This is a genomic window from Kosakonia sp. H02, from assembly GCA_030704225.1.
Lineage (GTDB): Bacteria > Pseudomonadota > Gammaproteobacteria > Enterobacterales > Enterobacteriaceae > Kosakonia.
Window position 1 is genome coordinate 3,339,901 of the sequence record CP131915.1, and the last position, 57,432, is coordinate 3,397,332.

59 protein-coding genes, 1 pseudogene and 1 riboswitch (2 of these 61 cut by a window edge) are annotated in these 57,432 nt (G+C 53.6%); of the genes and pseudogenes, 26 read left to right on the forward strand and 34 right to left on the reverse strand.

The genetic code is table 11. From position 1 onward, the window contains the following. Positions 1-327: the 5' end (the start) of a fumarylacetoacetate hydrolase family protein gene (locus Q5705_15610; protein ID WLI76007.1), read on the reverse strand. Its footprint begins 333 nt before the window's first position; 327 of the gene's 660 nt are visible here — the first part of the coding sequence; its start codon is at positions 325-327; its stop codon lies off the left edge, out of view. A 148-nt stretch (positions 328-475) separates the two neighbouring features. Continuing rightward, entirely contained in the window at positions 476-751 is a 276-nt protein-coding gene (locus Q5705_15615; GenBank protein WLI76008.1) for a YcgL domain-containing protein, read from the reverse strand. 122 nt (positions 752-873) lie between these two features. On the opposite strand from Q5705_15615, the gene minC reads away from it, so the two are divergent. Genes minC through minE form a run of 3 tightly spaced genes read left to right on the forward strand, consistent with a single transcriptional unit; the run spans position 874 to position 2,671 of the window. Next, entirely contained in the window at positions 874-1,566 is a 693-nt protein-coding gene (minC, locus tag Q5705_15620) for a septum site-determining protein MinC (GenBank protein ID WLI79041.1), read from the forward strand. A 22-nt stretch (positions 1,567-1,588) separates the two neighbouring features. Continuing rightward, positions 1,589-2,401, forward strand: coding sequence for a septum site-determining protein MinD (gene minD / locus Q5705_15625; GenBank protein ID WLI76009.1), 813 nt, complete (start codon positions 1,589-1,591; stop codon positions 2,399-2,401). 3 nt (positions 2,402-2,404) lie between these two features. Beyond that, positions 2,405-2,671 carry a cell division topological specificity factor MinE gene (gene minE / locus Q5705_15630; GenBank protein ID WLI76010.1) on the forward strand — a complete coding sequence of 89 codons (267 nt, stop codon included), beginning with the start codon at positions 2,405-2,407 and terminating at the stop codon, positions 2,669-2,671. 88 nt (positions 2,672-2,759) lie between these two features. Here the strand turns inward: minE and rnd are convergent, their stop codons facing one another. From rnd to Q5705_15655, 5 genes are all read right to left on the reverse strand, one after another. Next, positions 2,760-3,887: a ribonuclease D gene (gene rnd / locus Q5705_15635; GenBank protein WLI76011.1), complete on the reverse strand. Its 1,128-nt coding sequence runs from the start codon at positions 3,885-3,887 to the stop codon at positions 2,760-2,762. Positions 3,888-3,957: 70 nt separating this feature from the next. Beyond that, a complete protein-coding gene (fadD, locus tag Q5705_15640; GenBank protein ID WLI76012.1) occupies positions 3,958-5,643 on the reverse strand; it encodes a long-chain-fatty-acid--CoA ligase FadD in 1,686 nt (561 codons plus the stop codon). Positions 5,644-5,848: 205 nt separating this feature from the next. After that, the gene (locus tag Q5705_15645; protein ID WLI76013.1) at positions 5,849-6,436 is read right to left on the reverse strand and encodes a Slp family lipoprotein; all 588 of its coding nucleotides are present in this window, start codon (positions 6,434-6,436) and stop codon (positions 5,849-5,851) included. Between the two features lie 36 nt (positions 6,437-6,472). Next, positions 6,473-7,171 carry a tRNA (adenosine(37)-N6)-threonylcarbamoyltransferase complex dimerization subunit type 1 TsaB gene (gene tsaB / locus Q5705_15650; protein ID WLI76014.1) on the reverse strand — a complete coding sequence of 233 codons (699 nt, stop codon included), beginning with the start codon at positions 7,169-7,171 and terminating at the stop codon, positions 6,473-6,475. 58 nt (positions 7,172-7,229) lie between these two features. Next, positions 7,230-9,140 carry an ATP-dependent DNA helicase gene (locus Q5705_15655; protein ID WLI76015.1) on the reverse strand — a complete coding sequence of 637 codons (1,911 nt, stop codon included), beginning with the start codon at positions 9,138-9,140 and terminating at the stop codon, positions 7,230-7,232. 111 nt (positions 9,141-9,251) lie between these two features. Between Q5705_15655 and Q5705_15660 the strand changes: the two genes are divergently transcribed. Then, positions 9,252-9,596, forward strand: a complete 345-nt coding sequence (locus Q5705_15660) for a RidA family protein (protein ID WLI76016.1) — start codon at positions 9,252-9,254, stop codon at positions 9,594-9,596. On the opposite strand, the gene Q5705_15665 is transcribed toward Q5705_15660, so the two are convergent. Beyond that, on the reverse strand, positions 9,597-9,779 hold the full coding sequence (locus tag Q5705_15665) for a YoaH family protein (protein WLI76017.1): 183 nt from the start codon (positions 9,777-9,779) through the stop codon (positions 9,597-9,599). It lies immediately after the preceding gene. Between the two features lie 84 nt (positions 9,780-9,863). Here Q5705_15665 and pabB point away from each other — a divergent pair, with 84 nt between their 5' ends. The 4 genes from pabB to Q5705_15685 all read left to right on the forward strand — a co-directional run bounded on the left by pabB (position 9,864) and on the right by Q5705_15685 (position 15,076). Beyond that, on the forward strand, positions 9,864-11,201 hold the full coding sequence (gene pabB, locus Q5705_15670) for an aminodeoxychorismate synthase component 1 (protein ID WLI76018.1): 1,338 nt from the start codon (positions 9,864-9,866) through the stop codon (positions 11,199-11,201). Positions 11,202-11,204: 3 nt separating this feature from the next. Next, positions 11,205-11,783, forward strand: a complete 579-nt coding sequence (locus Q5705_15675) for a CoA pyrophosphatase (protein ID WLI76019.1) — start codon at positions 11,205-11,207, stop codon at positions 11,781-11,783. A gap of 174 nt (positions 11,784-11,957) precedes the next feature. Beyond that, positions 11,958-13,322 (forward strand): L-serine ammonia-lyase, encoded by a 1,365-nt coding sequence (gene sdaA, locus Q5705_15680; protein ID WLI76020.1) that lies wholly within the window; start codon positions 11,958-11,960, stop codon positions 13,320-13,322. Between the two features lie 161 nt (positions 13,323-13,483). Next, positions 13,484-15,076: an EAL domain-containing protein gene (locus Q5705_15685; protein ID WLI76021.1), complete on the forward strand. Its 1,593-nt coding sequence runs from the start codon at positions 13,484-13,486 to the stop codon at positions 15,074-15,076. 3 nt (positions 15,077-15,079) lie between these two features. Here Q5705_15685 and yoaE read toward each other — a convergent pair whose 3' ends face one another. Beyond that, complete coding sequence (gene yoaE, locus Q5705_15690) at positions 15,080-16,639, reverse strand: CNNM family cation transport protein YoaE (protein ID WLI76022.1); 1,560 nt, start codon at positions 16,637-16,639, stop codon at positions 15,080-15,082. A gap of 453 nt (positions 16,640-17,092) precedes the next feature. On the opposite strand from yoaE, the gene manX reads away from it, so the two are divergent. The 5 genes from manX (at position 17,093) to mntP (ending at position 21,244) form a co-directional block, all read left to right on the forward strand. Continuing rightward, entirely contained in the window at positions 17,093-18,055 is a 963-nt protein-coding gene (gene manX / locus Q5705_15695) for a PTS mannose transporter subunit IIAB (protein ID WLI76023.1), read from the forward strand. 63 nt (positions 18,056-18,118) lie between these two features. Further along, positions 18,119-18,919 (forward strand): PTS mannose/fructose/sorbose transporter subunit IIC, encoded by an 801-nt coding sequence (locus Q5705_15700; GenBank protein WLI76024.1) that lies wholly within the window; start codon positions 18,119-18,121, stop codon positions 18,917-18,919. 12 nt (positions 18,920-18,931) lie between these two features. Next, positions 18,932-19,783: a PTS mannose transporter subunit IID gene (locus tag Q5705_15705; GenBank protein ID WLI76025.1), complete on the forward strand. Its 852-nt coding sequence runs from the start codon at positions 18,932-18,934 to the stop codon at positions 19,781-19,783. Positions 19,784-19,838: 55 nt separating this feature from the next. Continuing rightward, complete coding sequence (locus Q5705_15710; protein WLI76026.1) at positions 19,839-20,297, forward strand: DUF986 family protein; 459 nt, start codon at positions 19,839-19,841, stop codon at positions 20,295-20,297. A gap of 197 nt (positions 20,298-20,494) precedes the next feature. Next, positions 20,495-20,592, forward strand: a riboswitch (yybP-ykoY riboswitch). An 85-nt stretch (positions 20,593-20,677) separates the two neighbouring features. After that, the gene (gene mntP, locus Q5705_15715) at positions 20,678-21,244 is read left to right on the forward strand and encodes a manganese efflux pump MntP (protein ID WLI76027.1); all 567 of its coding nucleotides are present in this window, start codon (positions 20,678-20,680) and stop codon (positions 21,242-21,244) included. Here mntP and rlmA read toward each other — a convergent pair. From rlmA to mgrB, 6 genes and pseudogenes are all read right to left on the reverse strand, one after another. Further along, positions 21,241-22,056: a 23S rRNA (guanine(745)-N(1))-methyltransferase gene (gene rlmA / locus Q5705_15720; GenBank protein ID WLI76028.1), complete on the reverse strand. Its 816-nt coding sequence runs from the start codon at positions 22,054-22,056 to the stop codon at positions 21,241-21,243. The genes mntP and rlmA overlap by 4 nt on opposite strands. A 143-nt stretch (positions 22,057-22,199) precedes the next feature. After that, entirely contained in the window at positions 22,200-22,409 is a 210-nt protein-coding gene (gene cspE, locus Q5705_15725; GenBank protein WLI76029.1) for a transcription antiterminator/RNA stability regulator CspE, read from the reverse strand. Between the two features lie 41 nt (positions 22,410-22,450). Further along, positions 22,451-22,563: pseudogene (locus Q5705_15730) on the reverse strand (DUF2627 domain-containing protein). A gap of 513 nt (positions 22,564-23,076) precedes the next feature. Further along, positions 23,077-24,066, reverse strand: coding sequence for an MBL fold metallo-hydrolase (locus Q5705_15735; protein WLI76030.1), 990 nt, complete (start codon positions 24,064-24,066; stop codon positions 23,077-23,079). Positions 24,067-24,085: 19 nt separating this feature from the next. Next, the gene (locus Q5705_15740; protein WLI76031.1) at positions 24,086-24,376 is read right to left on the reverse strand and encodes a YebO family protein; all 291 of its coding nucleotides are present in this window, start codon (positions 24,374-24,376) and stop codon (positions 24,086-24,088) included. 73 nt (positions 24,377-24,449) lie between these two features. Next, positions 24,450-24,593, reverse strand: coding sequence for a PhoP/PhoQ regulator MgrB (gene mgrB / locus Q5705_15745; protein ID WLI76032.1), 144 nt, complete (start codon positions 24,591-24,593; stop codon positions 24,450-24,452). Between the two features lie 160 nt (positions 24,594-24,753). Between mgrB and Q5705_15750 the strand changes: the two genes are divergently transcribed. Further along, a complete protein-coding gene (locus Q5705_15750) occupies positions 24,754-24,993 on the forward strand; it encodes a YobH family protein (GenBank protein WLI76033.1) in 240 nt (79 codons plus the stop codon). Between the two features lie 45 nt (positions 24,994-25,038). Here the strand turns inward: Q5705_15750 and kdgR are convergent, their stop codons facing one another. Further along, positions 25,039-25,830: a DNA-binding transcriptional regulator KdgR gene (gene kdgR, locus Q5705_15755; GenBank protein WLI76034.1), complete on the reverse strand. Its 792-nt coding sequence runs from the start codon at positions 25,828-25,830 to the stop codon at positions 25,039-25,041. Positions 25,831-26,006: 176 nt separating this feature from the next. Here kdgR and Q5705_15760 point away from each other — a divergent pair, with 176 nt between their 5' ends. Continuing rightward, positions 26,007-27,377 (forward strand): MFS transporter, encoded by a 1,371-nt coding sequence (locus tag Q5705_15760; GenBank protein ID WLI76035.1) that lies wholly within the window; start codon positions 26,007-26,009, stop codon positions 27,375-27,377. A gap of 45 nt (positions 27,378-27,422) precedes the next feature. Here the strand turns inward: Q5705_15760 and htpX are convergent, their stop codons facing one another. The 4 genes from htpX to Q5705_15780 form a co-directional block, all read right to left on the reverse strand. Next, positions 27,423-28,304 (reverse strand): protease HtpX, encoded by an 882-nt coding sequence (gene htpX / locus Q5705_15765; protein WLI76036.1) that lies wholly within the window; start codon positions 28,302-28,304, stop codon positions 27,423-27,425. A 191-nt stretch (positions 28,305-28,495) separates the two neighbouring features. Continuing rightward, a complete protein-coding gene (prc, locus tag Q5705_15770; protein WLI76037.1) occupies positions 28,496-30,544 on the reverse strand; it encodes a carboxy terminal-processing peptidase in 2,049 nt (682 codons plus the stop codon). A gap of 19 nt (positions 30,545-30,563) precedes the next feature. Further along, a complete protein-coding gene (gene proQ / locus Q5705_15775) occupies positions 30,564-31,250 on the reverse strand; it encodes an RNA chaperone ProQ (protein WLI76038.1) in 687 nt (228 codons plus the stop codon). Between the two features lie 96 nt (positions 31,251-31,346). Then, positions 31,347-31,844, reverse strand: coding sequence for a GAF domain-containing protein (locus Q5705_15780; GenBank protein ID WLI76039.1), 498 nt, complete (start codon positions 31,842-31,844; stop codon positions 31,347-31,349). 131 nt (positions 31,845-31,975) lie between these two features. On the opposite strand from Q5705_15780, the gene yebS reads away from it, so the two are divergent. The 5 genes from yebS (at position 31,976) to Q5705_15805 (ending at position 38,031) form a co-directional block, all read left to right on the forward strand. Then, a complete protein-coding gene (gene yebS / locus Q5705_15785; GenBank protein ID WLI76040.1) occupies positions 31,976-33,259 on the forward strand; it encodes a membrane integrity lipid transport subunit YebS in 1,284 nt (427 codons plus the stop codon). Next, entirely contained in the window at positions 33,228-35,861 is a 2,634-nt protein-coding gene (locus tag Q5705_15790; protein ID WLI76041.1) for an MlaD family protein, read from the forward strand. The genes yebS and Q5705_15790 overlap by 32 nt, the downstream gene beginning before the upstream one ends. 79 nt (positions 35,862-35,940) lie before the next feature. Then, positions 35,941-37,380, forward strand: coding sequence for a 16S rRNA (cytosine(1407)-C(5))-methyltransferase RsmF (gene rsmF / locus Q5705_15795; protein ID WLI76042.1), 1,440 nt, complete (start codon positions 35,941-35,943; stop codon positions 37,378-37,380). Positions 37,381-37,494: 114 nt separating this feature from the next. After that, a complete protein-coding gene (locus Q5705_15800; GenBank protein WLI76043.1) occupies positions 37,495-37,734 on the forward strand; it encodes a YebV family protein in 240 nt (79 codons plus the stop codon). 105 nt (positions 37,735-37,839) lie between these two features. Further along, positions 37,840-38,031, forward strand: coding sequence for a YebW family protein (locus Q5705_15805; protein ID WLI76044.1), 192 nt, complete (start codon positions 37,840-37,842; stop codon positions 38,029-38,031). Here Q5705_15805 and pphA read toward each other — a convergent pair whose 3' ends face one another. The 4 genes from pphA to yobA form a co-directional block, all read right to left on the reverse strand. Continuing rightward, positions 38,032-38,676, reverse strand: coding sequence for a protein-serine/threonine phosphatase (gene pphA / locus Q5705_15810; protein ID WLI76045.1), 645 nt, complete (start codon positions 38,674-38,676; stop codon positions 38,032-38,034). Between the two features lie 394 nt (positions 38,677-39,070). Continuing rightward, entirely contained in the window at positions 39,071-39,409 is a 339-nt protein-coding gene (locus tag Q5705_15815) for a YebY family protein (protein WLI76046.1), read from the reverse strand. A 17-nt stretch (positions 39,410-39,426) separates the two neighbouring features. Further along, positions 39,427-40,296, reverse strand: coding sequence for a copper homeostasis membrane protein CopD (gene copD / locus Q5705_15820; protein ID WLI76047.1), 870 nt, complete (start codon positions 40,294-40,296; stop codon positions 39,427-39,429). A gap of 2 nt (positions 40,297-40,298) precedes the next feature. Further along, positions 40,299-40,673 carry a CopC domain-containing protein YobA gene (gene yobA / locus Q5705_15825; protein WLI76048.1) on the reverse strand — a complete coding sequence of 125 codons (375 nt, stop codon included), beginning with the start codon at positions 40,671-40,673 and terminating at the stop codon, positions 40,299-40,301. 136 nt (positions 40,674-40,809) lie between these two features. Here yobA and Q5705_15830 point away from each other — a divergent pair, with 136 nt between their 5' ends. Further along, positions 40,810-41,040: a DNA polymerase III subunit theta gene (locus tag Q5705_15830; protein WLI76049.1), complete on the forward strand. Its 231-nt coding sequence runs from the start codon at positions 40,810-40,812 to the stop codon at positions 41,038-41,040. 10 nt (positions 41,041-41,050) lie between these two features. Continuing rightward, positions 41,051-41,713, forward strand: coding sequence for an exodeoxyribonuclease X (exoX, locus tag Q5705_15835; GenBank protein WLI76050.1), 663 nt, complete (start codon positions 41,051-41,053; stop codon positions 41,711-41,713). Here the strand turns inward: exoX and ptrB are convergent, their stop codons facing one another. From ptrB to Q5705_15855, 4 genes are all read right to left on the reverse strand, one after another. Continuing rightward, positions 41,714-43,768 carry an oligopeptidase B gene (ptrB, locus tag Q5705_15840; GenBank protein WLI76051.1) on the reverse strand — a complete coding sequence of 685 codons (2,055 nt, stop codon included), beginning with the start codon at positions 43,766-43,768 and terminating at the stop codon, positions 41,714-41,716. A gap of 78 nt (positions 43,769-43,846) precedes the next feature. Further along, entirely contained in the window at positions 43,847-44,512 is a 666-nt protein-coding gene (locus Q5705_15845) for a tellurite resistance TerB family protein (GenBank protein ID WLI79042.1), read from the reverse strand. Positions 44,513-44,602: 90 nt separating this feature from the next. Further along, positions 44,603-44,956, reverse strand: coding sequence for a protein YebF (yebF, locus tag Q5705_15850; protein ID WLI76052.1), 354 nt, complete (start codon positions 44,954-44,956; stop codon positions 44,603-44,605). Positions 44,957-45,014: 58 nt separating this feature from the next. Next, positions 45,015-45,341 (reverse strand): YebG family protein, encoded by a 327-nt coding sequence (locus Q5705_15855; protein WLI76053.1) that lies wholly within the window; start codon positions 45,339-45,341, stop codon positions 45,015-45,017. A gap of 129 nt (positions 45,342-45,470) precedes the next feature. Here Q5705_15855 and purT point away from each other — a divergent pair, with 129 nt between their 5' ends. Next, positions 45,471-46,649 carry a formate-dependent phosphoribosylglycinamide formyltransferase gene (gene purT, locus Q5705_15860; protein WLI76054.1) on the forward strand — a complete coding sequence of 393 codons (1,179 nt, stop codon included), beginning with the start codon at positions 45,471-45,473 and terminating at the stop codon, positions 46,647-46,649. Between the two features lie 65 nt (positions 46,650-46,714). On the opposite strand, the gene kdgA is transcribed toward purT, so the two are convergent. From kdgA to zwf, 3 genes are all read right to left on the reverse strand, one after another. Continuing rightward, positions 46,715-47,356 (reverse strand): bifunctional 4-hydroxy-2-oxoglutarate aldolase/2-dehydro-3-deoxy-phosphogluconate aldolase, encoded by a 642-nt coding sequence (gene kdgA, locus Q5705_15865; protein ID WLI76055.1) that lies wholly within the window; start codon positions 47,354-47,356, stop codon positions 46,715-46,717. Between the two features lie 37 nt (positions 47,357-47,393). Continuing rightward, positions 47,394-49,205, reverse strand: a complete 1,812-nt coding sequence (edd, locus tag Q5705_15870; protein WLI76056.1) for a phosphogluconate dehydratase — start codon at positions 49,203-49,205, stop codon at positions 47,394-47,396. A 234-nt stretch (positions 49,206-49,439) separates the two neighbouring features. Then, positions 49,440-50,915: a glucose-6-phosphate dehydrogenase gene (gene zwf, locus Q5705_15875; protein ID WLI76057.1), complete on the reverse strand. Its 1,476-nt coding sequence runs from the start codon at positions 50,913-50,915 to the stop codon at positions 49,440-49,442. 342 nt (positions 50,916-51,257) lie between these two features. Between zwf and Q5705_15880 the strand changes: the two genes are divergently transcribed. After that, the gene (locus tag Q5705_15880) at positions 51,258-52,127 is read left to right on the forward strand and encodes a MurR/RpiR family transcriptional regulator (protein WLI79043.1); all 870 of its coding nucleotides are present in this window, start codon (positions 51,258-51,260) and stop codon (positions 52,125-52,127) included. A 122-nt stretch (positions 52,128-52,249) separates the two neighbouring features. Beyond that, positions 52,250-53,692, forward strand: coding sequence for a pyruvate kinase (pyk, locus tag Q5705_15885; GenBank protein ID WLI76058.1), 1,443 nt, complete (start codon positions 52,250-52,252; stop codon positions 53,690-53,692). A 51-nt stretch (positions 53,693-53,743) separates the two neighbouring features. Here pyk and lpxM read toward each other — a convergent pair whose 3' ends face one another. From lpxM to znuA, 3 genes are all read right to left on the reverse strand, one after another. Then, positions 53,744-54,715, reverse strand: coding sequence for a lauroyl-Kdo(2)-lipid IV(A) myristoyltransferase (gene lpxM / locus Q5705_15890; GenBank protein ID WLI76059.1), 972 nt, complete (start codon positions 54,713-54,715; stop codon positions 53,744-53,746). Positions 54,716-54,843: 128 nt separating this feature from the next. After that, positions 54,844-56,169, reverse strand: a complete 1,326-nt coding sequence (mepM, locus tag Q5705_15895) for a murein DD-endopeptidase MepM (GenBank protein ID WLI76060.1) — start codon at positions 56,167-56,169, stop codon at positions 54,844-54,846. A gap of 15 nt (positions 56,170-56,184) precedes the next feature. Then, a complete protein-coding gene (gene znuA, locus Q5705_15900) occupies positions 56,185-57,129 on the reverse strand; it encodes a zinc ABC transporter substrate-binding protein ZnuA (protein WLI76061.1) in 945 nt (314 codons plus the stop codon). 78 nt (positions 57,130-57,207) lie between these two features. Here znuA and znuC point away from each other — a divergent pair, with 78 nt between their 5' ends. Then, positions 57,208-57,432, forward strand: the beginning of a protein-coding gene (gene znuC, locus Q5705_15905) for a zinc ABC transporter ATP-binding protein ZnuC (GenBank protein WLI76062.1). The gene runs 531 nt beyond the window's last position; only the first 225 of its 756 coding nucleotides appear in the window; its start codon is at positions 57,208-57,210; its stop codon lies beyond the right edge, outside the window.

The following is a 57,432-nucleotide window of genomic DNA, read 5'->3' on the forward strand; positions in this document are numbered from 1 at the left end:
ACCTTGCAGATCGCGCAACGTGAGATCCAGCGCCACGCCATAACCGGCAATGGCTTTACGGACATGCTCTTCGGTGGCCTGGCGCAGGGATGCGCCGATCAACACCGCCAGTTCCACTTCATGATGAACCGAACCGAAATCCTGCGGCAGTGCCAGTGGCTGGCGAAGATCGCAGAGTGCCGTTTCGGGTTTGATAAACAACACCGGCTCTTCCGGGGTGGCGCTCCCCATCTCTTTAATATGCTTCGCATAGTTGCTGCCAACGCAAACCACTTTACTCACCGGGAAATCCAGCAGAGCGCCCTGCCAGTTATGATGTTGATACATGTACAGCCCCTCCGGTAACACATTGAACATGAGCGAAAAATGACTATCCGCGCCGTCCGGCGGTTTGTCAAATGTCAAAATGTGCGTTGTGTCGTCGAAGGTAGAAAAAAGAAACGGCGGAAAATTCCGCCGTTATCAGTCTGCACGTTTATTCTTTACCGCTGGCGGCGAGATGTTGTTTCAATAAATTTTCCTGCGGCGGAGGAAGCTGTAAATAATAGCCCTGGGTCGTTAAAGATTCTTTAACCTTTTCCAGATCCGCACCCGCCAGCTTTTTACTGCCGTCGAGGGGCAAAATCATCGCCAGCTGTGGCTGGCCGAAACTTTGCATTAATGTTTCGGGCACGCGGGAAAAGTCGTCCCTTTTTTCAACATACAGATAAGTCTGTTCACGTCGGGTACTTCGATAGATCACACAAAACATACTTTTACTCGGAATTAGCGGGTGGTTACTTGCCTGAATATAACAGGGACTATAACATGCCAGGTAGTCTTCAGAATATCACCCCGTTTTCGGGTGTTTATAGCAAAATGAGTAAGGTCAGGATGTCAAATACGCCCATCGAGCTAAAAGGCAGTAGTTTTACCTTATCCGTGGTTCACTTGCATGATGCAAAACCCGAGGTTATTCGTCAGGCGTTAGAAGACAAAATCGCTCAGGCTCCTGCGTTTTTGCAACATGCTCCCGTTGTTGTGAATGTCTCCGCGCTGGAAGGCCCGATTAACTGGCCCCAGCTTCAGCAGAGCATTGCCGCAACAGGCCTGCACGTTGTCGGTATCAGCGGCTGTAAAGACGTTGAACTGAAAGCGGAAATCGAACGTGCCGGGTTTCCCATACTGACGGAAGGTAAAGAGAAAGCGCCACGCAAAGCGGCAGCCCCTGAACCAGTGTCAGTTGCTACTCCGATCACAAAAACACGATTGATTGATGCCCCGGTACGTTCCGGACAGCGCATTTATGCCCCAAATTGTGATCTAATTGTTACCAACCACGTTAGCGCTGGCGCAGAATTAATCGCCGATGGCAATATTCACGTCTACGGCATGATGCGCGGCCGTGCGCTGGCGGGTGCGAGCGGTGATAAAGACACACAAATATTTTGCACACATCTCACGCCGGAGCTGGTCTCCATCGCGGGGGAATACTGGCTGAGCGATCAAATCCCGGCCGAATTTTATGGCAAAGCGGCACGCCTGCAACTGGCGGGTAATGCTTTGACAGTTCAACCCTTAAATTAAGCCCTTTTAACAAGGAACTCCTATGGCACGCATTATTGTTGTTACTTCGGGTAAAGGGGGCGTTGGCAAGACCACCTCCAGCGCGGCCATCGCTACTGGTTTAGCCCAAAAGGGCAAGAAAACGGTCGTTATCGACTTCGATATTGGGCTACGCAACCTTGATTTGATCATGGGCTGCGAACGCCGCGTTGTGTACGACTTCGTTAACGTCATCCAGGGCGACGCAACACTGAACCAGGCGTTAATCAAAGATAAACGCACTGAGAATCTCTATATTCTCCCGGCGTCACAGACGCGCGACAAAGACGCCCTCACCCGCGAAGGCGTCGACAAAGTGCTCGAAGATCTGAAAAAAATGGATTTCGATTTCATCGTCTGTGACTCCCCGGCTGGCATCGAAACTGGCGCGCTGATGGCGCTCTACTTCGCCGATGAAGCCATTATCACCACCAACCCGGAAGTGTCGTCCGTGCGTGACTCTGACCGCATCCTCGGCATTCTCGCTTCCAAATCGCGTCGTGCTGAAAACGGTGACGAACCGATCAAAGAGCACCTGCTGCTGACCCGCTACAACCCAGGCCGCGTTAACCGTGGTGACATGTTGAGCATGGAAGATGTGCTGGAAATCCTGCGCATCAAATTGATTGGCGTGATCCCGGAGGATCAGTCTGTGTTGCGCGCGTCAAACCAGGGTGAACCGGTTATTCTGGATACCGACGCTGACGCTGGCAAAGCCTATGCCGATGCCGTGGATCGCCTGCTGGGAGAAGATCGTCCTTTCCGCTTCGTTGAAGAAGAGAAGAAAGGTTTCCTCAAACGCCTGTTCGGAGGATAAGTTATGGCATTACTCGACTTTTTTCTCTCCAGAAAAAAGAATACCGCCAACATCGCTAAAGAGCGCCTGCAAATTATCGTTGCAGAACGCCGCCGCAGTGACGCTGAACCGCATTATTTACCGCAGTTAAAGCGGGATATCCTGGAAGTAATTTGCAAATACGTGCAAATTGATCCGGAAATGGTGACAGTGCAACTGGAACAAAAAGGGGACGATATTTCCATTCTGGAACTTAACGTCACACTGCCGGAAGCAGAAGAAACGAAATAAATTCCGCTATTTCCGGCAATAAAAAAAGGCAGAATGGTTTCTGCCTTTTTTGTTTATTCGATAAATACACTGTAATTATTTACAGTCTTTACCGCGGGTATTCTGCTAATAGTGTTTTTAGCTGATCGGCCATCACTTCCCCGCGCCAGCCGCTAATTAATTCCGGCAGTGCGTTTTGCGGTTTCAGTTTCCAGTGCCAGTTTAATAACTGATTAATCTGACGACGGGATGCCAGCAACTCCGCGCTAATGTTTTCCTTTTCACTAATACTCTGCACCAGCGCTTTAATGGCTTTAAAGGCTTTACGATAACCCGGCATATCCATCAGGTTGAGCAGCGGTTCCGGCAGAGCGTCTTCCGGTAGCGCCTGCGCCTGGGCAACCAGCGCCAGCAGAGTTTTACCGTGAAAGCGGATTTCGCTGCCGGAAAGGCCGATGCTGTCCAGCTCGCCCATGCTGCCCGGCAGATAACGCGCAACGGCCCACAGATTCTCTTCCCGCACCACAAAGTTCACCGCCAGGTCGCGCTCGCGGGCTTTACGCAGACGCCAGCCGGCCAGCAATTGTAAACAGGCAAGCTGGCGCGTACGCAACTGCCAGGCGTTGGTGATTTCACGCCACGCCTCTTCCGGTGCCAACACCTCCAGGCGGCGTTGCATCATCAGGCGACACTCATCGAGCGCGGCGTCAAGCCTGCCCACCTGTTCCGTTTCCGCCATCAGCTTGCCGGCTATCGGCAATAAGTACCAGACGTCGGCGGCGGCGTAATCACACTGACGTTCAGTCAACGGGCGCGCCAGCCAGTCGGTGCGGGATTCGCTTTTATCAATCACCAGCCCGGTGAACTCTTCCACCATCGCGGCAAATCCCCAGGAGAGCGGGCGACCACAAAAGGCGGCGAGGATTTGCGTGTCGATCATCGGTTGCGGCTGTACACCAAAAGCGTTAAGGAAAACCTCCAGATCTTCGCTTCCCGCGTGCAGATATTTCGTCACGGCAGTATTGATGAGCAAGTCGCGAAACGGCGTCCAGTCGGTGATGGTCAGCGGATCGATCAGCGCCACACGTTCGCCGTCATACAGCTGAATCAGCCCCAGTTGCGGATAGTAAGTGCGGGTACGGACAAATTCGGTATCCAGGGCAATGGCTGGAAACGTACTGGCGGCTTCACACAGCGTCGCCAGCGCGTCGTTCGACGTTATCATCTGGTAATTCAAATCATTTTCTCTTCAGTTTGCGCCCATAAAAAACGCCGGCTTAACCGGCGTTCGCAAGGCTAACCATAGCTCAGGCGGTATTGTCCACTTTGCCGCGCGCTTCGTCACGCAATTCTCGCCGCAAAATCTTACCCACGTTTGATTTTGGCAGCTCATCGCGGAATTCAACCTGCTTCGGCACCTTGTAACCGGTCAGTTGTCGGCGGCAAAAAGCGATCAGCGCCTCTTCACTCAGAGAAGCCTCTTTTTTCACCACAAAGAGTTTCACTGCTTCGCCGCTGTTTGTAGAAGGTACGCCGACCGCCGCCACCTCTTTCACGCCCGAATGTTGCATCACCACATCTTCGATTTCATTCGGATAGACATTAAAACCGGAGACCAGAATCATATCTTTTTTGCGGTCAACAATACGCAGAAAGCCTTCATCGTCCATCACCGCAATATCGCCGGTGTGCAACCAGCCATCGCGCAGGATCTCATCCGTCGCGTCAGGTCGCTGCCAGTAACCCAGCATCACCTGCGGCCCTTTCACGCACAGTTCGCCCGGTTCGCCATGCGGCACTTCATTATCGTCGTCATCAACCAGTTTGGCTTCCGTCGACGGTACAGGCAGACCAATACTGCCGCTGTGATAGTCAATATCATGCGGGTTAACGCTAACCAGCGGCGCACACTCCGTCAGGCCATAACCTTCCAGCAGATATTGCCCGGTCAGTTTTATCCAGCGTTCGGCGACCGCCTGTTGCACCGGCATCCCGCCACCGGCCGAGAGATGCAACGAGGAGAAGTCGAGCTTCGTAAACTCGTCATTGTTCAGCAGCGCATTAAACAGCGTGTTCACGCCGGTCATGGCGGTAAACGGATATTTGCTGAGCTCTTTTACCAGCCCCGGAATATCGCGCGGGTTGGTGATAAGCAAATTTTGCCCGCCGAGTTCGATAAACAGCAGGCAGTTCATGGTCAGGGCGAAAATGTGATACAGCGGCAGTGCGGTGACCACCAGCTCTTTACCACAGCGCAATAATGGCCCGTAGGTCGCATTTACCTGTTCAAGGTTAGCCAGCATATTGCGGTGGGTCAGCATCGCCCCTTTCGCCACGCCCGTCGTCCCGCCGGTATATTGCAGAAACGCCAGGTCATCGGCGACCACTTCAGGTTTGACATACTGCATACGGTAGCCGTTATGCAGCGCCCGGCGAAATGAGATAGCATCCGGCAGATGGTATTTCGGTACCAGCCGTTTAACGTATTTCACGACAAAGTTCACCAGCGTGCCTTTCGCCGTGGAGAGCTGATCGCCCATGCGCGTCAGAATCACGTGGCGCACCTGCGTTTTATCAACCACTTTTTCCAGCGTGTGGGCAAAGTTGGAGACGATAACAATCGCCGCTGCGCCGCTGTCGTTGAGTTGATGTTCCAGTTCGCGCGGGGTGTAGAGCGGGTTCACATTCACCACAATCATGCCTGCACGCAAAATGCCAAACAGCGCAACGGGATATTGCAGCAGGTTTGGCATCATTAACGCGACGCGATCGCCCTTCTGTAACCCGAGCCCTTGCTGAAGATAGGCGGCAAACGCGCGGCTACGCTCTTCCAGTTTACGGAACGTCATCACTTCGCCCATATTGATAAACGCGGGCTGATCGGCATAGCGGGTGGTGGAGTGCTCAAATAATTCAACCAGGGATTGATAACGGTCGGGGTTGATCTCCGCTGGCACATCGGCGGGATAACGATTTAACCAAACCTTCTTCAATGCATCACCTCTAAAATGAGTATTTCGTGTCATCGCAACCCCAATTCACAAACAAGTCATTAACATAATATTAACTCAGCGTACCAGTTTAGAAATTAACCGAATGGAAGGTTGCGAAGCGCGTCACTAATTATTTTTCTTATAAATCAACCAATACAAAAACAGCGGCCTGGCCGCTGTTCATTTTTCCTGAGAAAACAAGAAATTACTCTGTCACGACCGTCTGAACGCGGGCAGGCTCAGGTGGATACCAGCCCCACGCGCCGTACCCTGTACGCCAGGGATGCGGCCCAGCGCCCCAGAACCAGGGATCGATCGGCTGCGGCGGCAACATGACCTGCTGGGCTAAGTGCCAGCGTTTGTAGCCGTTAACCTGCATCACCATAAATTTGTAGGGCGCGTTACCGACTTTACCGTCGACGGTGCCGGTGATTGAGCCGACCACCGTGACCAGTTGATTACGGAAATCAACCGGGTCGAGGAAGCCGTTCACATCCGCATAGATGCGCCCAACAGACGCTTCACCCAGCACCGGGCGGGCTCCGCTATCAAGCGGTACGGAGGCGATTTCCAGCCGGGTTTTCCCCTGCTGATTCTGAATATCAATCACTTTGCCGCCGAAGCGCGCTTCCTGGCCGACATACAGCGACGGCGCATTCATTACCCGGACAAGATCTTCCTGCGGTGTCGCACTGGATCCTTTAATCGCGTCAGGCACAGTAACACAACCACTTAACACCGCCGTTGCCAGCCCTGCCAGCAACCAGCGCATAACTCTTTTTTGACTCGCCATGATGCGACCCCTTAACTCAGTTGGTACTACTGAGATTCATTCACGACCTGGAAGTTTCTTCCACGCCACTTCGTTACGCAAATAAACCGGCTCGGCATGCTCGACAGCGACCGTTTTCTGCGCGGCGAGGAGTTGGCGGGCAATGGGCAACATATCTTCCGCTGCCGGAAGCAGGATTTCGCCATCGGTTAACGTCACTGCGCTATTAGTAGCCGCCATATCCGGCCATGCGGGCCAGCCAGTGCCGACCGTCGCCCAGTTGCCGTCAAGCTGTTGCAGACGCTCACTTACCGCGTCGGGTTTGAGCACCGCTTCTGTCTCTTCACCCTGCCAGACACCGTCTGCATCACGCTGATACTCAGCCCAGTAAACTTCCCCCATGCGCGCATCAATTGCGGCCAGCACGCGGGTTGCGCCCGTTTTACGCCAGGCACCTTGCGCCATCGTCGCGAGCGTCGAAACGCCGATCATCGGCAGTTCCGCGCCGAGCGCCAGACCTTGCGCAATACCAATACCAATGCGTACGCCGGTAAAACTGCCGGGGCCGCGACCAAAGGCAAGCGCATCAAGTTCATGTAATTTTAGTTCAGCATCGCCCAGCACATCCCGGACCAGCGGCAGGATGCGTTGCGTATGTTCGCGAGGGCAAAGTTCGAAGTGAGCGAAGGTTGTACCATCGTTGCACAGGGCAACAGAACAGGCTTCTGTGGCGGTATCAATAGCCAGAATTCGCATGGGTATAGCAGTCCACTTTCAACAAAATGGCGCGCATCTTACCACAGTCCGCAGCAAATTACTGCGCCGGGGGAGCAGCAAGAAAATCCACCGCGCGCCGGATATCGCGCGTGCGCGGCGCGGGCGGCAGGCTGGCGAGGAACACCGCGCCGTACGGGCGCATCACCAGCCGGTTATCGCAAATCACCAGTACACCGCGATCGTCAGTATCACGGATCAGGCGGCCAACGCCCTGTTTCAGGGTGATAACCGCGTCGGGTAATTGCACGTCATCAAACGGATCGCCTCCCCGCAGGCGGCAATCTTCCATGCGCGCTTTCAGTAACGGATCGTCCGGCGAGGTGAACGGCAGTTTGTCGATGATAACCAACGAGAGCGTATCGCCGCGCACATCAACACCTTCCCAGAAACTGCTGGTCGCCACCAACAGCGCGTTACCGGCGCTGACAAATTGCTGGAGCAGTTGACCTTTGCTGGTTTCACCTTGCAGGAGAACCGGCAAACTCATGGTAGCGCGAAATTGTTCGGCAAGATCGCGCATCATGGCGTGGGACGTGCAGAGCATAAAGCAGCGGCCATTGTTGGCTTCAATCATCGGGCGGAGCATCGCCGCCAGTTGACGCGCCGCGCCGGGCTGGTTGGTTTGCGGCAGATTGCGCGGTACGCAAAGCAGCGCCTGGCGCTGGTAATCAAAGGGGCTCGGCAACAGCAGCGATTCGGCCTCATCAATCCCCAGCCGTGCGGTGAAGTGATGCAATTCATCATTCACCGATAACGTTGCAGAGGTGAAGATCCAACTGCCCTTCTTCTGCGCCATCACCTCTTTAAATTTGTCCGCCACCGTCAGCGGCGTTAACGCCAGCGTAAAGTTGCGCGACGTGCATTCATACCAGTAGCTGTAACCGGGCTGGTTGATCTCTTTTAAACGTTTGAGGCGTGTACGATACAACGTGGCGCGCTCGAACGCGGCATCCAGCAATGCGGAACGCCCGAGCGAAAGTTTCGCCACGTCGTAGCAGAGCTCAAGGGCGTCATCAAGCAGCAACAAGGCGCGCTGGATATGCGCATTAGCCAGCAGCTCGCGTAAGTTGCCGCGATAACCCGGCTCACCGAGCTGTAAACGAAAATCCTGGGTGCTTTGTGCCAGCCGATCGGCGCATTTCTGCAACTGCGCGGTATCTTTTAATTCAGTGCGATAAGCGATGGTGAAATCTTTTGCCAGATCGAGCAGTTGGCGGCTGGACAGGGATTGACCAAAATACTGGCTGGCGATATCCGGGAGCTGGTGCGCTTCGTCAAAAATCATCACCTCCGCTTCCGGGATAAGCTCGCCGAACCCGCTCTCTTTCACCACCATATCGGCAAGAAAAAGATGGTGGTTGACCACCACGACATCGGCGTCCATCGCTTTTTTACGCGCCTTCACCACAAAACAGTCTTTGTACATCGGGCAGTCGCTGCCCAGACAGTTGTCGTTGGTGCTGGTGACCAGCGGCCAGGCCTGAGAGTCTTCCGCCACGCTGACGCAGGTGCTGATATCCCCGTCTTTGGTCTGGTTGGCCCAGGAGCGCAGCAGGATCACATCGCTGAGGGTCTGCACCGGCAGATCGCCCCCGGCCAGCGCTTGTTGTTCAAGACGTTCGATACAGAGGTAGTTGGAGCGCCCTTTCAGCAGCGCTGTGCGGCCGGTAAATTCCAGTGCGGTGGCAACCGTCGGTAGATCGCGGCTGTAAAGCTGATCCTGGAGGGCTTTCGAACCGGTAGAGATAATGACTTTTTTACCGGCACGTAACGCGGGGGCAAGGTAAGCGTAGGTTTTACCGGTACCGGTTCCCGCTTCGACCACCAGCGGCTGCGTTTTTGTAATCGCGTCGGTGACGGCATCGGCCATCTGGCGTTGCGGTTCGCGCGGTTTGAATCCCGGTATCGCTTTGGCAAGTTTGCCATCTGTTGCAAAATCGTCCGTCACACTACCCCCTGGTTAAATCGCCAGTGATTATGTCAGGGTGTGCGGATTTACGCCAGCCGGGTTTTTATGGCACTCTTGCCCGCGACGAATGGAAAAGAGGAAGGAAAAGTTATGACTATTGTGCGTATTGATGCGCAAGCCCGCTGGTCTGATGCGGTGATTCACAACCAGACCTTGTATTACACCGGCGTGCCGGAAAACCTGGACGCCGATGCGTTCGAGCAAACGACCAATACGCTGGCGCAAATCGACGCTATTTTAGCGCAGCAAGGCAGCGATAAGTCCCGCATTCTTGATGCCACAATTTTTCTTGCCAACAGCGACGACTTTGCCGCGATGAATAAAGCCTGGGACGCCTGGGTTGTTGCCGGTCACGCACCGGTGCGCTGTACCGTGCAGGCGAAGCTGATGAACCCGCGCTATAAAGTGGAGATCAAAATCATCGCCGCGGTGTAATTACTCATCGTCTTCATCTTCAAAGCGCGCCACGATCCGCTCGCCGGTATGGCTGGCGCGTAGCTCTTGCGCGACCTGCGTAATCGCCTGCCCGCTACTCATTCCGCCGGCCATTAGTTCCTGGATACGTTCCACCGCTTTTTGCTGCTGCTCGTGACTGAGGGACGGTAAACCTGCAAACATGGTGAACTCCTGATAAATTGACGGCGCTAATTATTTCACGCGTCTGCACGCTTAGCCAGTGAAGACGCATTTGAGTCAGGATTAATGAAGACTGTTATCTCGCTGCCGTGGCGTCAGGACGCCGCTGAATTCTACTTCACCCCGCTTAGCGCACAGCCGTGGGCCATGTTGCTGCACTCTGGTCATGCCGATCACCCGCATAATCGCTTTGATATTCTGGTGGCCGATCCGCGCATAACGCTCACCACCCACGGCGAAACAACACTTATCAACGACACCGAACAGCATGGCGATCCGCTGCAACTCCTGCAACAGGCGCTTGATACGTGCAATCTGCACGGCGAGCCAGATGCGGATCTGCCTTTTCAGGGCGGCGCAGTGGGGCTGTTTGGTTATGATTTAGGCCGCCGTTTTGAAAAATTGCCCTCTTATGCTGCGCAGGATATCCCGCTGGCCGATATGGCTATCGGCATTTACGACTGGGCATTGGTTATCGACCATAAGTTGCAGCGAGTCAGCCTGTTAAGCCACGGCGATGTGCATGTCCGCCTGACATGGCTACAAGGCCAAACCGCGCCGCAGCAGGCGGATTTTCACTTAACCTCCGGCTGGCAGGCCAATATGAGCCGCGCCGAATACGGAAAAAAGTTCCGCCAGGTGCAGGCCTGGCTGCACAGCGGGGATTGCTATCAGGTTAACCTCGCTCAACGTTTTCAGGCCCGTTACACCGGGGATGAATGGCAAGCGTTTGTCCGCCTGAACCGCGAGAACCGCGCGCCGTTCAGCGCCTTTTTGCGCTTGCCGCAGGCGGCTATCCTGAGCCTGTCACCGGAGCGTTTTATCCGTCTTGAGCGCGATAATATTGAAACCCGCCCAATCAAAGGCACGTTACCGCGCCTCGCCGATCCGCTTGCCGATGCAGCGCAGGCCGCAAAACTGGCCGCCTCAACCAAAGATCGCGCCGAAAACCTGATGATTGTCGATTTGATGCGCAATGATATTGGCCGCGTGGCAAAGCCGGGTTCCGTGCGTGTGCCTGCGTTGTTTGCCGTCGAGGCTTTCCCGGCGGTTCACCATCTGGTCAGTACCGTGACAGCGAAACTTCCCGCCGGGCGACATGCCAGCGATCTTTTACGCGCGGCGTTTCCCGGCGGTTCGATTACCGGCGCGCCGAAAGTCAGGGCGATGGAAATTATTGATGAGCTGGAGCCGCAGCGGCGCAACGCCTGGTGCGGCAGCATCGGTTACCTCAGTTTTTGCGGCAATATGGATACCAGCATTACCATCCGCACCGTTACAGCCTGCGACGGGCAACTTTACTGTTCCGCCGGCGGGGGGATTGTTGCCGACAGCCAGGAAGCGGCGGAATATCAGGAAACCTTTGATAAAGTTAACCGTATCCTGCGGCAACTGGAGACGTAATTCGTGGAGCAACCGGCTTTAACACTGGATGATTTTTTATCGCGCTTTCAGCTTTTGCGCCCTCAACTTAACCCCGGTTCTGTTAACGCGCGCCAGGCGGCGGTGCTGGTGCCGGTGGTGCGGCGTGAACAGCCGGGATTACTGCTGACGCAGCGTTCAGCCTTGCTGCGCAAACATGCCGGTCAGGTTGCTTTTCCTGGCGGTGCGGTGGACAGCTCCGACGCCTCGCTCATTGCTGCTGCGCTGCGCGAGGCGCAGGAGGAAGTGGCGATCCCACCGGAAGTGGTAGAGGTGATTGGCGTTCTGCCGCCGGTGGATAGCGTCACCGGTTTTCAGGTCACACCGGTGGTCGGCATTATTCCGCCTGATTTGCCCTATCACGCCAGTGAAGATGAAGTGGCCGCGGTATTTGAAATGCCGCTTGCCGAAGCGCTGCGTCTTGGGCGCTATCACCCGCTGGATGTGCATCGTCACGGTAATGCGCATCGGGTGTGGTTATCCTGGTATCAGCATTATTTTGTCTGGGGCATGACGGCGGGGATTATTCGTTCGTTAGCGCTGCAAATTGGCCTCAAGCCGTAGGCTATACTTTACACATCGCACGTTGTGACGGCCAACTCGCTATTAGTTTAATCGAGGTTATCTATTAGTTTAATTCATGTGAATAGTTAAGCTGATACGTCTCTTCCCTCTTACACTATGCGCAGTTATTACATCGTTACTGGAAACACCGGTAACCCTGTCAGGAGCGTTAATGTGATTAGTCTATTCGACATGTTTAAGGTGGGGATCGGTCCCTCATCTTCCCACACTGTTGGCCCAATGAAGGCCGGTAAGCAGTTCGTCGATGATCTGGTCGAAAAGGGGTTGCTGGAAAACGTAACCCGCGTGGTGGTGGATGTTTACGGCTCACTCTCCCTTACCGGGAAAGGCCACCATACCGATATCGCCATTATTATGGGACTGGCGGGCAACGAACCCGCCACCGTTGATATTGATGCTATTCCGGCGTTTATCCGTGATGTGGAAAACCGTGGTCGTTTATTGCTGGCCCAGGGCCGCCACGAAGTCGATTTCCCGCAAAATGATGGCATGCGTTTTCATAGCGATAACCTCTCGCTGCACGAAAACGGTATGCGCATCACCGCCCTGAAGGGTGATAACGCCGTCTACAGCAAAACTTATTACTCCATTGGCGGCGGGTTTATCGTCGACGAAGAGCATTTCGGCAAAGAGACGCTCAGTAGCGTTACCGTGCCTTATCCGTTTAATTCTGCGACGCAAATGCTGGAGTACTGCAAGCAAACCGGGCTGTCGTTGTCCGGCATGGTGATGCAAAACGAACTGGCGCTGCACTCGAAAAAAGAGATTGAAGACTATTTCGGCAACGTATGGACTACGATGCGCGCCTGTATCGATCGCGGTATGAATACCGAAGGCGTGCTGCCCGGTCCGCTGCGGGTGCCGCGCCGGGCTTCCGCCCTGCGCCGCTTACTGGTTGCCAGCGATAAGTTATCCAATGATCCGATGAACGTCATCGATTGGGTGAATATGTTCGCGCTGGCGGTCAACGAAGAGAACGCTGCCGGTGGTCGTGTGGTCACCGCCCCGACGAACGGGGCCTGCGGTATCGTTCCGGCGGTTCTGGCTTATTACGATCACTTTATTGAATCCGTCAGCCCGGATATTTATATCCGCTATTTCCTCGCCGCCGGTGCGATTGGCGCGCTGTATAAAATGAACGCCTCAATTTCTGGTGCAGAAGTGGGGTGTCAGGGAGAAGTCGGCGTGGCGTGCTCGATGGCTGCCGCAGGGCTTGCTGAATTGCTGGGAGCCAGCCCCGAGCAGGTGTGCGTGGCGGCAGAAATCGGCATGGAACATAACCTCGGTCTGACCTGTGACCCGGTTGCCGGCCAGGTGCAGGTTCCCTGCATCGAGCGAAACGCAATCGCCTCCGTGAAGGCGATCAACGCCTCGCGCATGGCTATGCGCCGCACCAGTGCACCGCGCGTTTCCCTCGATAAGGTTATCGAAACCATGTACGAGACCGGGAAAGATATGAACGCCAAATACCGGGAAACCTCCCGGGGCGGACTCGCCATTAAAGTGCAGTGTGATTAATACTCCCCATCAACGCCGTTCACCCGAACGGCGTTTTTTTTACCGTTCTGCTACAGATAAGTGATATTACGCCGATTTTCTCGTGACTTGAGTAATTCCCCACTACACTTTTGTTTGTGCTGGCATGGAGTCAGGCCAGGGACTTCACAGGCGAATATGGCATGCAGACGGCTCAGAGGATCATCAAAAGCTATCGACAACGGCGCGTCATTGTTTGTGTGCTGACGGGCATTGTCGTGCTTATTTTGACCCTGACGTTTCGCTTTATTTCGGAGCGCAATTTAAATCAGCAACGCGTGGCGAAGTTCACGCAACATGCAGTAGTGACCTTTGATCGGCTGCTATTACCGCTGGAAACAAGCCGTGAAACGCTGGCTCCGCTGGTTGGCGTCACCTGTGATGATGTCCATCTGCAACTGCGTAAACAGGCGGCCAGCCTGCAAACAGTGCGTGCCATTGGTCTTGTCCAGGATGGCATCCTTTATTGCTCCAGCATTTTTGGTTATCGCAATGTCCCTGTCCATCGACTCCAGCCGACGCTGCCCGCCAACAAGCCGCAACTGGTACTCTCTACCGATCAATCCCTTTTAAAGAATCGCCCGGTGCTGATCATGTGGTATCCCACCACGCCTGACGGGCAAAGCGGCGTAATGGAAGTGGTTAACATTGAATTGCTGAGCAGTTTGATGCTGGAGCCGCAGGCACCGTTGATCACCAGCGTGACGCTGAGTATTGCCGGGCGGCATTTAGTGCATGACAATGTGCAGGCGAGTTTGCCGCCGTTAGAGGATGAAAAACGCTTTCAGCGAACCTCACAGCATTTCCCCCTGATGGTCAGCGTGAGCGGCCCCGGCGCAACGCAACTGGCGCTGCGCCATCTGCCCTCTCAGTTGCCGTTAGCGCTGATGATGGGTTTATTAACCGGCTTTATTGCCTGGTTTACGACCGCCAACCGCATGAGTTTCTCTCGCGAGATCAATCTGGGGCTGGCTGGACGCGAATTTGCGCTATTTTGCCAGCCGCTGTTGCATGCCCAGACATTGCAGTGTGTGGGCGTTGAAATCCTGCTGCGCTGGCATAACCCGCGCCAGGGATGGATCTCACCGGATGTCTTTATTCCGATAGCGGAAGATCAGCATCTTATCGCCCCGCTGACGCGCTATGTGCTGATGGAAGTGCAGCAGCAACTGGATCTGTTCCCGGCCGATGCGCATTTTCATATCGGCATTAATGCGGCGCCCAGCCATTTACGCCACGGTGAACTGTTAAAGGATTTAAATCGTCTGTGGTTTGACAAGCACCCCGTGCAACAACTGACGATCGAGCTCACCGAGCGCGATGCGCTGCTGGATGTGGATTCGCGATTGATGCGCGAGCTTCGCCGTCACGGTGTGAAGATTGCGATTGATGATTTTGGCACCGGTAATAGCTCTCTGAGCTGGCTTGAGAAGCTGCACCCGGATATCCTGAAGATTGATAAGTCGTACACCGCCACCATCGGCACGGACGCGGTAAATTCCAGGGTCACCGATATGATCATTGCTCTTGGGCAACGGCTTAATATCGAACTGGTCGCGGAAGGCGTGGAAACACATCAGCAGGCGCAGCACTTGCGCCAGCAGGGTGTTCAGACGTTGCAGGGATTTTTGTTTGCGGCACCGATGCCGGTTGAGGATTTCCCGGCGTGGCTGGCGGGCAATACTGCCCCACCAGCTACGCACAACGGTCAGGTGGCACCGCTGATACCGGGTTGAGGATCACTCCTCTTCGTCGTGAACCGATTGTTCTTTAACAATTCTGACCAGATCAACGCGGTAATCATTGGCTTCCACCACGGTGATATGCAGCGGCGCAATCTCAAGGATTTCGCCCGGCGGGGGGATTTGCCCTTTCGCCGCAATCACCAGCCCGGCCACGGTCGCGCTATCTTCGTTGTCACTCACCAGGCTATCGAGGCCCAGCGTATGTTGCAGCGCGTGCAAATCCGTGGTGCCTTTAACTAACCAGCCGTCACCATCGGCGACAATTTCGGGTGTTTCGTCGGCGTCCGGGAATTCACCCGCAATGGCTTCCAGCACGTCCAGCGGCGTGACCAGCCCCTGCACTACACCAAACTCGTTGGTGACGATAACAAAGCTGCCGCGCGCGCGGCGTAACACCGCCAGCAATTTGATGGGATCGAGGGTTTCCGGCACCACAATCGCCGGGGAGGCAGAAGCGATGGCGGCAACATCCACGCCCTCTTCTAGCGTGACCAACAACTCTTTCGCCCGCACAATCCCGATGACTTCGTCCAGCTCGCCACGGCAGACCGGGAACAGGCTGTGCGGAGAGGACAACAGTTGCTCGCGGATTTGATCCGCACTCAGATTGGCATCAACCCAACTGATATCCCCGCGCGGCGTCATAATGCTGCGCAAGGAACGGGACGCCAGCGTCAGCACACCGTTGATCATGTAACGCTCTTCTTCGGCAAACGCGCCTTCCGGCACAGGGGCCGACGTATCGCTGTCGGCTTCACTTTGTTGGCTGTTCTGACGACGCCCACCCATCAGACGCACAATGGCATCGGCGGTTCGGGCGCGCAGCGGCAAGCGCGATTGGTGGCGAAGAAAGTTACGGCGTGCCACCTGGTTAAAGAACTCAATGATAATTGAGAAACCGATCGCAGCGTACAGATAACCTTTCGGAATATGGAAGCCAAAGCCTTCAGCGACCAGGCTCAGGCCAATCATCAGCAGGAAACTCAGACACAACACCACTACCGTCGGGTGCTGGTTGACGAAGTTGGTCAGCGGTTTCGAGGCCAGCAACATCACCGCCATCGCAATCACCACGGCAGCCATCATCACCGGTAAGTGGTTCACCATACCGACGGCGGTAATCACCGCATCAAGCGAAAAGACCGCATCGAGGATCACGATTTGCGCGACCACTACCCAGAAACTGGCGTAGCCTTTGCCATGCCCACCATCGTGTTCGCGGTTTTCCAGCCGTTCGTGCAGCTCCGTTGTCGCTTTGAACAGCAGGAACACACCACCAAACAGCATGATCAAATCACGCCCGGAGAAAGTGAAGTTCCAGACGGAAAAGAGCGGCTGGGTCAGTGTGACCATCCAGGAGATCAGCGACAGCAATCCGAGTCGCATCACCAGCGCCAGCGACAGGCCAATAAGGCGCGCTTTATCACGCTGTTTAGGCGGCAGTTTGTCGGCAAGGATGGCGATAAAGACCAGGTTATCAATCCCCAGTACGATTTCCAGAACAACCAGCGTCAACAATCCCGCCCAGATTTGGGGATCCATTAAAAATTCCATGACAGGCTCCTGCACAGGGAAAAGTTAACCGGCGTGCATAACTGCACTGGCGTGATGACATTAAACGATTGGGAAAGGGGGTGAGAAACACCGGACTGCATGGCACGGGAAGGCCAAAAGGTGAACTGACGTCGGTGACGATCCATACGGTGGGCTGCTGCCCTATACTCCTGATGAATTAAACGGGGGTTAAACATAACAGAGAGCATTTGGCGTTGGCAAAGATTTACCAGACTTTGCAAATTGTGTGGATATTTTGCGCCTCAAAATTTCATAGAAAGTAAACCTAAATTACGGATCTTCATCACATAAATTATTTTTTCACTATCTAAAATAAATCGCGAAAGTTCCTAGTTTTCTCTTTGACTTTTATATGAATCGATTCGGTTGCCCGGTACCGATTCACAATACGCCAGTAATGGTGTGTTAACGACAAGAAGAAGGAGGTAGCAAGTGACTATTGCTATTGTTATAGGCACACATGGTTGGGCTGCGGAACAGTTGCTCAAAACCGCCGAGATGCTGCTGGGCGAGCAGGAGAACGTCGGTTGGATTGATTTCGTTCCCGGTGAAAATGCGGAAACGTTAATCGAAAAGTACAATGCACAACTGGCGAAACTGGAAACCAGCAAGGGCGTGCTATTTCTCGTCGATACATGGGGAGGCAGTCCGTTTAATGCTGCCAGCCGCATTGTCGTCGATAAAGAGCATTATGAAGTGATAGCCGGCGTCAATGTCCCGATGCTGGTGGAAACACTGATGGCCAGGGACGACAACCCCACTTTTGATGAACTGGTGGCACTGGCAGTTGAAACCGGACGTGAAGGCGTGAAGGCGCTGAAAGCGCAACCGGTGGAAAAACCTGTTCCGGCGCCGGTGAAAGCAAAAGCGGCCGCGCCTGCCAAACCTATGGGGCCGAATGACTATATGGTTATCGGTCTTGCCCGTATCGACGACCGCCTGATCCACGGCCAGGTCGCTACTCGCTGGACAAAAGAGACCAACGTCACGCGTATTATCGTCGTCAGTGACGAAGTGGCTGCGGACACTGTTCGTAAAACCCTGCTAACTCAGGTTGCACCTCCGGGCGTGACAGCACACGTTGTGGACGTAGAGAAAATGATCCGCGTCTATAACAACCCCAAATATGCGGGTGACCGTGTGATGCTGTTATTTACCAATCCGACCGATGTCGAACGCATTGTTGAAGGTGGCGTAAAAATCGCCTCCGTCAACATCGGCGGTATGGCGTATCGCCAGGGGAAAACCCAGGTAAACAACGCCGTTTCGGTAGACGAGAAAGATATCGCAGCGTTCAAAAAATTGAACGATCGCGGCATTGAGCTGGAAGTCCGTAAAGTTTCAAACGATCCGAAACTGAAAATGATGGATTTGATCAGCAAAGTGGCGAAATAACCGCGACGACCTGATTGACTCAGTTTTCACACTTACGTCTGATTTAGCTATAGGAGAAGTACAATGGAGATTACCACTCTTCAGATTGTGCTGGTTTTCGTCGTCGCATGTATTGCCGGTATGGAGTCGGTACTTGATGAATTCCAGTTCCACCGTCCGTTGGTGGCTTGTACCCTGACGGGTATTGTCCTGGGTGATATGAAAACCGGTATTATCATCGGTGGTACGCTGGAAATGATCGCACTGGGCTGGATGAACATCGGTGCGGCAGTTGCACCGGATGCGGCCCTGGCGTCCATTATCTCAACCATTCTGGTTATCGGCGGTCACCAAAGTATCGGTGCGGGTATCGCTCTGGCTATCCCGCTGGCAGCAGCAGGCCAGGTGCTGACCATTATTGTGCGTACTATCACCGTCGGCTTCCAGCATGCAGCGGATAAGGCGGCCGAAAATGGCAACCTGACGGCACTCTCGTGGATCCACGTCTCTTCCCTGTTCTTGCAGGCGATGCGTATCGCTATTCCTGCTGCGATCGTGGCGGTCTCCGTGGGTACCAGCGAGGTACAGGGCATGTTGAACGCCATTCCTGAAGTGGTGACCAGTGGTCTGAATATTGCCGGTGGCATGATTGTGGTGGTTGGTTATGCGATGGTCATCAACATGATGCGCGCAGGCTACCTGATGCCGTTCTTCTACCTCGGTTTTGTGACCGCAGCATTTACCAATTTCAACCTTGTCGCATTGGGTGTGATTGGCGCAGTGATGGCCATTCTCTACATTCAGCTTAGCCCGAAATATAACCGTTCTGCGGGTGGCGCGGCTCCGGCAGCGGGTTCCAACGATCTTGATAACGAACTGGATTAACAGGTGAACGACATGGTTGATATGACTAAAACTCCGACTGAGAAAAAACTCACCCAGAGTGACATTCGTGGCGTGTTCATTCGTTCTAACCTGTTCCAGGGGTCATGGAACTTCGAACGTATGCAGGCGCTGGGCTTCTGTTTCTCGATGGTTCCGGCAATCAGACGCCTCTATCCGGAAAACAACGAAGCTCGCCGTCAGGCCATCAAACGTCACCTGGAGTTCTTTAACACCCATCCGTATGTTGCCGCACCGGTGCTTGGCGTGACGCTGGCTATGGAAGAGCAGCGCGCAAATGGCGCAGAGATCGACGATGGTGCCATCAACGGTATCAAAGTGGGTCTGATGGGGCCGCTGGCAGGCGTGGGCGACCCGATTTTCTGGGGTACTGTGCGTCCTGTTTTCGCGGCGCTGGGTGCCGGGATCGCGATGAGCGGTAGCCTGCTCGGGCCGCTGCTGTTCTTCTTCCTCTTTAACATTGTTCGTCTGGCAACACGCTACTATGGCGTGGCGTACGGCTATCGCAAAGGTATTGATATCGTTAAAGATATGGGGGGCGGTTTCCTGCAAAAACTGACTGAGGGGGCGTCAATCCTCGGCCTGTTTGTGATGGGTGCGCTGGTGAACAAATGGACACACGTGAACATTCCGCTGGTGGTGTCGGAAATTACCGACCAGACCGGCAAAACCACGGTGACCACAGTGCAGACCATTCTCGACCAGCTGATGCCGGGTCTGGTTCCGCTGCTGTTGACCTTCGCGTGTATGTGGCTGCTGCGTAAGAAAGTGAACCCGCTGTGGATCATCGTCGGGTTCTTCGTCATCGGTATTGTCGGTTACGCTATCGGCGTGCTGGGGCTGTAATCTGTCATGTCATAACCGGGGGCCTGCTTGCCCCCGGTTTTTTTAAGGAGAAAAAATGACGATTGCGGACATCGTTCTGGTTGTGGTTGTTGCCGCCCTGCTGGCTTTCGCGCTCTATGATGAGTTCATCATGCCGCGTCGTAACGGCACGACGTTGCTGTCTGTTCCCCTGCTGCGCAGAAGCCGTACCGATGGCGCTATCTTTGTCGGTCTGCTGGTTATTCTTATTTATAACAATGCGACCAATGGCGGTTCAGCATTAACGATGTGGTTATTATCCGCGCTGGCATTACTGGGCATTTATCTTTTTTGGATCCGCGCACCAAAGATAATCTTTAAACAACACGGTTTTTTCTTCGGCAATGTGTGGATCGAATATAAGCGCATTAAAGAGATGAATTTATCCGAAGACGGCGTATTGGTTATGCAATTAGAGCAGCGTCGGTTGCTTATCCGTGTACGAAATATCGACGACCTGGAGAAAATTTACAATATTATGGTTAAAACTCAATAAGTTATGGCATAGCATTAGCTATATTTCATTGCATAAAAAACGATCTCTATCATAGCCAATGCTATATTTAGCGCACAAGTTCACCCATATTTATTAACGTTATTTTTACCGTTAAATCAAAATGCAAATCGTTATCAACCGATAAGCCGACTTATATTGTTCTGTGGTTGTTTTACGCGCTGAAAATATGCTAAGGTTCGTCGGTCGTTGGGGAGTAGCCGATTTCCACCCACCCGGAAATGTACGTGTCAACATACTCGTTGCAAAACGTGGCGCGTACGGACTGAATAAGTTTTCAGTCAGGCGAGACCATTGACACACCGACTGCTGTTTACTGGGGGCAGTGGTGTGTTATATGGAACCCCGGTCAGGACGAACACATGAACCTTTCTGCTACTATTCTTCTCGCCTTTGGCATGTCGATGGACGCTTTCGCAGCCTCTATCGGCAAAGGGGCGACACTGCATAAACCCAAATTCTCTGAAGCACTGCGCACTGGCCTTATTTTTGGCGTTATTGAAACGCTAACCCCGCTGATCGGTTGGGGGCTCGGCATGCTGGCAACGCAGTTTGTGCTGGAGTGGAATCACTGGATTGCCTTTGTGCTGCTGGTTTTTCTTGGCGGGCGCATGATTCTGGAAGGGATCCGCGGTGAGGATTGTGAGGAGAATGAAACGCCACACCGCCACGGTTTCTGGCTTCTGGTGACCACTGCGATTGCCACCAGCCTGGATGCAATGGCCGTTGGTGTCGGTCTCGCTTTCCTGCAAGTTAATATCATCGCCACCGCGCTGGCTATCGGCTGTGCGACGCTGATTATGTCAACACTGGGTATGATGGTGGGTCGTTTTATCGGTCCACTGCTGGGAAAACGCGCCGAGATCCTCGGCGGTATCGTGCTGATCGGTATCGGCGCGCAGATCCTCTACAGCCACTTTGTTGGTTAACTTTCCCGCTGTAAGCAGTGAATGCTGAAATCAGTCTGGCAGCGGAACTGCTCTGTTGCCGCAAGCTTCTCCCACACTTCCGGCCTGGCCCGCCAGGCAAACGGCGTCATTTGTAATAACGCAACGGCTTCTGGTCCGGTCAGGATCATTTCATACCCCAGGGATTGTTTCCCGACGACATTGAAACCAGCAATTTCACCGCTGTTTTCAGCATGCAGATGGACATCATCATAGATAAGCCCTTTTAATTCCATCAAATGGCGAGGCCCGGGTGCTGCGGTGATCACAACCCCCTCCGGTTTCATTACCCGCGCCAATTCCTCTGCTTTGCAGGGTGCATAAATGCGTACCAGGCCATCAATGCTGTTCGTTTCAAACGGCAAACGATGGCTGGAGGCAACACAAAACATAACCTGTGAGTAGCGTTTAGCCGCGGCGCGGATCGCGGCTCTGGAGACATCCAGGCCAAATGTTGTTGCGCCGCGCTGCTGCGAAATATTTGCAAACGCCTGGGTGTAATACCCTTCCCCACAGCCGATATCCAGCACCGCGGTGGCATGTTCCGGCAACCTGTCTTGCAAAAGGTAACTGATTGCATCACGTAACGGTTGGTAATGACCGGCATTGAGAAATGCGCGGCGCGCCTGCATCATTTCCGCGCTGTCACCAGGATCGCGCGAACGTTTATGCTGAACCGGGAGCAAATTGACGTAACCCTCTTTCGCGATATCAAACTGGTGGCGCTGCGGGCAGACGAAAGCATTCGCCTGTCGGTTTAACGGCGCGTGGCAAAGTGGGCAACTGAAAGGCATAAACACTCCGGAGGGGATTTCACAAAGGCCGAAAGTTTACCGCCATTTGGTGTAGCGTGGAAATTAAAAAGCCCCGCACGATGGCGAGGCTTTAAATTGACATTGATACGCGAAAACGCGTTTCAAGCTCAGCGGTGTCGAAATCAGATAGCAGTTACGTTAACTGCTGCCGGGCCTTTCTGACCGTCCTGAATTTCAAACTCAACGTTCTGGCCTTCGGCCAGGGTTTTGAAACCGTTACCCTGGATTGCAGAGAAGTGTACGAATACATCTTTGCTGCCGTCTGCCGGAGTAATGAAACCAAAACCTTTAGACTCGTTGAACCACTTAACTTGACCTTTAATCTTTGCCATTTGCAAAATTCCTTAATGTATATACTTCGCCCGCAGGCATTGACTGAGAAAACTGAGACATTACTGCTTGAGGCACTAATATAAGGTTCGGCAGAGAAGCTGTATTCAACGAAACTTGTTTACTCAGGACTTCTATACTGAAAATGCCACACATAAACAGAACTGTACCTCGATTGACCCACAACGTGTTATCACATAATACGTAAACTATGGCAAGCCATTTTTAAACATGTCTGGATCCGTCGCACAAATTCTACAGCTACCGGGACATCTACTGTTCATTTATTCACTTCGTTGAACGTTATAGCAGCCGCTACGGACACCTTTTTACGGGCTGAAAGTAGACCATTTTTCGCGATAGTTCAAGTAGTTCCGCGCATCTCATCCCTGTGCGAAACCACTATACGTTTCGCTTATATCCTAAGAACTTTTTGCGCATAGTTATGCTTTTCGCACCGTTAGGAAGATTCTTAAATCAATTATACAGAGCGTCTAATCTAATGCTTAAGTTAACTATGAATAATTGTTGTGCATATAAGCAAAGCAATGCACCAAAATAATGAAATTATGATGACAATGCATCATAAAAAGGCAATAAAAACGTTTCGATAAAAATAAAACAGCACAAATTTAATACTACGTACAGATTTAGGGACAGCGTGTAAAATTAGCCCAGGGATAAATACTGGCCGATTTTCAGGATCCTGAAGTTATCATTCTCCGCTGCCGCTTCGCTTAACGCATCCTGCAATTCTTGCACCGGTTCATCCAGCGATTCATCGGCCAGCTCAAAGACTCCCCAGTGGATAGGAAATGCCAGCGGTGTACCTAATTGCTGCCACAACGCCACCGCGCTTTGGGGATCCATATGGTTTATCGACATAAACCATCGTGGAGCATAAGCTCCCACCGGCAATGCCACGGCATCCAGTGCCCCTAACCTGGCCGGAATTGTCAGTAACTCTGGCGTATATCCTGTATCCCCCGGAAACCAGAAACGCAGCCCCGAAGATTCAACAACCCAACCGCACCATAAGGAACGATTACGATCCCAGAATGTCCGCATGCTCCAGTGCTGCGCAGGCACCGCGATAAAGCGCATGCCAGCAAAATTTGCGCCGCTCCACCAGTCCAGCTCGGCCACATGCCGTGCCCCCAACCGACGAACCCAGCTTCCCAAACCCAGCGGCACAAAAAAATGCACATTGGGAAAGCGACGCAGCAGTGCACGTAGCGTCCAGGCATCCAGGTGGTCGTAATGGTTATGGGAAATGAGAATAGCGTTGAGTTGAGGAATATCGGCAATCGCCAGCGCAGGCGGAGTGCGGCGTTGCGGCCCTGCAAAACGTAACGGAGAGGCACGTTGAGAAAAAACGGGATCGGTGAGCAGGTATTGCCCGTTCAGGCGAAGAAGGATACTGGCGTGCCCGAGCCACCAAAGGCCATCGCTATTGCCAGCAATTTCGGCTTTTTGCCACCACTGATCAATAAAGTCTGCGTAACCTCTGGCTGGCGGGCGGGGAAGCCCGGCGGCTTTGCGCTCTTTGCGCCAGCGCTTAACATCGCCGGGTTGATGAGATACTGGCGTCGCGTTAGCGAAACCATCAGGAGAGTGATGTGAGATCGCAGGATTATACCAGGGGTTTTTCCGCGCCATTTCCGCTCTACTGCCCCTGTTAGCGCTCGGCCACCAGGCGGATAAATTCCTCACTCTCGCCTTTTTCTGGCGTTTTCACCGGCGCAGCGAGATTCTCTTTTTCCGGCTCGTTGGCTTCGCAAAGACGGCGCAGCAGCGCGTTTTGCCGCTTTTGCTGATCCAGCAATGCTTCAAGCAACTCAATTTGTTCGTTGGTGCGCGAGCTGGCACGATTGATAAAGAACCACAGCGCCAGGCCAACCACCAGAACCACCAAAGAAAAAAGCATAGACGCAAGATTAATCGCGCCTGAATTCAGAACTTCGTTCATTTCACCACCTCAATGTAGACGCGGCATTTTACCACTGGCGTCAAGGAAGGAAATCATTCACTGAAAATTGCTATTACCAGGGGATGAATTTATTGATAACGCAGATGCCGCTAAAGAATTGTACATCCTGATCACATAACACGTTAAGCATTTGAGTCCAGAGCAGCAGGCAGACTACCAGTACGGCAATCAGCAACAGCCATCTAAATTTTCTCACTCGACTCTCCGATACATTACAAGGTGTAACCAGGTTAGCATGGCTTCCTTAAACAGCGACTAACTGTATCTCCTTTCGGTGTTTTTCGGAATGCTCGACTTGTTTCACCAGGTAAAAGCTTTAGCCTTAGTCAGATAGTTTACATATGCAAGGAACAAAAATGCGTACACTCATTCGAAGCGTCATTGTTCTGGCGCTGCTGTGGATTGGGCTCTTGCTGAGCGGTTATGGCGTGCTAATCAGCAGCAAAGAAAATGCAGCAGGCCTGGGTTTACAGTGCAAATACGCCACGGCGCGCGGCACCAGCACCGCACAATATGTGAATTCCAGCAATGGTTTCTTCGGCCTGGCTAACTGCCCTTTATTGCGTAAAAGCGACACCGTTATCGATAACGGCTAATTTCACCCACAAAAAAGCCGCCAGGTTAAGGCGGCTTTTTTTGCATCAGAATGGATAATCGTTATATCCCATCTGCTCGGAAATTTTCCGCGCTGCGTGGTGCAGCATCGCAACGTATTCATGAAGACGTTCTTCAGAGAAACGCAACGTGGGGAAGGAAATACTCAGGCCTGCAATGACAACGCCGAAACGGTCGAAAACCGGCACGCCGATGCAGCGTAAGCCCTCTTCCTGCTCTTCGTTATCTTCACCATAACCTTGCTCCCGAACGGCATCCAGCATCGGCAGCAGATCTTCAGTGCTGGTGATGGTACGTTCTGTGCTGCGTTTGTATTCGACACCTTCAAGGATCTGTTTCACTTCATCACGATCGCGCCAGGCGAGCAGCACTTTACCAATCGCGGTACTGTACAGCGGGTTACGGCGACCAATGCGTGAATACATGCGCAGGTTATACATCGAGTCGATTTTATGGATGTAAACAATGCTGTCTTCATCCAGAGCACCCAGATGGATGGTCTCTTTCGTCAGGCGAGAGAGTTCACGCATCTGGATATCCGCGCTGCGGATCAAATCAACGTTTTGCAACGCGCGCGCGCCCAGTTCAAATAACTTCAGCGTCAGGGAATATTTTTCAGACTCCCCTTCCTGCGCAACGTAGCCTAACGATTTCATGGTTTGCAAAAAGCGATAAACGGTGCTTTTTGACATCATGACGCGCTGTGAAAGCTCGGTGATGCCGATTTCACGCTCTTCCCCGAGCGCTTGCAGAATGCCAAAGACCTTCAATACTGAAGAGACAGAATCTGGCTGCTTGTCCAAATCTGCGATTGCCATTAATCACCTCATCGCCTGTGTTTTATAAAAATCAGAATCGGTTTTTATTATAATTTCGTCATCCTGTCGCCGCAATGCACGTTTGTCAACTTCGTTACAAATCTGCGACATAAAGCCGGAATGGCAATGATAGAATCATTATACAAATCAATTTGCGACATTAACCGCTCATTTCTATGAATAAATCTTCTTTAGACGGACTTCCCGTACCCCTGCGCTACGGCGCAATTTTGACCATTGTTATTGGTATCGCCATGGCAGTCCTTGATGGCGCAATTGCTAACGTCGCGTTGCCGACGATTGCACGGGAACTCAACGCTTCACCGGCGGGTTCCATCTGGATTGTGAATGCTTACCAAATCGCCATTGTGGTTTCGCTACTGACGTTCTCTTTTCTTGGCGATATGTTCGGTTACCGCCGTGTTTATCAATGCGGTCTGGTGCTGTTTACCCTCACCTCATTGTTTTGTGCGCTGTCAGATTCGCTCCTTACATTAACCCTGGCGCGCGTAGCGCAGGGTTTTGGTGGCGCCGCGCTGATGAGCGTCAATACCGCGCTCATACGCCTCATCTACCCGCACCGCAGTCTTGGGCGCGGGATGGGCGTTAATTCATTCGTTGTGGCGGTCTCTTCAGCCGCAGGGCCGACGATTGCAGCGGCAATTCTGTCGGTTGCTTCCTGGCAGTGGCTGTTTTTGATTAACGTTCCTTTAGGGATTATTGCTCTGGTGCTGGCGATTAATTATTTACCGCCTAATGCAGCACGCAGCACGATGCCTAAATTTGATTTGCCAAGCGCCGTGATGAACGCCCTGACGTTTGGCCTGTTAATCACCGCCCTGAGCAGTTTTGCTCAGGGCCAGTCAAGCACGCTTATCCTGGCAGAAGTTGTTGCATTACTGGTCATCGGCTGGTTCTTTGTGCGGCGGCAGTTGCGTTTACCGGTGCCGTTATTGCCGGTTGATTTGCTGCGTATTCCGCTCTTTTCGCTCTCTATCGGCACGTCAATCTGCTCTTTCTGCGCACAGATGCTGGCGCTGGTTTCCCTGCCCTTCTTTTTGCAAACCGTACTCGGGCGCAGTGAAGTTGAAACCGGTCTTTTGCTGACGCCCTGGCCACTGGCGACAATGGTAATGGCTCCGCTGGCCGGGTATCTGATTGAGCGCGTACACGCGGGATTATTAGGTGCACTTGGGCTGGCGATGCTGGCGTGCGGGCTATTCGCGCTGGCGTTGCTTCCTGCTGCCCCCGCAGATGCGGATATCATCTGGCGCATGGCGCTGTGCGGCGCGGGTTTTGGCCTGTTCCAGTCGCCTAATAATCACACCATTATTACCTCCGCCCCGCGCCAGCGCAGCGGCGGTGCAAGCGGTATGCTGGGTACCGCGCGCTTGCTGGGGCAAAGTTCAGGGGCTGCACTGGTAGCCTTGACGTTTAATCTTTTTGGAAACAATGGCACGCACACATCATTGCTGCTGGCTGGCGCACTGGCGACGGTTGCGGCTATCATCAGCGGTTTGCGCATCACGCAGCCGCGAGCACAGTAAAAAAAAAGCGCGTCGGTTGACGCGCTTTTTGCTTTTTAAAAGACGTTATTTCAGATATTCACCGGAGCGCAGTGCTTCGATACGTTTATCCAGCGGCGGGTGCGTCATAAACAGCTCGCTCAGGGATTTCGATTTCCCGTTGATGCAGAAGGCCATCATGCTGCTGGCTTCCTGCGGCTCGTAGCTGGTTTTCAGGCGCTGGAGCGCGGCAATCATCTTCTCGCGACCCACCAGTTTTGCAGAACCGGCATCGGCATGGAATTCACGGTAACGTGAGAACCACATCGTAATAATGCTGGCCAGGATACCAAACACCAGCTCCAGCACTGTCGCAACGGCAAAATAGATCATTGGGTTGCCATTACTCTCTTCGCCATCATCCCGATTACCGCCCAGAAAACCTGCGGCAACCTGCGCAATAATGCGTGAGATAAAGATAACGAATGTGTTAACAATCCCCTGAATCAGGGTCATGGTGACCATATCACCATTCGCGATATGGCTGATTTCATGGGCAATAACCGCCTCGGCTTCATCACGGCTCATGTTTTGCAGCAGCCCGGTACTCACCGCAACCAGGGAAGCATCACGGCGTGCCCCGGTTGCAAACGCGTTAATGTCCGGCGCATGGTAAATCGCCACTTGAGGCATAGCGATACCCGCCTGACGGGACTGCTGCGCCACGGTATCCATCAGCCAGCGCTCCATATCATTACGCGGCTGCTCGATCACTTCACCACCTACCGATTTAAGCGCCATCCATTTCGACATTAACAGCGAAATGAACGAGCCGCCAAAACCAAACAGCAGCGCCATAATCATCAACCCCTGAACGCTGCTCGACTGAATGCCCGTCAGGCTAAGCACCAGGCCGAACACCAACATCACGGCCAGGTTAGTCAACAGGAAGAGCGCGATTCGCATCATAATTATCTTTTAACCTCAATTTAACAAAACGCACTATGCGATTACCCACATCGTATGGGCATGCGAGCTATTTTCAAGTATCAGCGCAGCGTAAGTCACGAGAAAAACACAACTTTACATTCTGTCGCATTACGCTTACGCCACTGTTGAGTTGTTAAAAAAACAGGCACAATTTCTTGTGCCTGTGGAGGTTATTTTGCGGGAGCGGGCTGTTCCGCTGGCCTTTCTTTTTCAAGATGCGCCAGGTCAATGGCAATATGCACTGTTTCATCAAGATACGGATCGGGTTCCTGATAATCCTTTGGCAAATCATCCAGTTTCTTCAGCAACGGCTTGCCTTCACGTTTGAAGCGGTCATTGAGGCGCGAGAGACGAATAGCGTCATCTTCTGCGTTCTCTTTCTCACGCTGCGCGAGGTTCAGCGATACCATGTCACGCTTATCTTTCAAGGCCTTAAAGCGCTCGATATCTTTCATGATGTACTGAAATTCCGGATCTTTAGCGATTCGCTCATCATGGTTTTTCAGCAGCTCGGCACCAAACGGTTTCAAATCGCCGGAACGCACGAAGGTAGCAGCATTGATGCTATCCCACGGCAGTGCGTTATCTTCGAATTTTTCCCCGGTCTCCGTTACCTGCGTGCCGGTTGGCATGATGATATCCGGCGTCACACCTTTACGCTGCGTACTGCCGCCGTTAACGCGATAGAACTTCTGGATGGTGTATTGCACTGAACCCAGTGCTGGCCATTCAGGACGCAGCATCTGATCGTAGATACGGTTAAGCGAACGGTACTGTTGCACGGTGCCTTTACCAAAGGTCGGCTCACCCACAATCAGCGCACGGCCATAGTCCTGCATCGCGGCAGCAAAGATTTCCGACGCCGAAGCGCTAAAGCGATCAACCAGCACCACCAGCGGGCCTTTGTAATAGACCACCCCATCGGTATCGCTGTCTTCGCGCACTTTGCCATTATTATCGCGCACCTGAACCACCGGGCCAGACGGGATAAACAAGCCGGAAAGCGAAACCGCTTCGGTCAGCGCCCCGCCGCCGTTAGCGCGCAGGTCGATAATCACGCTGCTGACATTCTGTTTTTCCAGCTTCTGCAACTGAACTTTGACATCGTCAGTCAGCCCAACATAGAAGCCAGGAATATCCAGTACGCCCACTTTTTCTTTGCCGACACTCTTCACGGACATTTTGACCGCACGGTCTTCGAGACGAATACGTTCGCGAGTCAGCGTGACAATACGCGTTTTCGTGCCCTTGCCTGCCGGCAGGATTTCGAGGCGTACTTTACTGCCTTTCGGCCCTTTAATCAGTGCCACCACGTCATCAAGACGCCAGCCAATCACGTCGACCATATTTTGCCCGGTCTGACCGACGCCCACGATACGATCGCCAACGCTAATCGCTTTGCTTTTCGCCGCCGGACCGCCCGCCACCATAGAGTTGATCACGGTATAGTCATCATCCCCTTGCAGCACCGCGCCAATCCCTTCGAGCGAAAGGCTCATCTCGGTATTGAATTGTTCGGTATTGCGCGGCGAAAGGTAATTGGTGTGCGGGTCGATTTCACGCGCGAACGCGGTCATCGCCAGAGAAAAGACATCTTCGCTATTGGTCTGCGCCAGGCGACGAATCGCAAATTTATAACGTCGGGAGAGCGTTTCGCGGATCTCTTTCTCATCTTTTCCGGTGAGTTTCAGGCTCAGCTCGTCATATTTAACTTTGCTATCCCACAGCGCGTTTAGCTCGGCGTCGTCTTTCGGCCAGGGCGCTTTACTGCGATCCAGGTTAAAGGTGTCGTTACCGGAAAAATCCATCGGGCGTTCCAGCACTTTCAGTGCGTACTGGTACCGCTCGAAGCGACGCTGCTGGGCTTTGTTATATAGGTCGTAGAACACGTCCAGTTTGCCGCTGCGCAACTCATCGCCAATCAGGCTTTTCTTTTGGGAAAACTGCTCGACATCACTGGCCAGCAAGACGTTGTGACTGTAATCAAGCAGGTTAAGATAGCGGCTGAAAATCTTCGCCGAGAAGGCTTGATCTAAATCGAACTGACGGTAGTGAGAGCGGGTGAAGCGCGAAGTTACGCGTTCGCTTACCGTCGCGTGCTGAGTCTCTTCCTTCAAAACCGGAATTTGATCGGCACGGGTAATATCTTCCACAGCCATAACATGGCCTGTTACGAATAACAGGCCAGCCAACGCTGTGCGCTTAAACAAAGTGTTCATGCCAGGCCAGGCCTCCGTTTCAGAACAGTAAATGTTCTGCGCGTACAATCATCGACATACCCGAGCTAAGCTGTACGCGAACGCCATCTTTGGTGATTTCTAACACCGTCGCGCTCATCGCATTATTTCCCGCCTTCACTTTCAGGTTCTGACCCACGCTCAGTACAGATAAATCTGAAACTGGCGTATGGCGTTCTTCCTGCTGTGGTGCACGTTGCGGTTTTGCAGCCGGTTTGTCAGCGCGAGGCTTACGCTCAGCGCCCTCTTTACGGCGCGGAGCCGGGCGGGCTTTACGCTCGCGACGCGGCGCGTCTTCCTGACCAGCAGCAGCGGCAGCTTCTCGTTTTTTAGCTTGTTGTTCAGCACGTTGTGCCTGAACACGCGCTTTGGCTTCTTCCAACTGTTTACGCGCGTGCTCTACGTGTTGCTCATCCAGCACGCCACAGGCATTACCGTCGAGATCGACACGCGCCGCGCCAGCTTTGATACCGTACAGGTAGCGCCAGCTGGAAGTATAAAGGCGTAAAGCGGAACGAAGTTGGGTTTTGCTGAGATTCATCTCACCCTCAACACGCGCAACTAAATCCTGAAAAATACCGATTTTCAGGGGGCGTGCTTCGCCTTCAGCACTGAAACAGTGAGGAAAACGTTCGGCTAAAAAAGCGATAACTTCTTTACTGCTATTCAACTTAGGTTGATTTTCCATGAAATTTCCTGATTACAACGGACGTTGCCAACAAGCGCAGGCATGAACAGGCGTCATTATAATGACGCTATCCGTAAATGCTACGTTATCCGTTGATTATCCTGCGACGGAGGCAAAGATTTTTTTATAGTCGGTCGCCGTAAGGATATTTTCCAGATGCGAAACCAGTTTGCACAGACCCTGTTCATCCTCAGCGGTGAAGCGAGAAAATTCGACGCTATCGATATCCAGCACGCCGATAATCTGGTTATTCACCGTTACCGGCAGCACGATCTCAGAATTACTGGCCGCATCGCAGGCAATGTGCCCGTCGAATTGATGCACATCTTCCACGCGCTGAACGCGACGCTGCGCTACGGCACTGCCGCAAACGCCACGCCCAACCGGAATACGCACGCAGGCAATTTTGCCCTGGAATGGCCCCAACACTAGCGTGTCGCCTTCCAGCAAATAAAAACCTGCCCAGTTCACCCCATCCAGGCGCTCAAATAGCAGCGCACTGGTATTCGCCAGCGTTGCTAAAAAACTGGTTTCGCCTGCCATTAACGCCTGAAAGTCGCGATTCAAATCCGCGTAAAATTCTGCTTTGCTCATTATTTAACCATTTTGGTGTCTTACGGAGAAAACTGCTTAGCCTATTAAAATAAGCATTAAATGCGTTGATGCTCAAGATGTTCCATTCATGAGTTAAGATAGATTTATCTAAACCTTTTCTGATCCATGCAATGGCGCTAAAGATACAACAAATTTCGCTTACGAAAAAAATTGCGATTCATCGTGTTGGCGAAGCCTTGCCCCGCGCACATTATCAGCGCTGCCCGCAATGCGATACGCTTTTTACGTTACCGGTTATGAAATCGCACCAAAGTGCATTTTGCCCCTGTTGTGATGCCAAGATCCGCGACGGACGTGACTGGTCATTAACCCGCCTTGGCGCGATGGCCATCACCATGATCCTGCTGATGCCTTTCGCCTGGGGCGAACCGTTGTTGCATCTTTATTTACTCGGTGTGCGCATTGATGCCAACCTGCTGCAAGGCATCTGGCAAATGTCATCGCAGGGCTCACCGCTGACTGCTGCGATGGTGTTGTTCTGTACCGTTGGCGCGCCGCTGGTGCTGGTCAGCGCCATTGCGTATTTATGGCTTGGAAATATTCTTGGCATGAATCTGCGCCCGGTGTTGCTGATGCTGGAGAGGCTAAAAGAGTGGGTAATGCTGGATATCTATCTGGTCGGCATTGGCGTTGCCTCAATAAAAGTTCAGGATTATGCCTTCCTGCAACCGGGCGTCGGCCTTTTCGCCTTTGTGGTGCTGGTCATTTTAAGCGTTATGACGCTTATCCATCTCAACGTCGAGCAATTATGGGAGCGTTTTTATCCGCAGCGTCCCGCTCAACGACCCGACCCGCAGTTGCGCGCCTGTCTGGGCTGCCATTTTACTGGTTTCCCGGATGCCCGTGGACGCTGCCCGCGCTGCCATATTCCGCTCAGATATCGACGCAACCACAGCCTGCAAAAATGCTGGGCGGCACTGATCGCCTCGTTGATATTTTTATTCCCCGCGAATTTACTGCCGATCTCGGTGGTTTATGTTAACGGCGCGCGCCAGGAAGACACGATTATGTCCGGCATCATTTCACTGGCGAACAGTAATATCGCCGTGGCGGGCGTGGTGTTTATCGCCAGTATTCTGGTGCCGTTTACCAAGGTCATCGTGCTGTTAACCTTACTTACCAGTATCCATTTTAAATTTGAACATGGACTGCGCACCCGCATACTTCTTTTGCGCTTAGTGACCTGGATCGGGCGCTGGTCGATGCTCGATCTGTTTGTCATCTCACTGACGATGGCGCTGATTAATCGCGACCAACTCCTCGCTTTTACAATGGGACCCGCTGCGTTTTATTTCGGCGCAGCGGTAATTTTGACTATTCTTGCTGTGGAATGGCTGGACAGCCGCTTACTTTGGGATGCACATGAGTCAGGAAACCCCCGCTTCAACGACTGAAGCGCGTATTAAATCAAAACGTCGCATTTCGCCATTCTGGCTATTGCCGGTTATCGCGCTGCTTATCGCGGGCTGGCTTGTCTGGAGTAGCTATGAAGATCGCGCTAATACCATCACTATCGATTTTATGTCCGCCGACGGCATTGTCGCCGGGCGAACTCCCGTGCGTTATCAGGGGGTCGAAGTCGGTACGGTGCAGGATATTCGCCTGAGCGATGATTTGAGGAAAATCCAGGTACGCGCCAGTATCAAAGCCGACATGAAAGATGCGCTGCGCAGTGAAACCCAGTTCTGGCTGGTCACGCCCAAAGCGTCGCTGGCGGGCGTTTCCGGCCTTGATGCTCTGGTGGGCGGCAACTATATCGGCATGATGCCGGGCAAAGGCGACCCGCAGGATCACTTCACCGCGCTTGATACCCAGCCGAAGTACCGGCTCAACAATGGCGATCTAATGATTCATCTGCACGCGCCGGATTTGGGTTCACTCAACAGCGGTTCGCTGGTCTATTTCCGCAAAATCCCGGTTGGACGTGTTTACGACTACGCGATCAATAACAACAAACAGGGCGTCACCATTGATGTACTCATCGAACGCCGCTTCACCAACCTGGTGAAAAAAGGTAGCCGGTTCTGGAACGTTTCCGGCGTGAAAGCCGATGTCGGGTTGAGCGGCGCGAAAGTGGAGCTGGAAAGCCTGGCTGCGCTGGTCAATGGCGCGATCGCTTTTGATTCGCCAGACGATTCGCAACCTGCGGCGCCAGATGATGAGTTCGGTTTGTATGAAGACCTGGCACACAGCCAGCGCGGCGTGATAATCAAGCTCGATTTACCCGGCGGCCAGGGGCTGAAAGCAGGCTCAACGCCGCTGATGTACCAGGGACTAGAAGTGGGTGAACTGACCAAAATTAACCTCAATCCTGGCGGCACGGTGACCGGCGAGATGACGGTCGATCCGAGCGTGGTTAACCTGCTGCGCGACAATACCCGTATTGAGATGCGCAATCCGAAAATCTCATTGAGCAATGCTAACGTCAGCTCCCTGCTGACAGGCAGCACGCTGGAATTACTCCCCGGCGAAGGGGAGCCGCGCGATCAATTTGTAGTGCTGCCTGCGGATAAAAACCTGTTGCAGGAACCGGGTGTTATCACCCTGACGCTCACCGCGCCGGAAAGTTACGGTATCGATGCCGGGCAACCTTTGGTGCTCCACGGTGTGCAGGTGGGCCAGGTGCTGGAGCGCAATCTCACCAACAAAGGCGTCTCTTTTGCCATCGCCATCGATCCGCAATACCGCGATCTGGTGCACGGCGACAGCAAGTTTGTGGTCAACAGCCGTGTGGACGTCAAAGTGGGTCTGGACGGTGTAGAGTTCCTTGCCGCCAGCGCAAATGAGTGGCTCAGCGGCGGGATCCGCATTCTCCCCGGCACCAAAGGCGCGATGAAAACGAGCTATCCGTTGTTCGCCAACCTGGATAAAGCGCTGGAAAACAGCCTGAGCGATCTGCCCACCACCACCCTGACGCTCACCGCCGATACCCTGCCGGATGTGCAGGCCGGTTCCGTGGTGCTGTACCGCAAATTCGAAGTCGGTGAAGTGATCACCGTGCGTCCGCGCGCTAACGCATTTGATATCGATCTGCATATCAAACCGGAATACCGCAACTTGCTTACCGATGACAGCGTGTTCTGGGCGGAAGGCGGCGCGAAAGTGCAGCTTAACGGCAGCGGCCTCACCGTGCAGGCTTCGCCACTTTCCCGCGCCATTAAAGGTGCCATCAGTTTTGATAACCTCAGCGGTGCCAGCGCGCGCCTGCGTAAAGGCGATAAGCGCGAACTGTACGCCTCCGAGACCGCAGCGCGCGCCGTGGGTGGCCAGATAACGCTACATGCCTTTGACGCCGGCAAGCTGGCAGAAGGGATGCCGATTCGTTATCTCGGGATTGATATCGGCCAGGTACAGACGCTGCGCCTGCTCACCGATAAAAATGAAGTGCAGGCCAGCGCAGTGCTCTACCCGGAATATGTGCGCACCTTTGCCCGTGGCGGTACGCGATTCTCGGTGATCACACCGCAAATTTCCGCGGCGGGTGTTGAGCACCTCGATACCATCCTGCAACCCTATATCAACGTGGAACCGGGTCATGGCGATGCGCGACGGGATTTTGAACTCACCGAAGCCACCATCACCGACTCGCGTTATCTCGACGGGCTGAATATTGTGGTTGAAGCCCCGGAAGTGGGATCGATGAATATCGGCACACCGGTGCTGTTCCGCGGTATCGAAGTAGGTACTGTCACCGGACTTGCGCTGGGTACGCTTTCCGATCGCGTGATGGTCGCCATGCGCATCAGTAAACGCTACCAGCATCTGGTGCGTAATAACTCGGTGTTCTGGCTGGCTTCCGGTTACACGCTGGACTTCGGTCTGACCGGCGGCGTGGTGAAAACCGGGACCTTTAACCAGTTCATTCGCGGCGGTATTGCGTTTGCCACGCCGCCGGAAACGCCGCTGGCACCCAAAGCGCAGCCGGGTAAACACTTCCTGCTGCTCGAAAGCGAACCAAAAGAGTGGCGTCAATGGGGCACCGCCCTGCCACGTTAACCCTCCAGCCTCCGGCGTGCCTGCGCCGGAGCCTTTTATGCTACACTGCGCGCCTGTTTTACTCCTTGTGGTGCGCCCCGTGGCTCAAAACGCTGTTTACTTCCCTGACGAATTCCTGGCCCAGATGCGCCAGGCCATGCCTGAGCATCTCTCTTTTGATGATTTTATTGCGGCCTGCCAGCGCCCGCTGCGCCGCAGTATCCGTATCAATACGCTAAAAATCTCGGTCGCTGATTTTTTGACGCTGGTTGCGCCTTATGGCTGGCAATTAACGCCCGTGCCGTGGTGCGCAGAAGGGTTTTGGATCGAACGGGATGATGAAGAGAGCCTGCCGCTTGGCAGCACGGCGGAGCATCTGAGCGGGCTGTTTTATATTCAGGAAGCGAGTTCCATGCTGCCGGTTGCGGCGCTGTTTGCTGATGGCGAAATGCCGCAGCGGGTGATGGATGTTGCCGCTGCACCGGGGTCAAAAACCACGCAAATTGCCGCCCGCATGGGCAACCAGGGTGCAATCCTTGCCAATGAGTTTTCCGCCAGCCGCGTGAAAGTGCTGCACGCCAACATCAGCCGCAGCGGTATTCATAATGTTGCGCTGACACATTTTGACGGCCGCGTATTTGGCCCTGCCTTGCCTGAAATGTTCGACGCCATCTTGCTGGATGCGCCTTGCTCAGGCGAAGGAGTGGTGCGTAAAGATGCCGACGCATTGAAAAACTGGTCTGTTGCCAGCAATCAGGACATCGCCGCCACCCAGCGCGAACTTATCGACAGCGCCTTTCACGCCCTGCGTCCCGGCGGCGTGCTGGTTTACTCCACCTGCACGCTGAACCGTGATGAAAACGAGGCGATCTGCCACTGGCTACAGCAGCAATACCCGCATGCAGTCGAATTTTTGCCGCTGGGCGAATTGTTCGACGGAGCCGACCGCGCCCTCACCGCCGAAGGCTTTTTGCATGTTTTCCCGCAGATTTATGACTGTGAAGGCTTCTTTGTCGCCCGTTTGCGCAAAACCGCCGCTGTCGATCCGCTCCCTGCCCCGACCTATAAAGTCGGTAATTTCCCGTTTGCCCCGCTGAAACCGCGTGATGTTGCGCAGCTTGAAGCCGCCGCTGCACAAGTGGGGCTTCGTTGGGATGACTCCCTGCATCTGTGGCAGCGGGATAAAGAGATCTGGCTGTTTCCCGCAGCTATCGAAGCACTCATCGGAAAAGTCCGTTTTTCCCGTATCGGCATCCGCCTGGCGGAAACGCACAATAAAGGTTATCGCTGGCAGCATGAAGCGGTGATTGCGTTGGCGGGCCACGATAATCCTCTGGCTTTCGCCCTGACGTTGCCTGAAGCTGAAGAGTGGTATCGCGGCCGGGATATCTACCCACAGGCCCTGCCACCGCGGGATGACTTGATTGTGACATTCCAGGGGCAACCGCTGGGGCTGGCGAAAAAAATCGGTTCGCGGTTGAAAAACAGTTACCCGCGCGAGCTGGTGCGCGATGGTCGTCTCTTTGCCGGGAATGCGTGACGACGCGCAAAAAAAGCGCATTTTTTGACTGGCGACTTGCTCTGTGTTGTACCAGGCTGAAATGTGGGTGACCTTACTGGTCGTACCACATTTTAACGATCAACGGAGAGCATTATGACGAAAACCAGCGTGCGCATTGGCGCATTCGAAATCGACGATGCCGAGTTGCAGGGAGATAATCAGGGCGAACGAACGTTGCGTATTCCTTGCAGTTCTGACCCGGATTTATGTATGCAGCTTGATGCCTGGGACGCGGAAACCAGCATTCCTGCGATCCTGAACGGCGAGCACTCGGTGCTTTATCGCGAACATTATGATCAGCAGTCTGATACCTGGGTTATGCGCCTTGCCTGATCCAAAGGGAACCCGTCCATGAGACGGGTTATTTACCCGCCTGATTTCCCCTGCCCCTATTCATCCCCTACACTTATCATTACGTGGTACAGAACCGAGGATGGAATGTTCGCTCTGGTCTTATTTGTTTGCTACCTGGACGGTGGTTGTGACGATATCGTCGTTGATGTCTTTAATACTGAGCAACAGTGCATGGCTGCTATGGACGATGAGAGACTGCGTCACGGCGGTTGTTTTCCTGTAGAAGATTTTATTGATGGCTTCTGGCACCCGGCCAGGGAATTCAGCGATTTTTGATCACTGCACCTGCACCAGTGTCAATTCACCGCCAAATACCGCCCCGGTGTCGATGTAGTGCTGGTTTTGGGCATCGAAACGCTGTTTTAGCGGCGTATGGCCGAACCAGAAATGGTCTGCACCGGCAATTTTCTCACCCTTACCGCACAACAACTGGTTTAACCGGTCGCGCCGCCAGAGGACCGACTCGCTGTCGACCTCTTTTTCCCATTGATATTCTGTTGCCGGGTAATCCGCATGGGCAATGACGTTCACCACGCCGTTTGAACGTAGCTCAAGGATATAAGGCAACTGTGCGCAGCGATGTAATGCTTCAAGCGCCTGCTCTTGCTGTGCCTTTGGTAACGCACTAAACCAGCTGCCGCCGTTAAGTTGCCACATCGCCATTTCGCCGTAACGGAGTGCATCAATCGCCATCTGTTCATGATTACCGCGCACGGTTTTAAACCACGGTTTGGTCAGTAGCGCCAGACATTGCAAGCTTTCCGGGCCGCGATCGATCAAATCGCCGACGCAAATCAGCAAGTCCTGGTACGGATCAAAATGACGGTCGCGCAGCGCCTCTAATAAGCGCTGGTGGCAGCCATGCAGGTCGCCCACAATCCAGATATGCCGCCAGTCCGAGCCTTCGATTCGTTGATACATATTCTGCGCCCTCCCAATTTTCAGTATAGAAAATGCTCGACGACCACTATGCGGGTTGTGTTATGGTTTATGCCGAAGAGGCGGATGCGACAGGCATTCTGTTTCTTGCCCGAAATGATTTCTGGTAACAGAAGAAAAAAAGACCGAATACGATTCCTGTATTCGGTCCAGGGAAATGGCTCTTGGGAGAGAGCCGTGCGCTAAAAGTTGGCATTAATGCAGGCTAAGTCGCCTTGCACTTTAAGAATAGATGACGACACCAGCTTTTCCAGTCTGCTGCAAAAGTGGTCAGAAAAATCCGGTTTTCGTCACGCTTAAAAATGTTAAAACCGCAAGCCCTGTTGCGTCAGGCTTGCGGTTTTTTTATGTTGAATCAGCGCCTTGCGGGCGAAATTTAGCACAACGTTCTGGCGCGCTCGATAAACGGCGCGAGACTCATTTTTTCACCGGGGCGGGAAGGATCATCAATCTGGATCACGCTAATCGGCTGGCCGCTGCTTTTGCCGCTGGCAACCTGTTTCTCGGCGATATCGTTAAGCGGGTATTGCACCAGGGTACTGGGGTTGATGGCAAACAGCGCATTACCGGGGCGGCAGGTTAACATCACCTCTTCGCGATTAAACGCCCATTTCTCTTTGCCCATCTCAAAACGGCTAACGGTAATCACCTGCGGTGCCGCCAGCGCCGCTCCCGAACATGTCAGCATTAACAGTACTAATAAACTTTTCTTCATTCTTTCCGCCAGATTAATCAAAAAGGTTCCCAGGTAGCAAACAGACTCACAACCGCCAGCACCAGCGCGCCCAACCCCCATTCAGCCCAGGTCAGCGTGATAAAGCGTTGCCGCGCGGTATCATTTTTCAGGCTCAAACGTGGCACCAGAACATACCGATTCACAAGGGCAATTGCCACCATCAGCGCCACAAGCGCACATTTGAGCAACAACATACGCCCCCAACTGCTCTGCCACGGCCAGCCCAGCCCCTGAATCAGCAACATGTTGACGATACCGGTGACAATCACTCCGGCAACGGCCAGGTGACCATAACGTGAGAAACGCATCATTGCGGCGATGGCTGAGGTTTGCCACCGCCCGCGCGCCAGATGCATACAGAACAATACTGGCAATAATCCGCCCAACCACATCGCCGCACATAACAAATGCAGGGCGTGATTGCCGCGCTGCAACACGCCCATCACCCCGTAACGCATCGCGGCATGGCCGAGACCCGCCGCCAGCAAAAACTGGATAACCACCAGCAGCACCAGCCGTTTTTGCTGTAACGGTTGTAGCAGCGCAGCGATAAGCGTCAGACAAGCCAGAATGATTTGCCATGCCAGTAGCGTACCGGTTTGCGTTCCGACCACCGCCATCCACACCATCGGTTGCCATACATCCGGCCAGCCGCCTGCCATCATGCCGCCTTGCACGGCATACATCAGCGCCGCGCTGGCTGCCACCAGCCATAAACAGACCCGCAGCAAAGGACGAAAACGTTGTGCTACTACGCGGCGTAATTCATGCGGGGCAAGCCATGCACTAAATAGTGCGCAGCCAAAAATAAGCATCAGGGCGGCGAAGTGAATAAACCGCAGCCCAACCAACGCCGCCGACAGCATCGTTACTTCACAGAAAACGTATACTGGCCACGGGTTTTGTGACCGTCAACGGAAACAACATGCCAGCTAACGGTATATTTCCCCGACGTTAGCGGCTGCTCCAGCGGAACAATCATCTGACGGTTATCTTTCTCGTTGCGCTTCACTACCCCGGTCTTGATAATTTGCTTTCGCGCGTCGGTCACCTGAATGCCGCTGAACGCCGGCTCAATCCCTTCTGAGAAATTCAGGGTTAACGCTTGAGGCGCGGCATCGACATTCGCATCGGCTGCCGGATACTGGCCCTTAAGATGAGCATGCGCCAGCGCAGCGGGTGTGATAAACAGGCTGGCGACAAGCGCCATTGCCCGCCAGTGGCGATAAGACGTGATAAACATGCAATTATTCCTTTTTGTTATACATATGATACAGAGCATAAACCTGTACAATAGTCGAGTCGAGCCTCACTGCCGGCACACTTGTCTTTCGGCGACAGCCTTAGTAACTTTTGCCGCCTGAACTCAGGAGAAAATCATGATTACCAATCTTGCGCAGCTCGAACAAGAAGAGATGGATAAGATCAATGTCGATCTTGCCGCCGCCGGGGTCGCTTTCAAAGAGCGCTATAACATGCCGGTTATCGCCGAAGCCGTTGAGCGCGAGCAACCGGCGCATCTGCGTAGCTGGTTTCGCGAACGCCTGATTGCCCATCGTCTGGCTTCCGTATCGCTCTCTCGCCTGCCGTATGAGCCTAAAGCGAAATAAGGACGCTGCCATGTTACGTGTTATTGATACTGAAACCTGCGATCTGCAAGGCGGCGTGGTTGAAATCGCCTCGGTCGATGTGGTTGACGGCAAAATCGTTAACCCGCAGAGCCACCTGGTGCGCCCGGACAAACCCATCAGCCCGCAGGCGATGGCAATACACCGCATTACGGAAGCGATGGTGGCCGATCAGCCATGGATCGAAGAGATTGTGCCGCACTATTACGGCAGCGAATGGTATGTGGCGCACAACGCCAGTTTTGACCGCCGTGTGCTGCCAGAAATGCCAGGAGAGTGGATCTGCACGATGAAGCTGGCCCGCCGCCTGTGGCCGGGGATCAAATACAGCAATATGGCGCTGTATCAGACCCGCAAGCTCAGCGTGCAAACCCCGCCGGGTCTGCATCACCACCGTGCGCTGTACGATTGTTACATCACCGCCGCCCTGCTGATAGACATTATGCAGGTGTCAGGCTGGACACCAGAACAAATGGTGACCGTCACTGGTCGCCCGGCGCTGTTAACCACATTCACCTTTGGCAAATATCGCGGTACACCGGTATCTGAAGTTGCCGATCGCGATCCGGGCTACCTGCGCTGGCTGTTTAAGAACCTCGACAACATGAGCCCGGAGTTACGTCTGACGCTGAAACACTACCTGGGCGAGGGTTAATTACCCCTTCCCCGGCAGCGTTCCCTGTGCAAGGGCTATCAGAAACGCATATTCCAGCGCCACGCCTTCGTACGATTTAAAGCGCCCGGACTTGCCTCCGTGCCCGGAATCCATATCCGTACAGAGCAGCAGCAGGTTATCGTCGATTTTATACTCGCGCAGCTTTGCAACCCATTTTGCGGGTTCCCAGTATTGCACCTGCGAGTCATGCAGCCCGGTGGTCACCAGCATATGCGGGTAAGGATGCGCATCGATATTGTCGTACGGGCTGTAGCTTTTCATGTAGTGATAATAGGTTTCGTCTTGCGGATTGCCCCACTCCTCAAATTCACCGGTCGTTAGCGGGATGGATTCGTCGAGCATGGTGGTCAGCACATCAACAAACGGGACTTGCGCAATCACACCGTGGAACAGCGATGGGCGTGCGTTAATCACCGCCCCCATCAACATGCCGCCCGCACTGCCTCCCATGGCATAGCAGAACAGCGGCGATCCGTACCCCTGCGCCAGCAGGCTATCAGTGACATCAATAAAGTCATTGAAGGTATTTTTCTTGTTAAGGAATTTACCGTCTTCATACCACGCATGACCCAGCTCGCCACCGCCGCGAATATGCGCTATCGCGCAGACGAAACCCCGGTCGAGCAAGCTTAACCGGCTGCTGCTGAAATCCGCATCCATACTGGCACCGTAGGAGCCATAGCCGTAAACCAACAGCGGGTTTTCTCCCGGGCGGAAATGTTTTTGGTTGTAAACCAGCGATACCGGCACTTCGACGCCGTCCCGCGCGCGGATCCAGACGTGCTCGCTGCGATAGTCGCTGGCGTCAAAACCTGCTACTTCAATTTGCTTCAATACCCGCCGTTCGCCGGTATCCATATCCATCTCGAATAACGTATCCGGGGTGGTCATTGAGGAATACCCATAGCGCAGGCGCGAGGTTTCCGGTTCCGGGTTATAAGCAAGCCATGTGACATAAGCCGGATCGTCAAATGCAATCCCGACCACTTCGCGGGTTTTACGGTTGATTTGCCGCAAGCTGGTCAGCCCGCGTTGCCGCTCTTCCACCACCAGCCAGTCGGTAAAAAGTGTAAAACCCTCAAGCATTATCTGGTCGCGCGCCGGGATCAGCACTTCCCAGCGCCGCTCATCGCGCACTTTGGTGCGATACAAGCCGAAGTTTTTACCGTCACGGTTGGAGCGCAGATAAAACGTGTGCTGGTAATGATCGAGGCTATATTCATGATCTTTACGCCGCGGCAAAAAACAGAGCGGCTGCGCATCCGGCAGTTCCGCATCCAGCAGCAACACTTCGCTGGTGGTGGCACTCGCAAGATGGACAGTGATGTAGTGTTGAGAGGTCGTTTTGCTTAGCCCGACATAAAAGGTCTCGTCCTTCTCTTCATAGACCAGTTCGTCCTGCTGCGAAGGCGTACCAATGGTATGACGCCACACCTGATAAGGCAGCAGCGTGGTCGCGTGTTTGCGCACATAGTAGAGGGTTTCAGAATCATTCACCCAGACGAACTCCGGTGAGACGTTATCCAGCACTTCCGGATACCAGTTACCGGTCTCCAGGTTGCGAAAACGCAGGCCATACTGGCGACGTGAGAGAAAGTCTTCGGCAATCGCCATAATCGTGTTGTCAGGTGAGACCTCAAGGCCGCCCAAGGTATAAAACTCGCTGTGCGCCGCACGCTGGTTGGAATCCAGCAATACCGACCATTCATCCCACTCTGAGCTGAGAACCGACTGGCGCTGGTAAATAGCGTATTCATTGCCGGGTTCATAAATATGCCGGTAGCGATAGCCATTTTTGATGTAGGGAGCGGAGACTTCGCGTTGAGGAATACGGGAGATGATTTCCGCCAGGATGTCGTCCTGTAACGCTTGTTGGGACGCCATTACTTCGCGTCCATAGTCGTTTTCCTGATGGAGGTAATCAAGAACCTCCGGCTGCGAGCGCGTGTCGTCCCGCAGCCAATAATAATTGTCGATGCGTTTATCGCCATGCATCGTCATGGCATGAGGTATTTGTTTTGCTTTCGGCAACATAGCTCTAATCTTTTCTCGTTTTACATACCTATAAGGGTGGCAAAACAAACGCGTGTTGCAAGCGAAACGTCATCCGGTTCAGGGCGTAAGAGCCAATTTTTGTTGTTTGAGATCCTGCTCGATACCGTTGCGTACGTCCTGCGGGATATTCAGCGCATCGCCCAACGCATTCAGATAGCTGCGCTCCATAAAATGGTCGATGTCGATAACGGCACAGCTCAGAAAATAGAGCTCCAGCGCCTCTTCTTCGTTTTGCACCCCTTTTGCCAGGCGGGCCGGATCCAACGGTTGCTCAATGGCTTTAGCCACCAGTTCGCGCCCTTGCGCTTCAATGCCCGCTTCGCGCAACTGCTCTTCAATTGCGGCCCGCTCTTTGTCATCGATATGACCATCACTTTTGGCGGCAAACACCAGCGCCAGGATCAAACGTTCAGTGCGAACATCAAGCGGTGATTGCTGCTGACCAAATTGTGGCTCGCCCTGATGCGCCTCGCGGATGCGATCTTTGTATTTATTCCACAGCACCGTTCCGGCGATCGCACCGCCGCCAGCGAGCAATGCGCCGGTACCGTATTTAGCCAACAGTTTGCGTGATGATTTATTGGCAACCAGCAACCCGGCAAGACCGCCCAGAGCACCCGGTACCAATAGATTATTAAGCCCCTGCCCACCGGATGATGAGGCCGACGTAGCGATGCTTTTCTGGCCAAGCAGCGACTGTAATTGATTCAACCAACTCATGATTTCCCCTCGCTTATCGTGGTACGTCTGCCCAGAGTAAGCGAGAGGGATGTCAGGAAATGTCTGGATCTGGAAAGAATGGGAAAAATTGTGTCACTGCGACTGTGGTTTGTATTCTGCGGTTCCCGCTTTGCAGTCGACCATGACGCGATAATGGATATCGGCGTTTTTACCGCGCACCGTCAGCGGCACCGTCCATTTATCATTCTTGCCAGTGATATCTTTAGGGCTAATCCACGCCACCGGATCGGCCTGGCCTAACGTTTTCTGATCGTCAGCCCAACGAACAATGCGATTTTGCAAATAGTCGCGCTTGACGCTGGCGCTGATACCTTCAGCGTCAAGCCCTTCACAGGAAGGAAACTTCACGACTTTCTCCGTTGCGGCCTGTGTCGCCATGCTGCCTGCCAGCAAAAGCAGACCCGTTAAAACCCCTGCTATTTTCATGCTTATCTCCTGGTACGAACCCATTCAAAGCATGGTACAAATTGCTGGCGGCGCAAGATCAGGCGACTTTCGCGCGCTTCGATGCACTTTTGATATCTACCGCATCGGACGGCTCAGCAGGCTCGACGTCTGCATTATCGCTTTCCGCACCGGGCAATTTGCCCGATTTCAGGATGCCGTTAAGCGCCTCTTTTTGCTCTGCGAGCCACAGCGCCATGCGTTCACGGGTTTCATCTTCCAGCGTTACAGGGCCGGAACCCAACCAGTCGCCCAGCACTTCAGCCAGGTCGAGCATTTTATCGTAAGCATCAGCTTCCTTTTTGCTGGCAAAAGACATTTTTTCCTCACCTTCGCGAATGACTACGTATTTAACTTCTACCGCCATGATGCAGCCTCGTTTTACTGTGTATTTATACAGCATAGTAGCGCGATGAAAAAACCACCGCAAGTGAAAAAGACAGACGCAAACGTTTTCGTTATACTGCGCCCAGTTTTTTCCCAATGGTACGATGCTATGACTCTTTTAGGAACCGCGCTGCGCCCCGCAGCCACGCGTGTAATGTTATTAGGCTCCGGTGAACTGGGTAAAGAAGTGGCGATTGAATGCCAGCGTCTGGGTATTGAAGTGATTGCCGTTGATCGTTATGCCGATGCCCCGGCGATGCACGTGGCGCACCGTTCGCATGTCATTAATATGCTCGATGGCAACGCGTTAACCGCGCTGGTCGAAAAGGAAAAACCGCATTTTATCGTGCCGGAAATCGAAGCGATCACCACCGATACGCTAATTGAACTGGAAGCTCAGGGTCACAATGTCGTGCCCTGTGCACGTGCGACCAAACTGACGATGAATCGCGAAGGTATTCGCCGCCTGGCAGCCGAAGAGTTGCAACTGCCGACCTCCAGCTATCGTTTTGCAGATAGCGAAAGTGCCTTTCGCGAAGCGGTGGCCGAAATTGGTCTGCCGTGCATAGTCAAACCGGTCATGAGTTCTTCCGGTAAAGGCCAGAGCTTTATTAAAAGTACCGAACAACTGGCGAAAGCCTGGGAATATGCCCAGCTTGGCGGGCGCGCCGGAGCCGGGCGAGTTATCGTTGAAAGCGTGGTCAATTTTGATTTTGAGATAACCTTGCTAACCATCAGCGCCGTCGATGGTGTCCATTTCTGTGCGCCGGTAGGTCACCGCCAGGAAGATGGCGATTATCGTGAATCCTGGCAGCCACAGCAGATGTCAGCCGTGGCGCTTGAACGCGCCGAAGAGATTGCCCGCAAAGTGGTGCTGGCGCTGGGCGGGCATGGTCTGTTCGGCGTCGAACTGTTTGTCTGCGGCGACGAGGTCATTTTCAGTGAAGTCTCCCCGCGTCCGCATGATACGGGCATGGTCACATTAATCTCGCAGGATCTCTCCGAGTTTGCCCTGCATGTTCGCGCGTTTCTTGGTTTACCGATTGGCGCGATTCGCCAGTACGGCCCATCCGCCTCGGCGGTGATCCTGCCGCGTCTGAGTAGCCAGAATGTCACCTTTGATAATGTAGAGCATGCCGTAGGCGCGGGCGTACAGTTGCGTCTGTTTAGCAAACCGGACATCGACGGAACCCGGCGCATGGGTGTTGCGCTTGCCGCAGCAGAGAGTATCGAAGGTGCCGTTGAACGCGCGGTCGCTGCGGCTGCGGCAGTGAAAGTTAGCGGATAAAAAAAGCCCGGAAGCGTAACGCTGACCGGGCTTCATATCAGGCGGGTTGCGTACCCGCCTGCAATTTATTGTTTCGCGCCTTCAACCGCTTCGCGTGCGAGTTTAGTGATGCGATCGTAATCCCCTGCTTCCAGCGCGTCGGCCGGTACCAGCCAGGAGCCGCCGATGCACAGCACGCTTTTCAGCGCCAGGTAATCACGGTAGTTAGCCGGAGAGATACCGCCAGTCGGGCAGAAACGCACCTGTGAGAACGGCCCCGCAATTGCCTGCAACGCTTTGGTGCCGCCATTCGCTTCCGCCGGGAAGAATTTGAACTCTTTCAGACCGTAGTCCATGCCCAGCATCAGTTCAGAAACGGTGCTGATGCCCGGGATCAGTGGAATGGTGCCTTCGGTCGCTGCTTTCAGCAGTGGCTCGGTCAGGCCCGGGCTAATGGCGAACTGCGCGCCAGCAGCGGTCACTTCCGCCAGTTGCTGCGGGTTCAGTACCGTACCCGCACCGATGATGGCATCCGGCACTTCTTTGGCGATAGCGCGGATAGCATCAATGGCACACGCCGTACGCAGAGTCACTTCCAGAACGCGAACACCACCAGCAACCAGCGCTTTCGCCATCGGTACGGCGTGCTCTAGTTTGTTCACTACGATAACCGGCACTACCGGACCCGTTTTCAGGATTGCTTCTGCACTCGTTTTCCAGTTTTTCATCAGTGTTTTTCTCTCGCCAGAACTAAATCTTATCGTCTTAAAAAGTGATACAGGTTGCGCCCTGCTCCGCGCCGGAGAGTTTTTCCCGCAGCGCGCCGAACATTTCGCGCCCTGTGCCCACGCGCATCGCGCTAAGGTCAGGAATATGTGGCTGACGTGCGGCAAGTTCGTTGTCATCAACCAGCAGGGTTAATTCGCCTGTCTGCCCGTTAACCCGGATAATATCGCCATCACGCACTTTCGCCAGCAACCCACCATCGTAAGCCTCTGGTGTAACGTGGATTGCCGACGGCACTTTACCTGATGCCCCTGACAGCCGTCCATCGGTAACTAACGCAATTTTGAAACGGCGGTCCAATAATACACCAAGTGGCGGCATCAGTTTATGTAATTCTGGCATACCGTTGGCTTTTGGCCCTTGATGACGGACAACCACCACACAATCGCGGTCGAGCAGGCCTGCTTCAAAGGCCGGCAGAACATCATGCTGGCTTTCGAAAACCACCGCAGGCGCTTCAATCACCTGGTTTTCCACCGGCACGGCGGAGGTTTTCATCACTGCGCGGCCCAGATTACCGCTCAGCACTTTGGTCCCGCCATGTTTGGAGAACGGTTTTTCGATGGTGGCAATAACGCTGTCATCAAGAGAAGCATTCGCGCCTTCACGCCAGTCCAGCTCGCCGTTGTTCAGCCACGGCTCATTGGTATAACGCTGAAGGCCAAAACCGGCCACGGTGTTGACATCTTCATGCAGCAGCCCGCCTTTCAGCAGTTCGCGCAGTAATACCGGCACACCACCCGCGGCCTGGAAGTGGTTAATATCCGCCGGGCCATTCGGGTAGAGGCGCGCCAGCAGCGGCACGACGTCAGAAAGCTCTGAGAAATCATCCCAGTTAATGATGATGCCTGCCGCGCGCGCCATCGCCACCAGGTGCATGGTGTGGTTGGTGGAGCCGCCCGTCGCCAGTAGCGAAACGATGCCGTTAACCACCACTTTTTCATCAATCATTTTACCCAGCGGCATCCATTCATTGCCGTTCCCGGTCAGGCGCGTGACCTGGCGGGCTGCGGCTTCGGTCAGCGCTTTACGCAGCGGCGCATCCGGGTGGATAAACGACGAGCCCGGCAATTGCATGCCCATAAACTCGATAACCATCTGGTTTGTGTTCGCCGTGCCGTAAAACGTGCAGGTGCCCGGCGCGTGGTAGGACGCGGCTTCTGATTCCAGCAGCGCCATTCTGTCCACTTTGCCTTCGGCATACAGCTGGCGAATGCGGACTTTTTCTTTGTTTGCCAGGCCGCTCGCCATCGGGCCTGACGGCACGAACAGCGCAGGTAAATGACCAAACGACAACGCTGCCATCGCTAACCCGGGGACGATTTTGTCGCACACGCCGAGGTATAACGCGCCATCAAACATATTATGCGAGAGCCCCACCGCCGCCGACATGGCAATCACTTCGCGGCTTAGCAGGGAAAGCTCCATGCCATCCTGGCCCTGAGTGACGCCGTCGCACATCGCCGGAACGCCGCCCGCAACCTGGCCAACCGCATTCACCGAGTGCAGGGCTTTGCGGATAATCTCCGGGTAAACTTCATAGGGTTGATGCGCAGAGAGCATGTCGTTGTAGGAGGTAATGATGGCAATGTTGTTGCGCAACATGCTTTTAAGCGAGGCTTTATCGTCGGGCTGGCAGGCAGCAAAACCGTGCGCCAGGTTACCACACGCCAGCGTCGAGCGGCGAACGGTATCGCTTTTCGCCTGTTCGATGCGCGCCAGGTAGGCTGAGCGGGTTTCGCGCGAACGTTCAATAATGCGATTTGTTACGCGTAACATCGTTGAGTTCATAGAGGCTCCTGAAATTTATCTGTTCGGGGAAGCCGCGTTAGCAGTGTTTTTCATTTTGCGTAACAAGTTGAAAACACCGGAGTGCCGCGCCCCAAAGGCAAAATCGCTTCAGCCAGTGTAATAAAAAAAGCCCCGCTGGTGAATCCAGTCGGGGCTTTAAAGTTGAAAAATTGTCCGGATATCTGTGTTAGATCATGTTACCGGTAAAATTGCGCAACACAGAGCCTGCACACATCACTCAAATTCGTTCCAGGAGCGACCATCGCGCGTGATCATTGCCACCGAGGCAACCGGGCCCCAGGTACCGGCCTGATACGGCTTCGGCGAATCGTTGTCCGCCGCCCACGCTTCGGTAATCGAATCGACCCATTTCCATGCTTCTTCCACTTCGTCGCGGCGCACAAACAGCGCCTGAATGCCGCGCATCGTTTCCAGCAGCAGGCGCTCATAGGCGTCGGCCAGGTGCGTCTCGTTGAAGGTTTCGGAGTAGCTCAGGTCGAGTTTGGTGGTTTGCAGATTGTGTTTATGATCCAGACCCGGCACTTTATTGAGGATCTGAATATCCACGCCTTCGTCAGGTTGCAAACGAATCGTCAGTTTGTTCTGCGGCAGTTCCTGCCAGGACTCTTTAAACAGGTTCAGTTCCGGGTTTTTGAAATACACCACCACTTCCGAGCACTTGGTCGGCAGGCGTTTACCGGTGCGCAAATAGAACGGAACACCCGCCCAGCGCCAGTCATCAATGTCCACGCGAATGGCGACAAACGTTTCGGTATTGCTGGCCTTGTTCGCCCCCTCTTCTTCCAGATAGCCCGGCACTTTTTTGCCCTGGGCAAAACCGGCGGTGTACTGGCCGCGCACCGTTTTTTCACGCACGTTAGTGCGATCAATACGGCGCAGGGATTTAAGCACTTTCACTTTGGCATCACGAATACTGTCGGCGCTCAGATCGGACGGCGGCGACATGGCAATCATGCAGAGAATTTGCAGCAGGTGGTTCTGGATCATGTCACGCATCTGCCCGGCCTGGTCGAAATAGCCCCAGCGCCCTTCAATACCCACTTCTTCGGCGACGGTGATTTCCACATGATCGATAGTGCGGTTATCCCAGTTATTGACGAACAGGGAGTTGGCAAAACGCAGCGCCAGCAGGTTGAGCACCGTCTCTTTACCTAAGTAGTGGTCGATACGGTAAACCTGGCATTCTTCAAAAAACTCGCCCACCTGATCGTTGATTTCGCGGGAGGTTGCCAGCGACGTCCCCAGCGGTTTTTCCATTACCACGCGCGCCGGTTTGGCGTTAAGTTTCGCTGCGCCAAGCCCTTTACAGATGGCACCGAAAGTGCTCGGTGGCATCGCAAAATAGTTGATCGTGGTGCGGTTTTTCTGGTCAAGCATTGCGCCGAGGCGTTTGAAAGCGGCAGTGTCGTTGACATCCAGATTACAAAAATCCAGACGACTGCTCAGCTTGTCCCACAGGCTCTCGTCGATCTTTTCCTTCATAAAGGTCTCAAGCGCTTCGCGAACGACTTTGGTATACGCTTCTTTGTCCCAGTCGGCACGACCGACGCCAAGAATGCGCGTCTCTGCATGAATTTGACCGGCTTTTTCCAGCTGGTACAGGGAAGGCAGCAATTTACGGCGCGCAAGATCGCCTTTCGCGCCGAAAATGACCAGGTCACACGCCTGGGCTGTTTGTACTACCGCCATGTCATTCTCCTCAGTTGGCTATCCTGAAGCTTCAGTCCGCTTCAGTTGTAATTTTATTACAATGCACTGTACTGCTTTTACGTCATTCCCGAAACTATTAAGCTTTATCAGGACGTGCGTTATCAGGATGTGGCGAAAAAACTGTTTTACTGCCCTGATAAAGCTGGATATTTGCCCGAAGCTTAACGGTTAAAATCCGACGTCGATCATGTTATGAAAAAAAACTACAACATTTCATGTCGTGACTTACCTTTCTGCGCGACGCAGGGGTAATATCAAGCTAAATTGCGTTACGATTCCACTTATCGGTGTAATCGTTTTACCATGAGCGTGTTAACACCCATGAATATGCTGGAAAAAATCCAGTCCCGACTGGAACACCTTAGCAAATCCGAACGTAAAGTCGCGGAAGTGATCCTCGCCGCGCCAGATAACGCAATCCATTCAAGTATTGCTGCGCTTGCCCAGCAAGCGGATGTCAGCGAACCGACGGTAAACCGTTTCTGCCGCAGCCTTGATACCCGCGGCTTTCCGGATTTTAAACTGCATCTGGCGCAAAGCCTCGCTAACGGCACGCCCTATGTTAATCGAAATGTCGATGAAGATGACAGCGTTGAAGCCTATACCGGCAAAATCTTCGAATCCGCGATGGCAAGCCTCGATCATGTGCGTCAGTCGCTGGATATGGCTGCGGTTAACCGCGCCGTGGATCTGCTGACGCAGGCAAAGAAAATCGCTTTCTTTGGACTTGGATCTTCCGCTGCTGTCGCGCACGACGCGATGAATAAGTTCTTTCGCTTCAATGTGCCGGTGGTCTATTCCGATGACATTGTGCTGCAACGCATGAGTTGTATGAATTGTAGCGATGATGACGTCGTTGTGCTGATTTCACATACCGGCAGAACGAAAAATCTGGTCGAGCTTGCGCAACTGGCGCGTGAAAACGATGCCATGGTGATTGCCCTCACCTCCGCGGGTACGCCGCTTGCGCGGGAAGCGACGCTTGCTATCACGCTGGATGTCCCGGAAGATACCGACATTTATATGCCGATGGTTTCAAGACTTGCGCAACTGACGGTGATTGATGTGCTGGCAACCGGCTTTACTTTACGCCGGGGAGCAAAATTCCGGGATAACTTGAAGCGAGTCAAAGAAGCACTGAAAGAATCGCGCTTTGATAAGGAGCTGCTTATCAAAGACGATAGCCATTAATAGCCCATAAAAAAAACGGTAACATCTTACGCTATTCGGTCCGATGCCCCGCCTTAGCGAGGCGCTTACAACCGAATTCATGTTCACGCAACACCAAGTTGTTTCAGTCAACGGAGTATTACATGTCCAGAAGGCTTCGCAGAACCAAAATCGTCACCACCTTAGGCCCGGCCACCGACCGCGATAACAACCTTGAAAAGGTTATCGCCGCTGGCGCGAACGTGGTGCGTATGAACTTCTCCCACGGAACACCTGAAGATCATAAATTACGCGCAGATAAAGTGCGTGAGATTGCGGCAAAACTGGGACGTCATGTTGCTATCCTTGGCGATTTACAGGGACCGAAAATTCGCGTGTCCACCTTTAAGGAAGGCAAAGTCTTCCTGAATATTGGTGATAAATTCCTGCTCGACGCTAACCTGGGTAAAGGCGAAGGCGATAAAGAGAAAGTCGGGATTGACTATAAAGGCCTGCCTGCTGACGTCGTGCCTGGCGACATCCTGCTGCTGGATGATGGTCGTGTACAACTTAAGGTGCTGGACGTTCAGGGCATGAAAGTGTTCACCGAAGTCACCGTTGGCGGCCCGCTGTCGAATAACAAAGGGATCAACAAGCTGGGCGGCGGTCTTTCTGCTGAAGCGCTGACCGAAAAAGACAAAGCGGACATCGTGACCGCTGCGCTGATCGGTGTCGATTACCTGGCGGTCTCCTTCCCACGCTGCGGTGAAGATCTCAATTACGCCCGTCGTCTGGCGCGCGATGCCGGTTGCGATGCGAAAATCGTCGCCAAAGTGGAACGTGCTGAAGCGGTTTGCAATCAGGACGCAATGGACGATGTGATCCTTGCCTCCGACGTGGTGATGGTCGCGCGTGGCGACCTGGGCGTTGAAATTGGCGACCCGGAACTGGTCGGCATCCAGAAAGCGCTGATTCGTCGCGCACGTCAGTTGAACCGCGCAGTGATCACCGCGACGCAAATGATGGAGTCGATGATAACCAACCCGATGCCAACCCGCGCCGAAGTGATGGATGTCGCGAACGCCGTGCTTGATGGTACCGATGCGGTGATGCTCTCAGCGGAAACAGCGGCGGGTCAATATCCTTCCGAAACCGTTGCGGCGATGGCGCGCGTTTGTCTGGGCGCGGAGAAAATCCCGAGCATCAACGTCTCTAAACACCGCCTTGATATTCAGTTCGATAACGTCGAAGAAGCGATTGCGATGTCCGCAATGTATGCGGCAAACCATCTCAAAGGTGTAACCGCTATCATCTCCATGACGGAATCTGGCCGTACCGCGCTGATGACGTCGCGCATTAGCTCTGGTCTGCCGATTTTCGCCCTCTCCCGCCATGAGCGTACGTTGAATCTGACAGCGCTGTACCGTGGCGTGACGCCGGTGTACTTCGACAGTGCAAACGACGGCGTGACCGCCGCACACGATGCGGTCAATCTGCTGCGCGATAAAGGGTATTTGCTGTCAGGCGATCTGGTGATCGTGACCCAGGGTGATGTGATGAGCACCATTGGGACAACCAACACCACGCGTATTCTGACTGTCGAATAATTGCCATTCAGGAAAGTTAAAGGCCTCTCAGTGAGAGGCCTTTTTTATGGCTTATTTCTTTGGGAAGAGATCTTTACGCTTGTAGGGCTCGGTCTCGCCGGGCTTGCGCGTTTTCAACAACTTGAGGATCCAGGTGTACTGCTCAAGATGCGGGCCGACAAACGCTTCCACCTCTTCGTTCATACGCCGGGCAATGGTGTTGTCATCCACCGTCAGCAAATCATCCATCGGCGGTCGCACCTTGATGATTAAGCGGTGTGATTTAGCGTCGTAAACCGGGAACAGCGGCACCACACGCGCACGACACACTTTCATCAGGCGACCGATAGCGGGCAGCGTGGCTTTGTAGGTGGCAAAAAAATCGACGAATTCACTGTGCTCAGCGCCATGATCCTGGTCTGGCAGATAGTAGCCCCAATAGCCCTGGCGGATCGAATGAATAAAGGGTTTGATACCGTCACTGCGCGCATGCAGGCGGCCGCCATAACGCCGACGCACCGAGTTCCACACGTAATCGAGCACTTTATTGCCCTGATTATGGAACATCGCCGCAATTTTTTGCCCCTGCGACGCCATCAGCATTGCCGGAATATCCACTCCCCAGGCATGCGGAACGAGGAAAATCACTTTCTCGTCGTTGCGGCGCATCTCATCGATGATCTCCTGGCCCTGCCACTCCACGCGTGACTTAACCTTGTCCGGGCCGCGAACCGCCAGTTCGGCCATCAGCACCATCGCCTGCGGCGCAGTGGCAAACATCTCATCAATAATGGCTTCCCGTTGCGCATCGCTCTTTTCCGGGAAGCAGTAGGATAAATTAATCTGCGCACGGCGGCGGGCACTTTTACCGAAGCGCCCGGCCAGACGGCCCAGTTTGCCGAGCAGCGGATCGCGAACCGCAGGCGGGATCATCGCTGCGCCCATAAAAGCCAGTACACCAAGCCAGGCACCCCAGTGGCGCGGATGGCGAAACTCACTCTCAAATTCCGGAATGTACTCAATGTTATTTTTTTTCGTTTCCATGCAGCGTCCGCAGGCCAAAGGTAAATCAAAAAGATAATGGGATAGTGTAGCGATGCCTCATCTTTCACACAAAAGAAAAAGCCGATGCGAAGACGGCATCGGCTTTAGACGCACCTTTGTTATACAAATCAGTCAATGCGCAGTTGCGGCAAGACCTCTTTAACCTGTGCGAGGTAATCTTTACGATCCGAGCCGCTCAGCCCTTCGGTTCTCGGCAGTTTCGCCGTTAACGGGTTGACCGCCTGCTGGTTAATCCACACTTCGTAATGCAGGTGCGGGCCGGTAGAGCGCCCGGTGTTGCCCGACAGCGCAATACGATCGCCGCGCTTCACTTTCTGCCCTGGTTTCACCAACAGCTTACGCAGGTGCATATAGCGCGTGGTATAGGTGCGCCCATGACGGATAGCAATATAGTTGCCTGCCGCACCGCTGCGTTTCGCGATAACCACTTCACCGTCACCGACAGCGAGCACCGGCGTCCCCTGCGGCAGGGCGAAATCGACACCTTTGTGCGGTGCTACGCGCCCGGTCACCGGGTTCAGGCGGCGCGGATCAAAGTTGGAGGAGACGCGGAACTGTTTCGAGGTCGGGAAACGCATAAAGCCTTTCGCCAGACCCGTACCGTTGCGATCGTAGAACTTGCCGTCTTCGGCACGAAACGCATAGTAATCTTTGCCATCAGAACGCAAACGCACGCCCAGTAACTGGCTCTGTTCCTGCTTGCCTTCCAGCATTTCGCGGGACATCAGCACGGAGAACTCGTCGCCTTTTTTCAGCTTGCGGAAGTCCATTTGCCACTGCATGGCTTTAATGACTGAACTCACTTCACCACTGGTTAAACCGGCTTCTTTGGCGCTGGAGACGAAACTTCCGCCGACAGTGCCTTTCAACACCGCATTCACCCAGTCGCCCTGCTGCATTTCACTGCTCATTTTGAAACCGTTTTCGCTACGATCGTAGGTGCGGGTTTCGCGGCGCGACATCTCCCAGGTCAGGCGTTGCAGATCGCCATCCGCCGTCAGTGTCCAGGAGAGCTGTTGACCAATTTTCAGGTTACGCAGTTCTTTATCGGCAGCGGCAAGCTGGGTGATATTGCCCATGTCAATGCCGTACTGATTCAGAATGCTGCTCAGCGTATCGCCGGTAGATACCACATATTCATGGACACCGGCTTCATTGGCGGTCTTCTCGTCCAGTTCATCCTGCGGGATATCATCGACATCGTCCGCACCAGACTGATCGATAGGCTCACTGGCTTCAGGAAGCAGAGAACGGATCTCGTTTTTCGGTAACTCGATTGCTTTCACAATCGGAGTTGTGGATTCGGGGTGATAAACATAAGGCCGCCAGACGGCGACGGTGAGTGTCAGTACTGTAAGCGACCCCAGCATAACGCGGTGGGGTCGGGGCAGATTATTAAATGCCAGAGCGACAGAGCGGGCTATCTGTTGCACGTATTCACTTCCTCGTTATTCTCCTTTCAGGCAGCTCGCATACTGGTGAGAGAGTTGGGTAAGGAACTGGGGATAGCTCTCTTTACCTAACTTGATACTGATGCCAAGTGGATCCAACGTTCCCATTCGAACGGATGTCCCTCGTGCGACAGCTTCAACGACCGCTGGCCTGAACTGTGGCTCAGCAAAAACGCACGTTGCTTTTTGCTCAACCAACTGTGTTCGTATTTCATGTAAACGCTGCGCACCAGGCTGAATTTCAGGATTGACGGTAAAATGACCCAGCGGAGTCAGCCCGTAGTGTTTTTCAAAGTAGCCATAGGCGTCATGAAAAACGAAATACCCCTTCCCTTTCAGCGGTGCCAGCTCGTTACCGACCTGCTTATCGGCCTGGGCTAATGATGCCTCAAATGCCTGTAGGTTGGCGTCAAGCCTGGCTCGACTTTGCGGCATAACTTCCACTAATTTATCGTGGATTGCAACCGCTGAGAGCCGCGCAATCTCAGGGGAAAGCCACAAATGCATGTTGTATTCACCATGATGGTGATGTTCGTCACCTTTTTCATCGTGGTGATGTGCGTCATGGTTTTCATGCTCATCTTCATCCGAGCCTTTCATGAGCAAAGATTTCACGCCATCAAGTTGCGCCATCACCACCTGTTTTTGCGCAGGCACTTGCTGCGCAGAGCGCGCCATAAAGGCTTCCATCTCCGGGCCAACCCAAAAGAGTAAGTCCGCGTTCTGTAAGCGTTTTACATCAGATGGGCGCAACGAGTAATCATGCTCAGATGCGCCATCAGGCAACAAGACTTCGGTGGTGGTCACGCCATCAGCAATGGCCGAAGCGATAAAGCCCAGCGGCTTCAGGGAAGTGACGACGGCAGCGTTAGCGGATTGTGCTAAACCTGTAATAAGTGCTACTGAAACCGCAGCGCAAAGAAGCGTATTTTTATGTAACATAATGCGACTATTCATCGTAATGGGTGGGTGGAATGTGATATTATAACATTCGACACTTTGCGCAACCCCTTAAATGCTATGACGAATCTTGTAACGCTCGAAAATATCACTGTCGCATTCGGCCAACGCCGCGTCCTGTCTGACATTTCATTGAATTTGCGTCCCGGTAAAATTTTGACGCTTCTCGGCCCAAATGGCGCGGGAAAATCCACGCTGGTGCGTGTAGTGCTGGGGCTGGTAGCACCCGATTCCGGAGTTATCAAGCGCGACAAATCCCTGCGCATCGGCTATGTGCCGCAAAAA

Excerpts from the sequence above, each read along its gene's own strand:
- Q5705_15615 (WLI76008.1), bottom strand. The coding sequence starts at position 751 with ATGTTTTGTGTGATCTATCGAAGTACCCGACGTGAACAGACTTATCTG.
- minC (WLI79041.1), top strand. The coding sequence starts at position 874 with ATGTCAAATACGCCCATCGAGCTAAAAGGCAGTAGTTTTACCTTATCC.
- minD (WLI76009.1), top strand. The coding sequence starts at position 1,589 with ATGGCACGCATTATTGTTGTTACTTCGGGTAAAGGGGGCGTTGGCAAG.
- minE (WLI76010.1), top strand. The coding sequence starts at position 2,405 with ATGGCATTACTCGACTTTTTTCTCTCCAGAAAAAAGAATACCGCCAAC.
- Q5705_15645 (WLI76013.1), bottom strand. The coding sequence starts at position 6,436 with ATGGCGAGTCAAAAAAGAGTTATGCGCTGGTTGCTGGCAGGGCTGGCA.
- tsaB (WLI76014.1), bottom strand. The coding sequence starts at position 7,171 with ATGCGAATTCTGGCTATTGATACCGCCACAGAAGCCTGTTCTGTTGCC.
- Q5705_15660 (WLI76016.1), top strand. The coding sequence starts at position 9,252 with ATGACTATTGTGCGTATTGATGCGCAAGCCCGCTGGTCTGATGCGGTG.
- Q5705_15665 (WLI76017.1), bottom strand. The coding sequence starts at position 9,779 with ATGTTTGCAGGTTTACCGTCCCTCAGTCACGAGCAGCAGCAAAAAGCG.
- pabB (WLI76018.1), top strand. The coding sequence starts at position 9,864 with ATGAAGACTGTTATCTCGCTGCCGTGGCGTCAGGACGCCGCTGAATTC.
- Q5705_15685 (WLI76021.1), top strand. The coding sequence starts at position 13,484 with ATGCAGACGGCTCAGAGGATCATCAAAAGCTATCGACAACGGCGCGTC.
- yoaE (WLI76022.1), bottom strand. The coding sequence starts at position 16,639 with ATGGAATTTTTAATGGATCCCCAAATCTGGGCGGGATTGTTGACGCTG.
- Q5705_15700 (WLI76024.1), top strand. The coding sequence starts at position 18,119 with ATGGAGATTACCACTCTTCAGATTGTGCTGGTTTTCGTCGTCGCATGT.
- Q5705_15705 (WLI76025.1), top strand. The coding sequence starts at position 18,932 with ATGGTTGATATGACTAAAACTCCGACTGAGAAAAAACTCACCCAGAGT.
- Q5705_15710 (WLI76026.1), top strand. The coding sequence starts at position 19,839 with ATGACGATTGCGGACATCGTTCTGGTTGTGGTTGTTGCCGCCCTGCTG.
- mntP (WLI76027.1), top strand. The coding sequence starts at position 20,678 with ATGAACCTTTCTGCTACTATTCTTCTCGCCTTTGGCATGTCGATGGAC.
- rlmA (WLI76028.1), bottom strand. The coding sequence starts at position 22,056 with ATGCCTTTCAGTTGCCCACTTTGCCACGCGCCGTTAAACCGACAGGCG.
- cspE (WLI76029.1), bottom strand. The coding sequence starts at position 22,409 with ATGGCAAAGATTAAAGGTCAAGTTAAGTGGTTCAACGAGTCTAAAGGT.
- Q5705_15735 (WLI76030.1), bottom strand. The coding sequence starts at position 24,066 with ATGGCGCGGAAAAACCCCTGGTATAATCCTGCGATCTCACATCACTCT.
- Q5705_15740 (WLI76031.1), bottom strand. The coding sequence starts at position 24,376 with ATGAACGAAGTTCTGAATTCAGGCGCGATTAATCTTGCGTCTATGCTT.
- Q5705_15750 (WLI76033.1), top strand. The coding sequence starts at position 24,754 with ATGCGTACACTCATTCGAAGCGTCATTGTTCTGGCGCTGCTGTGGATT.
- kdgR (WLI76034.1), bottom strand. The coding sequence starts at position 25,830 with ATGGCAATCGCAGATTTGGACAAGCAGCCAGATTCTGTCTCTTCAGTA.
- Q5705_15760 (WLI76035.1), top strand. The coding sequence starts at position 26,007 with ATGAATAAATCTTCTTTAGACGGACTTCCCGTACCCCTGCGCTACGGC.
- htpX (WLI76036.1), bottom strand. The coding sequence starts at position 28,304 with ATGATGCGAATCGCGCTCTTCCTGTTGACTAACCTGGCCGTGATGTTG.
- prc (WLI76037.1), bottom strand. The coding sequence starts at position 30,544 with ATGAACACTTTGTTTAAGCGCACAGCGTTGGCTGGCCTGTTATTCGTA.
- proQ (WLI76038.1), bottom strand. The coding sequence starts at position 31,250 with ATGGAAAATCAACCTAAGTTGAATAGCAGTAAAGAAGTTATCGCTTTT.
- Q5705_15780 (WLI76039.1), bottom strand. The coding sequence starts at position 31,844 with ATGAGCAAAGCAGAATTTTACGCGGATTTGAATCGCGACTTTCAGGCG.
- yebS (WLI76040.1), top strand. The coding sequence starts at position 31,976 with ATGGCGCTAAAGATACAACAAATTTCGCTTACGAAAAAAATTGCGATT.
- Q5705_15790 (WLI76041.1), top strand. The coding sequence starts at position 33,228 with ATGAGTCAGGAAACCCCCGCTTCAACGACTGAAGCGCGTATTAAATCA.
- Q5705_15800 (WLI76043.1), top strand. The coding sequence starts at position 37,495 with ATGACGAAAACCAGCGTGCGCATTGGCGCATTCGAAATCGACGATGCC.
- Q5705_15805 (WLI76044.1), top strand. The coding sequence starts at position 37,840 with ATGTTCGCTCTGGTCTTATTTGTTTGCTACCTGGACGGTGGTTGTGAC.
- pphA (WLI76045.1), bottom strand. The coding sequence starts at position 38,676 with ATGTATCAACGAATCGAAGGCTCGGACTGGCGGCATATCTGGATTGTG.
- Q5705_15815 (WLI76046.1), bottom strand. The coding sequence starts at position 39,409 with ATGAAGAAAAGTTTATTAGTACTGTTAATGCTGACATGTTCGGGAGCG.
- copD (WLI76047.1), bottom strand. The coding sequence starts at position 40,296 with ATGCTGTCGGCGGCGTTGGTTGGGCTGCGGTTTATTCACTTCGCCGCC.
- yobA (WLI76048.1), bottom strand. The coding sequence starts at position 40,673 with ATGTTTATCACGTCTTATCGCCACTGGCGGGCAATGGCGCTTGTCGCC.
- Q5705_15830 (WLI76049.1), top strand. The coding sequence starts at position 40,810 with ATGATTACCAATCTTGCGCAGCTCGAACAAGAAGAGATGGATAAGATC.
- exoX (WLI76050.1), top strand. The coding sequence starts at position 41,051 with ATGTTACGTGTTATTGATACTGAAACCTGCGATCTGCAAGGCGGCGTG.
- ptrB (WLI76051.1), bottom strand. The coding sequence starts at position 43,768 with ATGTTGCCGAAAGCAAAACAAATACCTCATGCCATGACGATGCATGGC.
- yebF (WLI76052.1), bottom strand. The coding sequence starts at position 44,956 with ATGAAAATAGCAGGGGTTTTAACGGGTCTGCTTTTGCTGGCAGGCAGC.
- Q5705_15855 (WLI76053.1), bottom strand. The coding sequence starts at position 45,341 with ATGGCGGTAGAAGTTAAATACGTAGTCATTCGCGAAGGTGAGGAAAAA.
- purT (WLI76054.1), top strand. The coding sequence starts at position 45,471 with ATGACTCTTTTAGGAACCGCGCTGCGCCCCGCAGCCACGCGTGTAATG.
- kdgA (WLI76055.1), bottom strand. The coding sequence starts at position 47,356 with ATGAAAAACTGGAAAACGAGTGCAGAAGCAATCCTGAAAACGGGTCCG.
- edd (WLI76056.1), bottom strand. The coding sequence starts at position 49,205 with ATGAACTCAACGATGTTACGCGTAACAAATCGCATTATTGAACGTTCG.
- zwf (WLI76057.1), bottom strand. The coding sequence starts at position 50,915 with ATGGCGGTAGTACAAACAGCCCAGGCGTGTGACCTGGTCATTTTCGGC.
- Q5705_15880 (WLI79043.1), top strand. The coding sequence starts at position 51,258 with ATGAATATGCTGGAAAAAATCCAGTCCCGACTGGAACACCTTAGCAAA.
- pyk (WLI76058.1), top strand. The coding sequence starts at position 52,250 with ATGTCCAGAAGGCTTCGCAGAACCAAAATCGTCACCACCTTAGGCCCG.
- lpxM (WLI76059.1), bottom strand. The coding sequence starts at position 54,715 with ATGGAAACGAAAAAAAATAACATTGAGTACATTCCGGAATTTGAGAGT.
- znuA (WLI76061.1), bottom strand. The coding sequence starts at position 57,129 with ATGTTACATAAAAATACGCTTCTTTGCGCTGCGGTTTCAGTAGCACTT.